This is a genomic window from Mucilaginibacter ginkgonis, from assembly GCF_009754905.2.
Lineage (GTDB): Bacteria > Bacteroidota > Bacteroidia > Sphingobacteriales > Sphingobacteriaceae > Mucilaginibacter > Mucilaginibacter ginkgonis.
Genome location: NZ_CP066775.1, coordinates 519,045 through 576,715, shown reverse-complemented (window position 1 = coordinate 576,715; position 57,671 = coordinate 519,045). Strand labels below are relative to the sequence as shown.

Below are 57,671 nucleotides of genomic sequence, written 5' to 3'. Positions count from 1 at the left end.
CCGGTAACCTTGGTAAGCAGGTATAAAATTATCGCCGGACTTATGATCGCCAGATACCCATACGGCGAACCTAGCGCAAAAACAAAATAGGATACCCACATCAGCCATTCGAAGAAATAATTGGGATGGCGCGAGTAGTGCCATAATCCCATATCGCAAACTTTGCCCTTATTATTTTCATCCTTCTTGAAAGCGGCAAGCTGGGCATCGGCAATGGCCTCGCCGGCAACACTTATCAGCCACAAAGCAGCACCGGCATATTCAAATCCATTGAGTTGGGGCGACGTATTCATCGCTACAATAAAAAACGGGATGGCTAACAAAACGTTTGACGCTGCCTGCATCTGGAAGAAGAAGAACATCTTTACCTCGGCACTGCTGCCCCACTCCTTGCGGATGTGCGCATATCGCGGTTCCTCCTCATGTAAATGCCTGAATATGCGCCGTGCAAGGTGTGTCCCTAACCGCAGACCGGCCAGCATCACCATGCTGCATAAAAGTATCTTCCTTGATTGAGTTGCAGGCGCGTGTATCCAGATTATGGCCGCTATAACCGGGAAATTGTACGACCAAAAAATATCCACAACACCGGCATTTTTGATTTTATAAGACCAAAGCCAAACCAGCGCCATAATAATACAGCAGGTAATTAGACTTAACAGCGCAAGATGCCACAGTGGAAACTCAGTCATTTCTTAAAAGTAATTCTTTAATTCCCTGGTTAGGTTTCAGCTTAAATAGTTGGATAAGCACGTACCCGCATGTAGCTATGCTACCCAGACAGAATACTAATACTAACCAAAGGATCTTGAGTACCCAGCTCTTCTCATTATAACATATCCATAAATAGATGATTAAAATGTTAGCGTAAAAATCCCACAAGGTAACATGCATCCATGCGGTGCCAAGGCTGTTCCACTCTTTAAACAGATTGTGTTCTAAAGATGTGCTGATGACCACGTAACACACCCAAACAAACACCAAGCTAAAAAGAACCTTTAAAAAACTGATCATCTATTTCTTTGCGTTTTTAATGTATTGCAGTGCCTGGTCTACATGCTCCTTACCCTGCATCATGGCACCATACTTAAAGGCCACTTTGCCATCAAGGCCTATCACATAAGTTTCGCGGCCGGTCATAAAAAAGACGCTCTTAACGCCGAAAAGATCATTCACTTTATTGCCCGGGTCGCTCAGTAATGTAAAGGGTAATTTATAGTGCTCTGAAAAAGCTTTGTGGCTGGCTACTGTGCCACTATTTATACCGATAACCTTTGCACCGGCGGCGGTAAAATCATTAAAACTATCGCGGAAAGAGCAGGCTTCTTTTGTGCAAACCATGCTTTCATCCTTCGGATAAAAATAGATCACCAATATGTGTTTTCCTATTTCGTTCTTGACATCAAAAAGTTTGTTGTTTTGATCATATAAAGCGAACTGCGGGACGGGATCGCCAACTTCAAGGCGCTTCGCGCGGCTATTATCAATGTTTTTAAAGCTTAATGCCGGCAAGGCAAGAAGCAGTAGTAATTTGAGGATCGGACTTTTCATATCCCAATATACGGTAAAACCGCATAAGAGGTTTTAAAACAAGCATTTAGCCGGACTTAAAATATTAGCACCAATGTACCGCCTATGATCAGCGCGGCGCCGGCAGCGTTTTTCCAGGTGAGCGGCTCCCCCAAAAAAATTACGGAAAGAATGATGGCCAATGCCACGCTTAACTTATCGACAGGGGCGACCTGGTTTACCCTGCCCAATTGCAAGGCCCTGAAATAAAATACCCATGACAGGCCTGTGGCGAAACCCGACAGAATCAAAAATACCCAGTTGGTTTTAGTAAGGTTAACTATACCGCCCTGGCTGCGGTTAAAGAAGACGATACCCCATGCAATAAGCAGTATGACAACTGTGCGGATGCCTGTCGCTAAATTAGTGTCGACGCCTTTTATCCCGATTTTCGCGAAGATCGCTGTGAGCGCGGCAAAAAGCGCTGATAGTAAAGCATATATCCACCACATAAACTATTACTGGATGTTCATTTATTAAAAATATTAATTGCTTTCAAGATAATGAAAAAGCCCGCCATGATTCTCAAAGCGGGCTTAAACAATGCGTTTAGAATTTAATCAACCATTAAAGTCGCGATCGAGTGCGGTAGCGCATTCGCCTTAGCTGCTTTGCCCTTGATCCATAAAAAGTAAGTAATAGCCTCATCGGTTTGATTCATCACCACTACTGCAACCTTACCATCGGGGTTTACAAAGGCAGTGGTCAGCAACCTGTCTCGGCTGGCCGATGCGGCAATACGCCGTGCGCCGGGTTTCACAAATTTTGATATCTGGCCAATATAGTAGTAAGCGTTGGTGTAGATCAACTGACCAGTACGTGTATCTGCATGTATAGGAGCAAAACAATAGTTACCAACGTGGTTTGGGCCTCCCTTTTCGTCCAATAAAATATTCCAGTCGGTCCAGCCTACTGTACCTGCATTTAGGTCATTGATCATAGAATAGCCATAGCGTTCGCCTAAAGCCCAGTCATTTAAACGGCTAAAATCAAATTTCTCTGCGCAACCTTCGGTAAACATCAGGTGGGTATCAGGGAAAGCTTCGTGAACACGGCGAACGTTTTCAAAGTTCATGCCCGCGCCTGTCCAGGTCTCGTACCAGTGGAAAGCAATGCCCCAAACGTATTTTGCAGCATCAGGGTCTTCTAAAATGGTGCTTGCTTGTTGATACAGGAGGTCACGGTTGTGGTCCCATCCCATTAATTTTTTACTTCCTAAACCGCTCTTCGCCAAAGTTGGGCCCAGGTATTTCTTGATGAAGACACGCTCGTCATTTGCAGTATAAATGCATGACTCCCATGTTTGGGTAGCCATAGGCTCGTTCTGTACAGAAAGCCCCCAAATTGGAATACCGAGTTTCTCATACGTGTTAATGAACTTTACGTAGAAGTTAGCCCAGTTCTGAGCATATTGCTCTTTGAGCTTTCCGCCGTGTAATACACTGCCATTGGTTTTCATCCAACCGGGCGGGCTCCAGGGCGTTACAAACATAGTTAGTTTGCCTCCCGCGGCAGCCATAGCCTCTTTTATAAACGGTATACGGTACTTTTTATCGTGGTCTACGCTAAAGGTTTTAAGCTCGGTATCATTATCTGCTACGTAGCTGTAACTATCGCTAGAGAAGTCGGAGCTTTGGATGTGTGTGCGGCCCATGGTATAACCAATCCCCTTTTGCTTATCAAAATAGGCGGTCATCAATTCGCGCTGTTTATCCTTTGATAGTTTATAAAATGTTTCTGCCGAGGCATCTGTCAATGCACCACCAAAGCCAACCATGGTTTGCAGCTTCTTATCCGGATCTACAAATATGCTTACTTCGGTTTCTACCGGCTGGGGCTTGTCGCTAAATTTCAGCGTTTCGCTCTGGCTAATTTTCATATCAGTGCCTTTGGCAGTGGTATAAACCTTAGCCGTTTTGTTAGCCAGATTAAATTTCGCAGTGTTAGACTGCGCGAAACCCGACTGCCCGGCAATGATGGCAATAGCCGCGAAAAGGTATTTTTTTCTCATGGTAATAGCTTAATTGAATTTTCAAGTATAGAGAAAATAACACAATGGCAAAGCCAATTATTTATTTGGCTGCGGGGTCATGCGCAGGTATGGCTTTACCTCTGTATGCCCTTTCGGAAATTTTGCCGGGATGTCTTCATTTTTGATCGCGGGTGCAATGACCACATCTTCGCCGTCTTTCCAGTCCGCCGGGGTCGACACGCTGTAGTTTGCGGTTAGCTGCAAAGAATCTATCACCCTTAAAATTTCCTGAAAGTTACGTCCTGTCGATGCCGGGTAAGTGATGATAAGCTTGATAGTTTTATCAGGCGCGATAATGAATAACGATCTTACAGTTGCGGTCATGGATGCGTTAGGATGGATCATATCATAGGCCTCGGCGATCTCGCGGTTCTCATCCGCAATGATCGGGAAGTTTACTTTTACACCTTGCGTTTCGTTGATGTCATTGATCCAGCCTTTGTGCGATTCAACAGAATCTACACTTAGCGCAGCCACTTTTACATTGCGCTTGTCAAACTCTTGTTTTAATGATGCGGTTTTGCCCAATTCTGTTGTACAAACCGGGGTGTAGTCGGCAGGGTGAGAAAAAAGAACACCCCAGCTATCGCCCAGGAATTCGTAAAAATCAATCTCGCCCTCAGATGTTTTTGCCGTAAAGTTTGGGGCCTTGTCGCCTAATCGTAAGCTCATATTTTTTGTTTAGTTAGATGTGAGAAGTAAAGATAGGCGATGAAAATTTAAGATGGTAATTACCAAATGCAGGGATTATTAATTGCAAGTACTTTTTGGCCTTGTCATTTAAATAGTTTGGGCGTTCACCTTTACGTAAGGTCGGACATTCTTCTTCGCTAGCCGGGATTAACCTTAATTTGCAGTGATCTTTTCTTTGTAAGATTTTAACGCGCGCACCACACTGCGTACTATCTGCTGCTGGCCTTCGTCTGAGTTAAGGTACTCTTCATCATCGGGGTTATTGATAAAGCCTGTTTCTATAAGCACGGCCGGCATTGCACTGTGCGCCAGCACCAGTACCCCTTGTTCTTTAACACCTATGCTGTGGCGGTTATCGCTGTTTACAAACTGGTCGTTTAGCAAACTACCAAAAAGGATGCTTTGCTTACGATATTTAAGCATATAATTATTAAGGATGATAGCCGCAGCCGGCGAGTTGGGATCGTAGTCGCCGTACTTGGTCTTGTAATCCTTTTCGTACGATATGGCAGCATTTTCGCGCAATGCTTCGCGCTGTTCTTCGCTTCTATGAAAGCCGTAAACTAACAGCATAGCCCCCCTGCCCGACCCGCGCACAGCTGGCGATGAGTTGCAATGAATAGATATAAATAAGTTGCCCTTGTTGCTATTGGCAATGCGCGCGCGCTCGTTAAGCGGGATAAAATCATCAGTAGTACGGGTCATCACCGTTTTTATTTCGGGCATTTGCTCGTTTAAGGCGGCCTGAAGTTTTTTAGCGATGGAGAGCGCAACGTTTTTTTCTTTTGAATATGCCCCGTGCGCGCCCGGGTCTTTACCGCCGTGGCCTGCATCAATGATCACGGTATGAAACCTGAATTGGTTTGGCTGGTCGTCTTGCTTTTTAAAGCCCGACGATATAAAAATCAAACAGAGGCCTGTGGCAAAGATGGTTAAAGCCTTGATGCTGCTAATAATGTACATAACTCAATGTGAGCAAAAATGCGAATAAAATGTTTTTCGGGGTGTAAATTTAATAATTCTACCAAGTGTTATAACCGAACGTATACTGTTCGATAACGTACACCACAAACGAAAAAATCTTCCGTAAAAAACTGAATAACAGTAAATTAAGTTAGTGGCATAATTATTAAGTGCATTTATTGTTATCAACTTAAAAGACCGGCATCATGATAAAGAATTACCTGAAAATAGCGTGGCGCAGCATTTTAAAAAACAAACTGCATGCAACTATCAATATTGTTGGGCTGGCCGTGGGCATGGCTGTAACTATACTGATCAGTCTTTGGGTGTGGGACGAGGTCTCTTTCAACAAATCTTTTAAAAACTACGACCGTTTTGTGCAGGTTATGCAGCATCAAACCTTTAACGGTGAGGTGGGTACGCAAACCGCCATGCCTATTCCGCTTGGCTACCTGCTTAAACAGGACTACAAAAGCGACTTTAAACATGTGGTGCTTTCCAGTTGGAGCGGCGACCACATTTTAACTTACGGCGATAAAAAGGTTATTGAAATAGGTAATTTTATGCAGCCGGAAGCGCCCGACTTGCTAAAATTAGACATGGTTAGCGGCACGCGCAACTCCTTCAATGATCAGTCTACAGTTTTGATATCGCAATCGGCGGCCAAAGCTGTGTTTGGCAATACAGACCCCCTTAACAAAACCGTGAAGTTAGATAACAACTTTATACTGACTGTTGGCGGCGTTTACAAGGACTTTGCGTCAAATAGTACTTTTGACGAAGTTAACTTCATAGCACCCTGGGCAGCATACTTAAAATCAGAAAAATGGATAGAGGGTGCGCAAACCCGTTGGGGCAACAACTCTTTTCAAATATTTGCTGAGCTAAATCCTAACGCGGACCTAGATAAAGTAAGCGCAAAGATTAAAAATATAAAAGCTGTAAACATTCTTGCTCAGGGCGATAAGATTGGTGCTTCTTTTAAACCGGTAGTATTTCTACAACCGATGAGCAAATTTCATTTGTATTCGCAATTTAAAAATGGGGTGAATACCGGAGGTGCCATACAGTTTGTATGGATGTTTTCGCTGATCGGATTATTTGTGCTGATGCTGGCATGCATTAATTTCATGAACCTTAGTACGGCACAATCAGAAAAACGTGCAAAAGAGGTTGGGATCAGAAAAACCTTGGGATCATTTAAAAAGCAGCTGATCAGCCAGTTTTATACCGAGTCTGTACTGGTTGCTTTCATGGCGTTCATAATCTCCATAGTGATGGTTGTGCTTGCTTTATCGTGGTTTAACAACGTAGCGAATAAACACATTGCGATGCCTTGGGCTAACATTTATTTTTGGATGGCGGGCATTGTGTTTAGCATGTTAACAGGTCTTATCGCCGGAAGTTACCCTGCGTTCTACTTGTCGTCATTTGTACCTGTAAAAGTTTTAAAGGGTACCTTTAGAGTTGGCCGTTTAGCCGCGCTGCCGAGAAAAATTTTAGTCGTGCTGCAGTTTACCATATCTGTCGCCCTCATTATCGGCACTGTTGTAATTTTTAGGCAAGTACAGCATACAAAAGACCGGCCTGTGGGTTATGAGCGCACAGGCGTAATCAGTGTAGACATGCAGACCATGACCATACACCGCAATTTTCTGGCTGTGCGTAATAAGCTTCTTAATTCGGGAACTATCGTAGAGATGGCAGAGTCGGGCAGCCCTTTAACAGATGTTTATTCAAACAATAGTGGTTTTGACTGGCGCGGTAAAGCACCCGGCTTGCAAGACGATTTTGCTACCATAACCATTACGCCGGAGTATGGAAAAACCGCAGGCTGGAATTTAATTGCCGGCAGAAATCTGTCAAGAGATCTTGCCACAGATAGCAACGCGCTTATTTTAAATGAGGCCGCTGTGAAATTCATGAATTTTAAGCATCCTGTAGGCGAATTAGTAACAAATGGTACTGCTAAACTTACTGTTGTAGGCGTTGTGAAAGATATGGTAATGTCTTCGCCCTATGAGCCGGTAAAGCCAACCATTTATGCTTTGCTGCGCCGCGACCGGGGTTCTGTTGTTGTTGCGCGGTTAAATCCAAAAATAAGCGCGCATAAAGCAGTTGCAAAAATTGAGCAAACCTTTAAAGCTTTTGATCCCGATAGCCCGTTCACTTACCAGTTTACTGATGATAACTATAATAAAAAGTTTGCTTATGAAGAGCGCATTGGCAAATTAGCAGGGTTCTTCACATTATTCGCCATCTTCATAAGCTGCATGGGCTTGTTTGGTATGGCGTCTTTTATGGCAGAGCAACGTGTGAAAGAAATTGGTGTTCGCAAAGTGTTGGGCGCAACCGTGTTAAATCTTTGGAAACTAATGTCGACGGATTTTGTGATGTTGGTTTGTATATCATTCATTATTGCAATGCCTCTTGCATATTACTTCATGCACGGCTGGCTACAAAACTATACCTATCGTTCAGAATTGTCATGGTGGATATTTGCACTGACAGGCATAGGCACATTAGTGATAACGCTTTTAACAATTAGTTACCAAAGTATAAAGGCTGCATTGACAAACCCGGTAAAAAGTTTGCGATCTGAATAATCATTTAAGCCACACCCGCGTTGCGCCGTAACCAAATTTCTCTTTTCGGGCATCCATGAACGTGGCAACCTTTTGGTTTTTGCCCAACTGTTTGTGGATCTCATGCCTAAGGATGCCATTGCCTGTGCCGTGGATAAAAGTGACATCCGGCAGGTTATGTACTATGGCGGCTTCTAAGGTTTTATTAAAATGCGATAGTTGAATTTGCAGTATTTGGTCGGGAGCAATAAATTGATGATCGTCCCGCAACTTCTCTATGTGCAGATCAATTTCCGACTGCGGCTTTTCAACTTCTCTCTTTTCTTCCAGGGGTTTGTAGAAACTTTCCTTTAGTTTTTCGGCATCGATAATTAATTCTTCATTGTCCAATCTGAACAGCCATCCGTTTTTATCTACCAGGGGTAACGACTTTTTAGTGCCTGAAAGATCTTTCGCTTTAAACTTTTCATTGAAAATGATCGGCTTCGGAATATCGTCCACCCTTGCAGTGTAAAACAACACGTTAAGATTTATGGCGGGCCAAAGTTGCAGGTCTGCTAATTGTGCCGAATAAATTTGCTTAAAGGATTTGGGCTCTATAATCCCCGCAAACTCGCCTTTTTGTTTGTCACCCGCGCCTGTAGTTAGCGTTATCAGTAATTGGTAAGACGTTTCGTTTACCAGGTAAAACCGCATTACAGAAGCAGCCTTAATATCGTTTGCTAAAGCCAGGTAAATGCCCTTAGTAACAAAATTGACCTCGGGCGTTGCACGCTGACCAGCATCGGAAAAATCGTCATCAGATTTTGTGCCGTGTCCGTGTACTGTAGTGATCTTATTAGCCGGTACAGGTATCTCGAAATCGTCGTCGCCGGTAACGCCAACCATGCCGTTATCAAAAATGCGGGTTATGTAACCCTCGCGGCGCTCGTCTACAAAACGCACAAAATCACCTAGGTTCCAATTTGCCATTACTGCCTATATCTGGGTTGTAAACAGGCCAGTAATGTAACGGTTTGTATTTTTATATTTGTTACGCATACTTGCCGTTCCTAATTAACTATTATTCAACCAACCCCTATGATCAGCACCGGCACACAATTAACAGATCACAACGAGTTAAAAACCCTGTTCCTCTATTACCTTAATAAGATTTATGACGGTAAGTGTTATTTAAAAGAAAACCTTGGGCGGGTAAAGGCCGAAACCTCTTTAAAAGTTTTAGAACTGGCTATTGATGAACTATTAGGAGATGTCAAAAGTCAGCTGAACCGTATGGATGCTGTGTTTGCGATGTTGAAATCTGCACCAACTAAAGAGTTTGACGCGCCGATGAAAACCATGATCCAAAATGCTTGCGAGTACCGAAATGATCCAAAAATCCATGTAGTGAACGACATGGATATTATGTTACACCTGCAACTTGTAGAGCATGTTAACCTGGTATCATACCGCATACTTAAAAAGATAGCATCAATTTTAGAATATACAGAAATAGAACAGTTGATGAAAGAATGCTTTGACGAAAGCAAAGACGACGATAAGCTCTTTTATGCTATTGCCAAAGAATACCTCGGCGACAGAACATAAAAAAAGCCGGACCTTGCAAATCCGGCTTTCGTTCATAGTCATTTAATACCCCTATTAAAATAACTGTCTCAAATAACGGTAAAGTTTTCTTATTACGCAAATGCGTTATACTAACATTTATGTTACATAAAACAGAAAAGGCCTCTTGAGGAGGCCTTTTCTGTTAATCATTATTTTTAAGCTTAAGCTTGCTGAATTGAATTGTTCCAATCGTTAGCCGTGCTTTTTACTTTGTCTTTCGCGTTTTCAGTGTAGTCTTTCGCTTTAGAACGTGCAGTGTCTACAGCGTCGTCGCGATAATCTTCTGCATCGCCTACCAAATCGTTAAATTTAGATTTAGCACGGTCAACCACATCATTACCATAGTTTTTTGCGCGGTCAACAGCGTTACCTGCATAATCTTTTACATTGTCTGATGTAGTTTTAGCCTGGTTTTTGGCTTTCTCAAACAGATCATTTACATAATCTGCAATGTCTTCGCGTAGCTCGCTACCGCTTTCCGGTGCTAATAAAAGGCCTATAGCAGCACCTGCTGCGGCGCCCACTAATAATGCGGCTATTACTTTAGTTTGATCTTTCATGTTCCTTTGTTTTTAGTAGATGTTATAGGTTTAACACAAAAGGAATATTTGGGTTTAAATTTTTTTGATAAAAGTTACCGGCATTCGTTTTACCCGCCGCGATCAAATAATTTGCTTATCAACGCGTTTACTAAACTGAATTAATTAATTTTAACCCATCAAAACACTGACATGAAAAAAGCTCTCTTTATAACCGCTTCTCTTGTTCTGGCAATTACTGCATCATCTTTCGCTCAAACCAAAATTGAATCAAAAGACGCGGGTAAACACCTAAATGAAACTGTTATGGTATGTGATAAAATTGTGGGCGGCAAATTCTTTTCTAACTCGCAAACTACGCTATTAGATGTTACGTCGGCGCACCCTAACGAAACCATGACCGTGGTTATCAAAGGCGATGACCGCAAAAAATTCAGCGAAGCACCTGAGACTTACTTTCTGAATAAAAAAGTTTGCATCACCGGTAAACTTATTGATTACAAAGGCAAGCCTGAGATCATCATTACTGAAGCAAGTCAGCTCGTAATAGACAAGAATTAATTTTCTTTCTCTACGTGGGCTATTTCTGTATGCAGCATGGTTTCAGAGTCTGAAACTATATCGCAGATCTTTTCATTCAGTTCATTAACTGTAGCAGAGATCATGTCTAAATAGGTGTAGTCGGGATCGTTACTGTTACTATCCATTTTAATAAGTTCTACCAATCCCATCAGTGTTGCCACAGGTTTGCGTATCTCGTGCGATTGCATGGTGGCTATACGGCTTAGCGCCTCGTTTTGAATTTTGATATGCTGTTCGTGGCGTTTGCGTTCGGTTATATCAGCAGCGTTAATGGCCACACCAAGTATCTTACCATCTGTATGCACCGGAATAAAAGATGTTTCCATCCACGCGGCGTTTGGTGTGTGCTGCCTGGCCCGCAACTCTTTCTTAATACGTGTGCCTTTTAAGGCAGCACTGTAAAATCGTATAAATTTGGGAAGAAGTGCAGGGTCTACATATTCAGAAATAAAATCTCCAACCTTTAATTGCTGGCCTGTTACTTTAAAGACATAGTCTTCTAACGCCTTGTTCCATGATAGGGCCTCCAGGTGCTTTCCTAATAAAAGGAATAAGTCGCTTGAACTATCGAAAATCGCTTTTAACTCTATTTGCGACCTTTCTGCTTCGCGGTTAGCTTCGATAACCCGTTCATGCCGCTCTTGTAATATTTCAAAACTGCGGCTCAATTCCATGATGTGCACTACCTGCCTTGCCAATACCTTAAGCGTACTGCATTGCATTTTAGTAAGCTTGCGGGGCTGAGTGTCCAGTACGCAAAGTGAGCCAAGCCGGTTACCATCATGGGTAACCAAACTGGCGCCGGCATAAAACCTTATGTTAGGATCATTAACAACAGCATCGAGATGGTTAACTCGAACGTCTAAAGTTGCATCAGGTATTTCCAGTATCTCTTCCTGTTGAATAGTATACTGACAAAAAGTTTGGGTACGGGATACCGGCTCAGAATTAATTCCTTTAGCAGCCTTTATCCACTCAGTGTCAGCATCAATTAGTGTGATAAGAGAGATTGGCGTTTCACATATTTCGGCAGCAAGATTGACCACATCAGCCAAATCTTTATCAATGCTCTCGCCGATGTCCAGAAACCTCCGGACAGCGTCGAGCCTTAACTGCTCGTTTGTTGTCATTTTTATTTCAATAAACGGCCAATGGGGTCAGCCTTTCTAAAATTAAGAATTATCTCTCAATTGTATAAACATTTACCCTGCTAGTTGTTTTTATTGTGAACAAAAGCAACTACACCATGAAATACGCATTGTTATTCGGCTCTAATGCTTTCTTTGTAAACAGGCCGATTATTACCAGCACTTTAGACGGAAATGAGATTGAATTACTTAAGATCAATAGCGCATACCGCGAAGCTGTAAACGGGCAAAGCGCCACCTCACTAAGTGTCAGCAGTAATGTTTCAAGCGTCAATGGCACCGCAATAGATGTCTCAGAAAACAGCTTTAATCAAGCTAACCATAACGTTGATGTGACTACAAACCAAGTGCATATTACAGACAGTCATGGTAACACCGTTTTAGACATACTGCAAATTTTACCTGAAGCTATTGATGGGCTATCAAGCCACGTACTGAATGAATTACATAACATTGGTGAGGCTATAGTTATACGCATACGGGGCGATTTTATGGTGGGTGACCATCACATTAGCATAGACAATGAAAAGTTGTTTATAGATGATGATGTATATGCCGAAAGCGTACAGGTTGGAGAAAATGGTGTTGAATTTGGCCCCAACGGAGTTGTTATTTAAATTTTTGTTATGGCGACTTTTGCAGATTTGATTAATACAGAGCAACCAACATTGATAGACTTTTCTGCTGAATGGTGCGGCCCTTGCAAAATGATGGCCCCTATTTTGAAGCAATTAAAGGACATGACCGGCGACAGTTTAAGAATTGTTAAGGTAGATATAGACAAGAACCCTGCTGCCGCACAGGCATATAATGTGCAAGGTGTCCCCACATTGATCTTATTTAAAAACGGGAAAAATCTTTGGCGACAGTCCGGAGTGATGCAGGCTGCTCAACTAAAGCAGGTTTTGACGCCTTTTTTATAACATGCAGGTTATCAACACTTGTAGTAAACATTTGTTGAAATTGCAATTTTGGGTTAGGCACGCTAATTGCCTCATAGTCAATAAAATTAAACGCTATGAACCCGTTTTATAGAAGGCTCTTAACATTTGGTCAATTGGTGCAGCAAATGAGCAAACTTAACCGGACAAACTATAATGATTTTTTCGAGGTTGAACATCCCGGCTACCAGGCTTACAGCAAGCCCAAAGTTGTTAAACCCAAACTGCATTTTGTGAATCGCTGTCCTAAAGCCAAAAGAGCGGAAATAAAGCAGTTGTTCAATCTTTGCTTTAAGAACCAAATTGCCGCATAACCCCTGTCTGCTGCGAGTCAAATGAAGATCATTATGGGTGATACGTTCGCTGAACGTGTTTTAACACATCCTCTTTGTAAAATAACACTTCTTTAAAGTTGCCATCTAAATAACCTTTTGCCTGGTCTGTAAAATTTGTAGACTTAGGGTCGAATGAACTACCCCCTGTTTCGATACTTTTAGCTTTGATGCGCGGCCCAAACTCTACAGCCGCGATAAAACTGTTGCCACTATATCCATAAAATTTTTGCGTACCTGGCATTTGCCGGCTTACAAATGACGGCAACTGGCCGTAAGTGCTGGCCACAGAGGCCGCTGCAAGGCTGGGCTTGCTATCACTAAATTTACCATCATCCGGGCGCTGATAGCGATTAATTTGACCCCAGGGAATCTCCCAGGCTATCCCTCCATTATTAGATCTGATGATATCAACAGCATCAGTAAGCGCTTTTAAAAATTGCTGCGGCCCGGCATAAGATATCATTGCGCGTACACGCTCTGTTTGATATGTACCAGATTCTGTCGACATTACCCTTGGTAATTGTTTAAAAAGCTGCGCAGCATATTGTACACCCAGGGTGGTGGCTACAGAAGTTGTATCAGAAATTCTATTCCAATTTTTCAATAATTCTATAGGTATGGCTAATTGCTTTTTATCGGCGCCGGTATATTCCTCAAAGGCTTTGAACAGTGGCGGCAGCAAATCATCAAATGCGGACAGGTAACGGTTGTAGCCTGTTTTGATGAGGCCGTCGAGAGTTAGTTTACCTGCAGCACCTAACAATCTTGCAGCGGTTACCCCCCTATAGTTTTCGCCATCTGGTGCCATATATTGCGGGTATTGATTTTTTAACGGGCTGGCTGCGCCTGCCGACGTAAACGGCGTTGAATTGCAATTTTGTATCCACCCTGTGGATGGGTTATAGACATGTATTATTTGGTCAAGCGCATGCACACCTTGCCACTCTGTAGCAGGCGTAGTGCCATCTACAGGCTCACGCCAATTTAAAGAAGCATTTCTGCGTGGCATAAAATTACCATACCAGAAAGCAATGTTGCCCTGGTCGTCGGCATATACCGTATTGTTACTGGTATTCGATAGCAAACTCATCGCCTTCTTATATTCGGCAAAGGTGTTTGCTTTAGTAATGAGCCATGATTCGAGCAGTGCGTTGTAAGAACGGTTATTGTGCTTTAGCGCCATCCATTTGCCTTCGCGCTCGGCCAGCACCGGTCCGTGGTGAGTTAAATAACCTTGATAAGTTTTTTGCTCTTGTTTGCCGTCTTTCAGATAAGCCAGCGTAATCTTCTTAACCGTTACCGGCTTTTGCTCACCTGCATAAGTATAAACCCATTGCCCGTCTTTTTGAGCCACCTGCTCTGCATATACGTCTGCAACGTCTGCGTAGCTCGATGTATGCATCCATCCGCAATGTTGGTTAAATCCCTGGTAGACAAAAAACTGGCCCCACGTTACCGCGCCATATACATTTAAGCCCTGCTGACTTACCAACTGCACTTCTGACCTGAAATAAAACGGCACATGCGGGTTTATATATAGCATAGCATGGCCGGAAGCTGATTTTGAAGGGCCGATTGCAAATCCGTTAGACCCTAGTTCTACCCTATCGGCTATGTCTTCAACCTCGCGCGTAAAGGGTTTACCTGCCGCGCCCAGTTTCTGTACCGTTTTGTTATAAAATTGGGCAGATTCCCTCACGTTAATGTCGCCGTAATTTGTCGCCGCAACACTGCCGTCTGTGAACATCAACGGATACCAGGGCTCAAAATGTTTAATGACTAGTGGCTTTGTCTCAGGATGCTTATATAGATAGTAATTTAAGCCGTCTGCAAAGGCATCCAATAAGCTTTTAAACCAGGGTGGACTGGTCCGGTATTCTCGAATTGCTGCAGTACTATCCGCGATCAGCTTCATCTGCAAATCTTCTATCAGCCGGTCTTCACCATCGGCCTCTGCCTGGCGGCCCAACTGGTATAAGTAGTTCCGCTCAACACCTTTAAAGTTGTCTTCCCCCTCAGTATACATCAAACCAAAAACCACATCTGCATCGGTTTTGCCGTAAATGTGCGGCACACCGTAACTATCCCTGATGATAGTTACCGCTTTAGATCGGGTGGCGCAACGTTGCGCGTCTGATTTGGTGAATGTTTGAGCTGTGGCACTGAGGCACAGCAGCAGAAAAGCGGCGGACAGAAATACTTTCATGGAATCGGATTACTCCACGAAATATAGGTATTTGCAATGAATGAAATTAAGCGGCCGCTTAAGTAAGTTTATTAGTTTCTGCGAAAGTTTTAAGTACAATTACGGCTGGGTGATCATTTAGAAGATCTTTAAAATTACTGCCGGAAACGTCTTTAAAACCAGAAAACTGGCTGATTACATCGCGGTTAACAGTTTTGAGACCCATGCTCCAGTCGGTAAAATTGCGGTGCTTTTGATTGCCCGACGCAATTATGATAATATGTTTATGGCGCGGGTCATGCTCTATCCTATCGAATACTGTATTTACCACAGTCTCTTCGCCTTCAAGGACCTGCACAAAGGATCCCTCGCCGTACAGCAGCATACCAGTAAGCTTGTTGGCAGTGTTGTTTTGCCTGCTTATCGTCAGGATGTCAAGCAGTTCGTTTTCGCTCATCAATTTATGAGCGGTACTCATGTATACCAGGTATTTCATTAAAGGCCGTGTCAGCAAATAATCTGTAATAATACACTTAAAACACATCTTTGTTCATCACAGTAAGATCAAATGGCTGTTTAGCAACACCAAACTTAGGATGAATGGGGAATGCGCGCTTTTCGCCGGTGTCGTAAAAGCCGCGTCGTTTATACCAGTCGATCAGCTCATGCCGAGAGGTAATCACCGTTATTTCTATAGCTTTTAATTTACGCTGCCTGCAGTAATTATCAGCTTCTAATAACAATTCGGCCAATGCCTTTGGCTTGTTCCCAAGGCGAAACTGTTAGCATACCCAGGTACAGGAAATCACCTTTTACCTCTAGATACACACAACCGTTTATTTTACTGCTGTCGTCTACATATTTTAAAATAGTAACATTCGTATCCAGGAGATAACCAGTCATTGTTTCTAAGTCGACTCGCGTACCATCCAGCAAATGCGACTCGCAGGTCCAGCCTATTTTGGAACTGTCGCCGCGGTAGGCGCTATTAACTAATGCCACCAACTCTTGGGCATCAGCAAGTACTGCTTTTTGAATTGGCACGGCTACAGGTTTTTATAGTCTTCTCTCACAGGGCTAAACACATCAAGCAGTTTACAATTGGTGATGGCCCTACCACTGTGCACCACGTTGCTCGGAATAATTGCGAAAGTACCCGCATCTAGTATCTGTGCTTCGCCATCAATGGTCAGTTCAAATTCACCCTCTAGTACAAAAGACATTTGCTCATGTATGTGCTGATGCGGTTTCACTATCGCGCCTTTATCTACGTCGATAAAATTAAGTGTATTGGTACCGGTATGTATCAATTTTGAATGATAACCAGGTGCTATCTGTTTTACATTGATATCTGCGAACGATTTAAAATATTGGGTATCCATATCCATTAAATGTACGGGCTAAACTACCATAAAATTCTCTATCAATGTTATTACAAAACTTAAGACGAGTACAATGGTTATAGCTTAAAATCAACTTTATGAAAGCAATAAAATTACTATTAGCAGTTTTAATGCTGGCCGCAAGTTTTGAGCTGGCCGGTACAGAAAGTGCACAAGCACGACCAACAGAGGTTACACAGCGCATAGTGGTGCGCACCGGGCCTGTAATTCGCCGTAGAAATGTATATGTTCGCAGAAGGGCTTACGTACGCCGCCCATATGTGAGAAGATGGCATAGAGGTTATCGCCGCCCTTGGCGCAGATATTAACAAAAAGCCCCGCGGTTTCCGCGGGGCTTTTTGCTGTTTTAAACTTTATGTTACCTGCTTACCATCATTATCTCTGACGGTGTTACGCGAGAAAATTTCATAGTCTTACCAATAAATTTAAAGTGCCAGTAGCCTGTTACGCGCAGCATCCCGGCCTTGTCTATTGATGCAGCCGCATTCCATTCGCGGCCACTCTTAGCATCATAGATCATCCCGTTTTCCCATGAATGAGTAGAAGGACTATAGGCCAGATTGCGTAAAACCTGCATGCCTATTATTTTGCGGGTACGTAAACTTTTATCGGGGTTGCTGTCATCTATGCGGCTTTCCATAGGCTTTGAGGGATCATCCGAGTCATCAAACCAAATTACTTTGGCTTTAAAATCATCCCCTTCACGGTAAACTTGTACGATCAGATTTTTTTCGGCAGACATCCAGTTGCCAATAACCTGATCTGAACCTGATTGAGCGTTTGCTCTATTGCTTGTGCCAATAAAGGCAACCATCATTATAAGTACACCAAGCGTTAATTTATTGACCATAATAGAAACGAGTTACTTAAGCAGAGCAATCTTAATGCCACGAGCATGACATTGTGATGACTTTACTAATAAACGCTTTTATCTCAACAAATTATACAGACTACAAAATATTTTTCAGCTGGCCGAAGGTATCAAGGGTTGCCAGCTGATCTTCGTTGACTTCTCCAAATCCGTATGCTGCAAATATAAAAGGCACACTTGCTTTTACACTGGCATTATAGTCGCCCATAGTATCGCCAACGTATACCGGTGCAGTTAAATGATGGTCTTGAACAACGTCTGTTATGTTTTGCCATTTCTGCTGGCCCTTTGTACCATAACATTGGTGGCCTATAAAGAACCCGGCCATGTTATCCATCTTTAGGAAATTTTCGATGTAACCGCTTTGGCAATTACTTACAATAAAAAGTTTGTACCGGCTCTGTAAATACTGTAGTGTTTCTGCAACACCCGGATAAATGTCGCCGCCTTTTGTATTCAATGTGTCCAATTCATGGCGTGCCGCAAGGCTTTTAAACTCTTCACGCTGTTCGGACGAGATCTTTGGAAACAACTTCTCGAAAATCGCATCATAGGGCATGCCCGTGATGGAGCGTACGCTGGCAACTGTGATCGCATCTTTGATATAGTCTACCTTCCCGGCTGCAGTTTGCCATGCTTCGGCTACGTTAGCAGTTGAATCCCAAAGGGTGCCATCAAGGTCAAAAATGATGCTGTCGAACCGGTTTTTTAGCTCTGCCATATTTAAGGCGAAAGTAATAAATTATACGCCCGGTACAGTTTGCGGCCTTAATTAACTTTATTTGTCAACAAACTACGTATTTACCAGTTGTAGCTTATTTTACACTTAATGTATGCACCGAGGCGGTTTCGTTATTTTCTTTCTTATTTTATCCGGAGTTAGTTTATTGATGGATTGGTATGTATGCTCGGGTATTAAAACCCTTGCGGCAGACTGGCAGCAGCGCAACCGGCTTATTGCTATTTACACCTACCTCATTATTTCAATAGGGCTGATCATTTTGTTTGTTGGCGGCTTTGGCAGTTTTAGCACAGCCAAAGGGATGACGCCGTTTCATGAATGGGTGCTAAGTTTCTTCCTTACTTTTTTTGTTACCAAGCTGGTTTTTATCATCGTGTTATTTCTTGGCGACACCGGCCGGACTGTAACAGGCGTAATTAGAAACATTGGCAAACCGCAGGGGCAGCAGTCTCAACCGTACATACCGACAAGAAGGAAATTCATCAGCGAACTGGCAGTTCTTTTAGCTGCTATACCTTTTGCGAGCATGCTTTACGGCATGTTCAGGGGTAAGTATGATTACAAAGTTCACCGCCAAACTATCTATTTTGATGATCTGCCCGAGGCCTTTGACGGGTTTACTATTACCCAACTCTCAGACATACACTCCGGGAGTTTTGATAACATTGATGCCCTACGGCGTGGTGTCAAATTAGCGCAGGACCAAAAGTCCGACTTGTTTGTCTTTACCGGCGACCTGGTTAATAACGCGGCCTGGGAGATAGAGCCTTACATTAATGTATTTAATCAGTTAAAAGCGCCTTCTGGACAATTTTCAATCCTTGGCAATCATGATTACGGCGATTACATCCAATGGGACAGCGCAGTAGCCAAAGCAGAAAACCTGGCTAAGGTTAAGGCACAACATGGCAAATTAGATTATAAGCTAATGCTTGATGAAAATGTTGAGTTGGAGAAAAACGGCCAAAAAATAGCGCTTATCGGTGTGCAGAACTGGGGGCGCGGGTTTATACAAATCGGCGACTTAGACAAAGCCATGCGCGGCGTTGACCCGCAAGCTTTTAAGATCCTCCTCTCCCACGATCCTACTCACTGGGAAGAAAAGGTTAGGTTTAATCCAACAAAAATTCACTTGACTTTAGCCGGCCATACACATGGCGCACAATTTGGCGTAGAGACGGCAGGCTTTAGATGGAGCCCTGTACAATATCGTTATCTCGATTGGGCCGGACTTGCAGAAAACAATGGCCGTTATTTATACGTGAACCGTGGTTTTGGGTTCCTGGCGTTTTCAGGCCGTGTGGGTATATGGCCAGAGATCACGGTGCTTACGTTAAAGAAAAAGAGAACGGCTTAAAATTCAACCCGCTTGCTTGTTCTGGTCTGCATGACCGGTCAAATCGCGCAACTCCATTTCATACGCTTTCATACGCGCGTGCAAAATGTCTACCTCTGTGCGCAGCATTTGTATTTCTGTAATAAGTTTGGCAGAGGCTTGTTTGGTTACTTTCTTTTCACCGGTACCTAAGATTAGCCACTCGGGCGAGTATTTAAGCTGAAAGCAAAGTTTGCGGATCAGGTAATAACTTATCTCTTGCTTCCTATTTACCACTTTGCTAATAAAACCTTGGTCTACGCCAATTGCACCGGCTAGTGCAAGTTGGCCGCCGTTGTCTTTTACAATTACCTTTAAACGTTTTATAACAGCGTCGTCGGTTTTGTCCATTTCCCAGTGCAAAATTTGTAAAGGCAATTATAGATTAATTTAAATTATTGCTTACATAATTTTTATTGCAGGAACGTATGCAACCATCTTGTTCAAAAGTTTAATTTGAGAAATAAGATAATTTTTGTATTATTACTAAAATTTACAACCAAGCCTTTGAAAATACTGGTTATAGAAGATAACGCCGAGATCATGAGCATCCTTGAGTACCTATTGGAAGAGGAAGGCTATGAGGTAGTTTCCTGCACAGATGGATCGTCTGTCAACAACCTGCACAACATCAACCCCGATCTTATTTTACTTGACGAATTATTGCCGGGTGTAAAGGGCAGTAGTCTTTGTAAAGAAATTAAGGCTAAAGAAACCACCAGGCATATTCCGATAGTAATCATATCCGCGGTGCCTGGTCTGAGCGAAATCGCTAACGACTGCGGTGCAGACGGGCATATCGAGAAGCCCTTTAATATCGATAATTTAACTACCGTAATTAAAGGGCTGATCCGTTAGAACTTAGTGATTGTGTTTTTTGTGGATGTCTTTTACAAGGCACAACTTTTTGATTTCGGATTTCTTGATCACAAACGGCGCGTATTTTAAACGGTTACCAATCATTTCTGTAGTATTGTCAGAGTGGGCTATTACTTCATCATCTTTATCGCTGGCCAGTAGCCGTTTATACATACGGTAGTCGCCCCATTCTATATAGTACACCTCACCAGGCAAAATTTTCTTATCGCTGATCACTTTCAAAGCTACCCAGCAGCCATTTTCAAGATAAGGGTACATTGAATGTCCCCATACGGGCAACGCAAAATCGCAATCCTCTATACCGGGGAAATTCATATGCCCTACGGGTTGGCTGTCATTTACGTCATTATATACTTCAACCCCGCTTGCTGTAGCGATGATCTCGTACATCGGAATACCGATGAAATTCTTTTTCTCTACTGCAAGTTTTTCTTCGGGCACAGTTTCACCTGCAATAAATTCTTTATATCTTTCTTTAAAAGTTCTGAATTTATCTGGGTCGATATTTTGCCTGTTCTTTATTATTTCTGTAATTGAGCTGGGCGAATTGAAACCCAGGATCTCAGCGAGTTCCGCGTTACCATTAAACGCCTTTCCGCGTAATTGATGGTATAAAACAATAAATTCAAGCGTTTCGGGTCTTATGTGTTTGATCTTGTTTACGCGTTGTTCTTCCATTGCAAAAAAATATTTTACAGAATATTTTGCAATTACAGAATTATCTGTATATTTGCATTGTAGGTCTTCAGTAAACATACAAAGAAATATTTACTTACAACTCAAATCACAGATTGTTATGCAAATTGTATACTCAGCATTTCGCGGCGATGCTCTTACTGTACGGAAAAACAGCCGTAACAGAGACAACCGAACACGACTTAAAGCATACAAATCTGCTTGTGAAAAATATAAAGAAGAGATCGCGGCTATAAGGAAATACATACCCCATTGGTATCCCACTTTTGAGGAAAATATTTGAACGGTACTCGTTTCTTACCGGACGGCAAAACGGCTAAAATTCAACAGCTGTACCTGATAACTAATTAATTAACTAACGAACTAATGAAACATAATATGGACTACCTGGTAAAAATTCCAAAAAAACTGAGGAACGAGCTTTGGTGGCTGGTTGTCTCTGTCGACTTTAATTACAGTCGCATCACCATTGCCGATCACGAGATTGATGAAGAGGTGCTTACGGTGTGGCTGGAGGACAAGCAAGATTTTAAAAATTCGCTGGACGAATGCCTGCAATTGCAAATTTCCTTAAAGCAATTCGCTAAGGTGATCAACGCCGAAAGATTAAACAGCTATGAAACGGTTTTGATGCATCCGCATAAAAAGTTCCTCTACAAAACCAATGTGCTCATAAACGAAGCTATTGCATGGTATAATAACGATGCAACCTTTATTGAACAGCAATGGGCGCGCGAATCCTTGCTTAAAAAACTACTAACCCAACTGATAGAAACAGACTTATTTTCGGGACTAGATTATGCCAAATAGCATATACAACATAAATGGCAAAATTTACGCCTTTCATTCAGGCAGGTCGTTACAGGAATGCATAAACGGATACTTTAAATACGTAGAAGGTGAATTTGAGATCGTAGAAATGCCGGGCAAAAAAAATACAGCCGAGACAGTTGAAGAGAAGCGATGGCTGCGCGAACCCGAACCTCCTACCCTAACCGGGCTTGCATGGTATCTTGGGTTTGCCAGTCGTGACGAATTTGACAAGTATGAAGAGCAAGGGAGATTTAAAAACCGCTTAAAACGCGCGAGACTTCGTATAGAGGCGGAGTATGAAAAAAAACTGCACGGATCCTCCTCCTCAGGTGCAATTTTCGCCCTTAAAACTATGGGCTGGGCAGATAAACCTGTTTCCGTATTAACCCCTGATGGCAATGTCATTATAGAGTTGATAGCAACGGGCATGCAGCCTGCAGAGACAGAAAGTGAGGTGATCTTATAATGTTTAAAGCAGGGGTTTTATTTGAGCGAAACTACAAGTCAGAGGCACAGGTGGTGGTTAACCAGGGCGGTACATCTTCCGGGAAAACGTATGCTATTTTACAAGTTTTGTTTTGCCTGGCTGCAGAGCAGCCTAAATTGGTACTTACCGTAGCCGGGCAGGATATACCAAATCTTAAGGCAGGTGCTTTACGCGATGCACTAAACATTGTTAGCGGCTCAAGCCAGTTGCAGGGGCACATCAAGAATTATAACAAGACCGACAGGATATTCGAGTTTCAAAATGGCTCTATTTTAGAGTTTAAAAGTTATGGCGATGCGCAAGATGCAAAGTCGGGCAAGCGGGATTATTTATTTGTAAATGAGGCTAATGGAATTAACTGGCCAATTTACACTGAACTTGCCTTACGCACGTCCAAACGCGTATTTATCGATTATAATCCTAATTCGGCGTTTTGGGTACATGAGCAGCTTAAAGGCAAACAGGGCGTACAATTGATCATTTCGGATCATCGGCATAATCCATTTTTAGATGAGCAGATGCGCCAAAAGATAGAAAGCCTTAAACAGCATGACGAACAACTTTGGAAGGTATACGCCCGCGGCCTTACCGGTAAACTTACAGGCCTGATTTTTCCCGATTGGGAGATGTGCGATTCAATTCCGTCAGATGCAAAGCTTATCGCCTATGGTCTGGATTTTGGTTTCACCAATGACGAGACAGGCCTGGTAGCTGTGTATAAACAGGATGGCGAATTGTGGATAGATGAACTGTTCTATGAGACCGGGTTAACTAACCAGGACGTATCAAAGCGTTTTATGCAATTGGGAATGAGCAAGGCAGCACTCATAATTGCTGACAGCGCGGAACCTAAGTCGATAGAAGAATTGCGGCGGTTAGGCTGGAATATAGCGGCCGCGAAAAAGGGCGCCGACAGTATTAAAAATTCCATAGACGTGCTGAAACGCTATAAGTTAAACATCACCCGCAGCAGCACTAACCTGCGTAAAGAACTTATGCGCTACCAATGGAAAATTGATATGAATGGCAGGGCGCTCAATGAACCCATAGACACTTTCAATCACCTGATAGACCCGCTGCGATATGTAGCACTAAACAAACTTACCATTAGCAGCACCGGCAAAACAAGGTCCATGCTGCCAAGGCAACAAGCATCGCTACCACATTACATTCAAAACTTCTTCTAATAAAAATGATCACAAAAACATTTAAAACCACCGGCGGCAAATTACAGGTCAGCATTCCTGAAACTATCCGGGAAATAAGCCTTGGGCAACTGATCGCATTACAGTCGACGACGCAAATGAACGACCTGGATGCCATCAGCATTCTATCAGGAACGCCATTATCCCAGATCAGGCTTATCAAAGATTTTGCAGACCTGCATCATTTTAGCGTCCACATCGCTAAACTATCCGAGCAGATCCGTGCGGCTTACGATAGCGACAGCCTGCCCAAAACAGTTTGCTTTGATGTTGATGGGAGCCCAAAAGATATCGCGGTGATCACTAACCTGGCGATAGAGCCTGCAGGAGCTTTTATGGCTGCACGCGACTTGATCACTGAGGAAATAAATAAGCACGTTGAAATGCATGGCGAAGAAGATTGGAAGAATAGTTTTAACCCCTCGCTTTCGGCGTGTGCAATGATACTGGCTCACTATTTTTATTCAAAGGTTACAAGACGAGAATACAACGAGTACAGAGCTGAAGAATTTATTAAAGTTGTAAAGAGGTTGCCGTTTACTGATGCGCTGCCGATTGCCAAATATTTTTTTTTGAACTATCCAAACTTATCGAAACCGAAAATAAGTTGCTGGCATCGGGTGCAACTGCTTTGGAAGAAAAGGCTGGCATTAAGCAGTTTCAAAAGTTCGGGTATGTTAACACAGTAAATTCTCTTGCCGGCGGCGATGTTACCAAATGGCATCAGATATTAAACCTGCCTTATAATGTGGTGTTCACCAAACTTTTGCTTAACAAAACGGAGGCAGAATATCAAAAACGGTACATGGAACTCAACACCAAATGATGACCAGCGAACACCGGTTTTCCAACATCAGATCTTAAAATACACCTAATAACTAATTAACTAATAAAATGCCCATTAGAAACCAAATAGAAACTATAACGCGAAGCCTAACGGCAGAACCGGCTTTTCTTTACGGAACGCAAAAAGAGCTTAACCTTCTGGCAGACGATCAAACTTTCCCATGCGTGTTTATGCATCCGCTGCAGAATATCGTAGTCAATCCCTGTAATAACGGGTCGGTTGATAACACTTTCACCCTTTACCTCGAATTCTTGTATCAGACAGAATTTGACCAATACACGGCTGATAATGAAATATATGTAAACCAGGCATTACGCATGGCAAATGAGTTTTTGGTTAAGGCTACCACTTACCGCGAAGGTGAGGGCCGGTATTTTAAGATCAAACACGGCGAGAAGGCTAGGTGCGTCCCGGTGTACAACAAGTACGATGTAAACACTACCGGCGTAGGCCTTACACTTACGCTGAATACCATGTACTTCGAGGTGTACTAGGTTTTTTCAGTTGCGGTAAACCTCTATGTATTAACCATGAACTATCAAAAATGAGCATACAAGCCAAAATTACATATACCAACCAGCGATCGCATACTGATGATTCCGGAAGCACTTATAATATCGCTGACGTATTTATCGAGATCATTGATGAAAACGGCAACCCTGCGAATGGGAACAATGCTACGGTAACAGTACGGTCGGATTTTATGTCAACTCCGGCAACTTCTGACCTTTATAACGTTCCGGGTATGAACCTGCGCATCTACAGCGGGGTGATTACCCGTACCCAAAGCGGACAGATAGCAGACTATCATTATTTCACTGTAACAAACGTTGGTGCACCGGCTGCAAATCCGCTACCGCTTACGTGCGACGCGCATATCGATTCAGTTGCTGTAAACAAAAAGGAATCAGCGCCCGGGGCTGCAGACGGGCAAATTACGGTGAACGCTTTTTCCAGCTACGGACCCATTATGTACAGCCTGGATAACCAGCACTTTCAAACATCCGCAACTTTTACAGGCTTAATTGCCGGCGGTTACACCGCGTGGATCACAGATGCCAATGGCTGCGGTGCCAGTTACAATTTTACACTAGACGCAACCCGTAACCTGTTGATTAGCGACCCATCTGTAAACTTGGGTAATGGCAATGTGTCCAGATGGAATGCTGTCTTCAATCCCATCGTTTTTTCTTATCAGCGCCGTGACCTGGAAATAACCGCCATTACTGACTACGCCAACCAAGGGGGCACCTTGTTTACCATAAACGGTTATGTAGGCAGCGTACAGCCCAAAGAGCAAATCTACATCAATGCCGGCATTTATGATGGTGTATATAGTGTTATCTCAGCGCAGACGAATGCTCTACTGGTCGACATTCCCTACCAATCCTCAACGCAAACATTGGGGTTTGTAAATGTCAACAGCATTTTTGGTTACTATAAGATCGAAACTACGGTTACGTATCAGGATAGATTAAGCGGCCGCGCAAATACCATTGTATCGCAAAACAGGCCAGACAAAACCGGGAAAGTGCAGGCTGACTTGTCCAGTTTTCTGCAAAGTTTGCTTGTTGCGAAAGATGACTGCACTTATAACGCCATAAGCTACAGGGATAGCAACCTAAGTGCCAGCTACAACATCAGTTACCGCGAATGTTGGACAGATGCTGCGGGTACGGAACACAAATCTGAATGGGTAATCATTGACCATCCATATTTCATTACTTATACCGCCCGTCAATTAGGGCAAAAGTATAGCGGTAACATGGCAGCGTTTGTACCTTTTCAATCGGTAAGTAATCCAAATGATTTAGCAGCTTGGGTAACAGATTTTACCGAACCTGCCTACAGCGCCGGCTATCCGTTCGATCTTAGTTTTATATACAGTGAATACCTCCTGGGCTTAAATCCCTATTTCGAGTTAACATTGTTGGATATTAACCGCCAGCCTTTAAATACTGGCAGTTCTACAGGGTATTTACTGACAAATAATAACAGCTATTTATTACAAGCAAACAGTTCGCGATTTATTATAGCGAATGGCACGGCGGTAACTTCGCCGGTAAGCATCGCGCCCGATGAATTGGGCCTTAATAGGTTGCTTATAAATCCGACACTTGTACCGCAGGCTGCTTTCATGACTATCGTACTCAAATACACAGATAGTGCAGGGAGTCATGCCGTTACCCAAACGCAAACTCTGCAAATTGATAACGCTGTTGATGACCGCTCTGTTTACCTGCGCTGGATTGGCCTTACCGGTTCCTGGAATTACTATCGCTTTGTTTACAACCAGGAAGTAACGCTCGACGTGCAAAATGCTGTTATCATAAAAAACTTTGTTGCCGATTGGGAGGCCCAGCAAGGCATAGAAGAAGTAATTAGCAAAAGCGCCGGCGAGAAGATGAAGGTCATGGCCGAAGATCTTTCCATAGCAGATATAAAAGGTTTGCAGTCTATTAAATATTCGCCGAAGGTTCAAATATTGACCAGCAAGTCGCCTGTAAAATGGCAAACCGTAGTACTTAATACCGCCACATTTGTGGAATATGAGACACGCTATGGCCAATATGCATTTAGCGTAACCTTTAACCTGCCATCTAAGAATATACAAAGCCAGTAATGTTATTGACCATTAACCATGGTCCATCAACTAAAAGATAATGCACAACCTTCAATTATACATCAATCAGGAATTGGTAGACCTTGCCGACGATAGCCCCATCGCGCTCACCTTCCAAATAAATAACCTGGCAGAAGTAAGGAATCAGCAGGGCAACACCTCTAATCAGTTTAAACTGCCGCTTACCCAACGCAACCGCATAATACTCGGCTTTGCCGATAAAGTAGCTATTTGCACAGACGCACCTTACAAGCAATATCAAGCTCGCATCATTCAAGATGGTATCGAAACCGTTCCTTACGGTACTGCCGAATTAAACAGCATTGAGCAAGATGCTGCTAACATGACCATCTTATCGGGGAACGTAGATTTCTTTGATGCCATAGACGCAAAAATTTATGACATGGGCGATAGCACCACTACAACCGGTGCGCAACTGCCTTTTAAAAGTTACAATCATGATTGGACGTTAGACAACGTTGTTAATTCGCAACGAAAAACAAAGGGCTGGATATGGCCTGTTGTTGATTATGGTAAAGTAGATACAGATACCACACAGCCTGTTGATGTACGTTACCTTCGCCCGGGATTCTTTTTAAAGACAGCCATTGATATTATTGTAGGTAATGCAGGTTACAAAGCGCAGGGTTCGCTACTGTCTGATCCTCTTTATCAAAAACTGATAGTCCAATTCGCAAATGACAGCTTCGCGCATGGTTCGAATATTCAAAATCAGCGCAACGTTTATTCTATAGCTGTGCATAGTACAGCGCCGCAAACGTGCGCATATCAAACATCTAACAGCGGCCATGAAAATACCATTGCCTTCCAGGCGGTAGACGATGATCCGTCGCATTCGTTCAACACGTCATCATTCGCGTTCGAAGCGCCTATCGATATGGTAGCAACGGTCGAGTTCGCTTATAGTATTGGCGTACAGCTAAGCGGTAAAAAAACCAAGGGGATGAATGTATTCATCCAGTTTTACGACCCGGCAACCGATATGCTTAACCACGTGGTTTACAATGCGCATGATACAGACCAGCCTAAATTTGTACCTAAAAATTATTTGCATCAAAAGCTTTCGGCAGATGTTACTTTTAAGAAAGGTCAAACAGTAATTTGCGGCTATACATTGTTGGATGGTAACGTATTAGGTATAATTTCACCCGGTGCAACATTCACAGTAACCAATAAACAAGGCGATGTACTTTTTGGTCACACCATACAATGCGAACGTATCTTCCCGGATATAGGTCAGAAAGACTTGTTAAAAGATACCTTGCAAAGATTTGGCATTATCTGCCAAACAGATAATACCAACCGCACGGTAACCTTCGCGTCATTCCGCGATATTGTGAATAATATACCAAATGCTTATGACTGGACAGAGAAATGCATTGATCAGGGCAAGACCATTAGCTTTCAGTTAGGCGGTTATGCCCAGGCCAACAACATGAAATATAAAGCAGATGATAGCGTGTTGCCCACGGGATTTGCGGACAGTGTAATTAAAGTAGCTGACACTACGCTCCCTGCAACTACAGATCTTTTTGAAAGTCAGTTCGCTCCAACGCAAAACCGCCCGTGGATAAATGGCACTATTGCGGTGATTAACAAAGTAGATCAAAGCAGTAACGAGAATACAGATTTCAATATTAGCACCCAGCCGCGAATTTTAGTATTGGAAACTATTAACGCGCAAAACATATCATTTACTGACGGCCCAAACACCCGGACGCTAAACAATGACGTAGTAGCAGTACCCTACTTTCATCGTGAAGACCGTCCGGATAGTTTAAAATTTGAAAATTTGCGGCAACGTTATTATTCTGAATTAGAGCGGATATTAAAACAAAGCAAAAAAGTGGTGCGGTTATTCCTGCTCACACCACTTGATATTGCGCAGCTGGATTTATTAATTCCGGTTTACCTCCGGCAAGACGGTGCTTACTTTTATATCAACAAGATCGATGCCTGGCAAAAAGGGAAACCAACAAAAGTTGAATTAATTAAATTGGGATAGAAATTTTGACTTTTGAATTTTATCTATTATTATTACCAATAAAATTAGCATATGACAAAAGTAATTTGAGTATTTGTAACGGCTTTTATAGTTTTAACAACCGCTGAACTAGACCCTTGAAACCAACATAAAGGCTTATGTATGGCATTCCTGACCTTAAATTCACATTACTTAAATATTTACTATTAAAACTAGAAAAATGTTCAAGAAAACACATTTAACTAAAACAATTGGTGTAATGCTTGTCATAGCCATAGTAAGTGTAGTCTACTTTAATTGGCGATTGATAACTATACACTATCATATTTTTAAAGCAGACCATTTCAGCAAAAACGACAAGTTATATATCTCGCAGCAAATTTACTCTAAGCCAGACTCCGGAATAGTCATACCATTTTTCGCTAAGTTTAAATCACGGGATGGAAATGATCGTGAATTAGCCGGGTTAATACCATACGGTGTAAGCCTTGATAGCTTACGCAAATATAAGACACGTTGTATTGGCTCTTACGAAAAGAGTGCGGTATTATATGGAAAATTCCGTGATAAATTTATTCCGGGGGGCTTTTACGCGTTTAAGGCTGATAAAAGATTCACACAAGTTGATAGCTTGTTTAGTTCAGAAATCCCAAAAGGATATGAAGTTGACACTCAGTTTTATTACGTCCCTTATTCTGCAGTAACAAAAAATTAACTTGCAAGCATCTTTCATAGCTTGTATTATTAAAAAGGCTTATTATATTTACCAATAAATTTAGTAACATGCGTGTAAATATTGCTTTAAATGCTGCCACAAAATTTATCAGCACTTTTGGCTTAATACTATTAACAGTTATATATTTATTTGGCTGCAGATATACAAATTCTAAGAAAATAGAAAACGTTGAAAACCTCAAACGAGGTATGAAAATTTACTTATCTAACAAAATATTAGCCGATACTGGTAACAAGACATATTATTTACTTCAACTCATAAGACCTATAACAAATTCTGACATTGACACAATGAATTTAGAGTTGTCGAAAAAGTCTCTGATGGATAAATATTTGAATACTTCAAATAAACCTTACCTCGTGGTGTCGAATTTAATTATTAATTGCGATAGCTTAAGAAAACATCGAGGTAGCGCAATTGGTATTTATTTAGGAACCGAAAAATTGGATATAAAGGTTAATGAAATAAGCCATTACCGCAATTTTTTTAATATAAAACTGAACCACGGTCCTTTTTTAGAAACTATTGAAGGGGAATCGGAAATACCTGATGGCTATATTTTGGAAAAAGGCCATTATTACATCGTTCCATCAGACACCACCATTTAATTAAAGTCAAAACAAGAATTTTAAAATCATATAAAATATGCCATTTGGCATTATATTCATATTATGGCAGATGATCTTTCAAAGCAGCTAAGCTCTATGACGTCGGGTGTGGACGACTTAAAAAAATCCCTCAATGAAATAAATAAAGCAATACCCGATTTTACAAGCGGTATGCAATCCGGATTGACCGGTATTGCAAAAGTTCTTCCGGATGTAGTCACGTCTATGATGAACTTAAATAAGCAAAATAAAGAATTAGCAAGCCAGGGTGGTAAACCTGCTAGCGTGCTTTCACAGTTAGCGTCGGGGATGCTCTCGTGGAATACCGCGATATCTGTTGGCACAACGTTACTCATAACTTATGGGGTCAACTATTGGATTGGATTGCTGATTTGATAAAAGGACAGACTACTTTAAGTGCTTTTACGAAGGCTTTGAAGGATAACCAGATCGTTACAAATGCCCTTATACAAAGTCAACTTAACGGAAAAAAGGCGGCGCAAACAGAAATAACCAGCATCACGGCTGTATACAATGCAACGCAAAACTTAACACTTTCCAGAAAGCGGAACCTCGAAGCTGCAGACTTGTTAAGAAAGCAGTTTCCTGATTCATTTAAAGGGATGAGTAATGAGGCGATAGTTGCCGGCAAGGCGGCCGAGGCTTATAAAAATTTAAAAAAGCAACTGGAAGCGGTTTCTGAAGCTCAGGAACATAAAAAGAATATTACGACCAACGTAAATCGAGCATCTGATAATGATCAAAAAATTATAGAGGAAACCAAAAACCTTGCAAAACTTCAGGCTGAAAAAAAAACAATGGATGACTTATTCAATACTTACGCGAGTATTCCGTTTGGTGAAGAATCAGCATTGAGCGAAAGTCAAAAAATTGACGCCCAAATAGAGAAAATCAAAAAAAGTCAAAAAATTATTGCCGACTTAAAGTCCGATACTATCCTCCTTAACAAACAAAACTCGTTACTGGGTAAAGACATAAACGAGAAATTTAAAAATTTTGGAACTGTGATTTTGAGTGCAGGAAAAGACTTGCATCAAGGTCAAGTTAAATCAAGCTTTACTGGCAAAAATGAATTGTCAAAGGCTGACGGAGAGCGTCAAGTACAACAAGAATCTATCCAGCGGATGGCCCTGTTGCAGTTAGATGGCTATGCCAAAGAGGTAGAAGCGGCTAAACAGCATTTTGACAACCTGAAAAATCAGCATAGCGGCAATTCTAAAACCTTAGATCAAATTGAAAAAGAGCGTATTGCTACATTTAAAAGCATCCATGCTAAATTTGCAAAAGAAGACCTGGACAAATTGACCACTTACCAGCAGCAGCTAGAAAGTATAAGTACTGAAGGTGTTAAAACGGCTAAAGCGCAAGCTTTTAAGCAACTGGACGATGAGAGGGTTCAAAAGCTAAAAATAATATCAGACACAGAAAGTGCTGCAACTAAAGTGATATTTGATGCAGAAAATTTAAAAAAAGAAAACGAGGGAAAATTATCTCAGAAAGAGCTTGATGATCTGAATGCCCAATCGGCAAAGGCATTGCAGATCAAGACAGAAGCAGCTGATAAAAAGCTTGCGGTTGATAAAAAATACCTTCAAGATAAAGCAGCGCTTCAAAACACTTTCGACCTAAAGGATAAAAAAGACTTTTTAGAAGGCGAGATAATTAACGATGACTCCAAGACCAACAAGAAAGCGCCCGACTTTGATAAAGAACTTAATGATAAGAAAGCGCTTCTAAAACTCGAATACGACCAGGATATAGAAGCTGCCAAACTACGCGGCGACTCTACTTACAAAATAGAGCAAGAGTACAAGCAAAAAGCACTAAAGCTGCAGCAAGACCATACCAACAGCATTAAAGACCTCAATAAAAAGAAACAGGAAGACGAGGTTACCACCCAACGTAAATACGTTCAGGCCCTGGGTTCTGTTGCCGGAGCCGTAACTGCCATTTTTGGCAAAAATACCGTTGCTGCCAGAGCAGCTTTTAAAGCTCACCAGGCAGCGGCCGCCGCGCAAGTGATCATTGATACCAAAAGTGCCATTATGGGTATATGGGCAGCAAGTGCAGGCATTCCAATTATTGGCACGGCTAAAGCCATAGCAGAAACTGTGGTAGTAGCTGCAGCAGGCGCATCTAACTTAGCCGCAATTATTAAGCAAAAGCCCGGATTTGCCCAAGGCGGGCAATACATTTCAGACGGCCGGGGCGCAATCTTACCTGGGTATAGCCGTACAGATAACACCAACGCCTACTTACGCAGCGGCGAAGCTGTGGTAGTTTCTGAAGCTATGCGCAACCCCTGGGCACGCAACCTGGTAAGCGCCATAAATGTGGCGCACGGCGGGCGCGATTTTTCGATACCCAACCCAGGCCGCGGTTATGCAATTGGTGGTATATTTACTGATGGTGGTAATGCCAACCGTTATTACAATCAACCGATACAAGATCACCGCGATCTGGCCAATACTTTGGCCTACCAGATGATCAATAATTTCCCCCCTATCTATGTCGACGTGAAAGACGTTAACAATCAGCAAAACATCCTTGCGCAAACAGTTAACAGGGTTAACCTATAGCCAAACTGGAATATGGTCCTTCTCGATTAGTTTTTGAATTCTTTAATTTATAAAATATGAATATCAACTTAGCAAACGCCCTGTTTGACGACGGCGTATTTTCTGAACTTTACCAATCCGGCTTCATTACAGAAAAGATCTTCTCTTACCGCGAAATCTATTTGTGGATACATGCACAAATGCAAACCCGGGGTCTTTCCAAAAACAAAGCCGTATTGGAAGCCGAGTTTAAATTTAATAAAGACAAGCGGACCATTTGGCGTGCATTGCAATGTTTTAATGAAGCCGAAGACTTACTCAATCCTACAGAATTGGAAGATTTTGAGTACTAAATTATGCCGATTGGCATTCTAATCATTATGACGGTACTGACAAAACACCTTCACGAAAACTATCAAAATACACCCCGATATTTGTAGTGTTCCCAAAAGGGAAATGGTTCAGTCAAACCTGACGACTGTTCGAAACCAACAGCCTGTCGGCTAATCATCAAAACAAATAGTTCAACTAAAATGAATCAAACCTTTAAAATATATCTGTATGATACCGAAACAGATTGTATTGGCTCGGGCGAGTTGTCGTCAGCTTTTATCCGCTCTCAATTAGAGCAGGCAGCAGGTACTGATATCGACGTGCATATAAGTTCAGTTGGCGGCAGTGCTTTCGACGCCATTGCGATCTACGATATGTTAAAGAAATATCCCGGTAAAGTAACCACTTATGTCGACGCTTTGGCTGCGTCGGCGGCATCTATAGTTGCCATGGGCGGGCATCAAATAGTAATGAGCAAATATGCTTTGCTTATGATCCATAAGCCAATGATTGGATCTGGCGGCAACGCAGACGAGCTATTAAAAGATGTTCAAATGCTTAATGTTGTTCAATCTCGCCTGGCACAAATATATAAAGACAAAACGAAACTCGATGTGGCCACAATTAATAGCTTCATAAACTCTGTAACCTGGATGACGGCAGAACAAGCGCTAGACCTTGGTTTTATTGACCGCATTGAAGATTATCAGCCCGCGGTTACAAATAGCAGTATTATAACGGCATACACAACCGGCATCCCACCTGTATACAAACGTTGCATCAACAAACTTTTAAGTAAAAATCAAAACCCTAAAATGAACATTCAAAACAAAGACCTAATAGAAAAAACGGCTTCGGTTTTAGACAAGCTGATGAACTTTTTTAAGAAAGTGATCAACAAACAAACAGTAACTGATAAAGGCATCCTTCACCACAGCGGCGAATTGGACGAGGCATCTGAGGTTTACGCCGATGAGGATATGACAACCCCTGTAGCAGATGACAGCTACACTACATCAGAGGGTAAGCATTTAATTGTTAGTCAGGGCAAAGTGCAAAAATTAACTCAGCCAGGCGAAGATGAGGAAGATGAAGATGATACCATGCCGGAGGATGCTTTTAAGAAGCTTAAAGCCGGCGACGTAAAAAATCAGGTTGCCGCTATTAAAGCGAAACTTCACGCTCAAAATCAATTACTAGTCGAAGCCCGCACCGCTTTAGAAACCGCGAATATTCGCTTGAAGCAAACCCGTGACGAAGTAAGGAATGAGATCAAGTCTACCTTCACTCCTGAAGGATCGCGCCGGAGCAACAAAGCGAACACTGAAGAGCCCCCTTTCTTTGCACCACAAAGCACCCTTGCCCAAAACGCTGTAAAAAAAGCAGTTAAAGACGCGAGGTAAACTGTCAGAACCAAAATTTTCAGAATTTAAGAATTGGCAGAATAATGTCCGTCAATTAATACCGGTGAGATCACTTAAAATCAGTGAGATCATCAAACACCTGAACTACTCACAACGCACTAATTCACCATTCACTAAATATTTTAATGGCTCAATTTACTTTTACCAATAACACCTACGCCGGCGAAGCGCTGGCAGGGTTCATGGCAAGCACCTTGCTGGAGGCCGACTCCGTAAAGCGCGGATTGCTTACCGTAATAAATGACGTTAAATCGCGCAAGATCATCCTTGATGTCGACGACGATGTAAAACTGCAGGACCCATCGGGCATGTTCCTGGATCAGGGTACAACCACATTGCAAACAGAAAGCTACCTGGATCCGGTAGTTTATGAATTTATGAAGCAAGAACAATGGGATAAACTGGTGCAAAGCTGGGAAGCTCAAAGCCTTGCTCCGGGCGCCTTCTCAGACTACGAAGGTGTTGTAGACCTGTCAGATTTTATGGTGCAGCGCTACATGACCAAAATACAGATCGCTAATGAGCGTTTGTACTGGCTGGGCAAATCTGCTACCAAAGAGGCAGCATTTACCTCATCATTCACCGGTTTGTTACCGTCTATAGCGGCAGCAACAGGTGTTTACAAAGTAGGCTTAGGTAAGTCTGCTACATCAACGGCAGCATCTGCCATAAATGCATCTGGTGTGGTTACGGTATCAGATACCTCTACACTGGCAGATGGCGACGTGGTAACCATTACCAACGTAACCGGCGCCAGCGCAGATACCACAAATGGCGGCTCAGTTCCGCTTTCAGGCCAGTCATATTTCATCCAGGTGTTAAGCGGCACTACCTTTAAATTGGTGCGCAATTACAACGAAATAAACACCCGCAAAGGCGCTACATTTAGCGGCACAGCCACTGTGGCAAACATCAGCTACATCAATGCCAGCAACGTGCTGGGTGTATTGTCAAGCGTTTATTCGCAATTAGACCCCGCAGATCGTATCCAGGATGATTTTAATTTGCAGATACCTTTACACGTTGGTTATGCTTATGCTCAGGCACAGGCCAATAAAGCCACTAATGTGCTTAATGCCTTTAGCGACAAAAAGAAAATGGATTATCTGGGCTTACCGCTGCAGTTAATGAACCACTGGCAGGCCAATACCATTTTAGGTGCGCGCAGTTCTAACCTGTTCTTAGGTGTAGATCTTTTAGGCGACCAAAGCGAACTTTCTACCGTTTACATGAAGCCTTACACAAATGATAACGTGGTGCGCATGAAAGCCCGTATGAAAGCGGCGGTTAACTTCAAATTTGCTAATGAGCTATTCTTGCTTACCGCTTAACTATTAACAGCTAAGTAAGTGGTGAGTAGTTTCTTATCACGATCGCTCACCACTCTCGATTCATTTTTTTATCAACTATTTATCATATATGCCTATTTACAATAAAATTAGCGCCGGCTTTGCCATGGGCACTGCCGAGCCTATAACCTCAGGCGTTGAAGATGTGGTTTACATTTTCAACCAAGACGATGTCGCTTTTACTTACGATGTATCAAACCCGCTTATTGTTACGGGCCTCACCGCTGTAAGCAGTGCCAAGGTTTACAAATTTCAAGGAACTAACAACAGCTTCAATTCTGTATCCAAACTTGTAAAAACGCAGGTTGGCCCGCGTTATACTGAAGAAATAGATTTTAACATTGCAGGTCTGTCAGTTGCCATTAAAGATCAATTGATGGCCATGGGCTACGGCCGGGTTTGTGCCGTTTTGATCAACAACTATAAATCAAGTGATTCGGCAATCGAATTATTTGGCGCTGTAAACGGCTTGATCCTCGCAAATGCAGAACGCAGCGCGGCCGACGAAACTATTGAGGGTGGCTACAAACTAAAATTGACTAACCCTGATAAAATGCGCGAACCTTATCCGCCAAGGGCAGTGTCAATTGCACCTACTTCAGGCCCGGCAACGTACGCCAGTACAGTAACGGCTTTAGAGGCCCTAACTCATTAATTAAAACCGGAAGTGAATAACGCTCCCGGTTATCATACAAATTGAAATGACAAAGCAGAAGAAACAGTACATTTTAAAACCCGGCAAGCATCAGTTTATACCGGGGTCGCCTGCTGTCCATCATAATGGTAACATTAGCGACGAGGAGGCCGAATGGTACATAAAAAAGCTCCCGCACATCAGATTGCTCTTCAAGAAGATTCCTGCTAATGCCGATGTGCTTTGAACCTACCACTTAATCCCACGCCCAAGCTAAATAAAATAAATGAAGACATACTTGCCGCAAATTGAACGTCGGATATTAGTTCGCCCCAATCAAACTTATGGAATACTAAATTACGATGCAGACAACGCTTACCCGCAACGGATGTTGCGCCTGGTTGCAGGATCGCCAACAGCAAAAGATTGCTGGAATAAAAGGGCACGCTACATAACCGGAAAAGGTTTTGCAAGACCAGATATAGGCAACGTAGTCATAAACAATGCCGGCCTTACACTATCGAAACTTTTAAAAGCAATTGCGACAGACAAAGCTTTATTTACGGGTTTTGGCATCCACATTAATTATAATGCAAATTACAACGTCGCATCTGTCAATTACATAAAATTTGAAGACATCCGCATGGGCGATTCTGATTGTAAAGAAACTATCGGAAAATATGCCGTTTACAGCGATTGGGGTAAGAAGACCTGGAAAAGTATAACAAGATCTAAGATTTCTTTTATAGACCGGTATAACCCTGATCCCGAAGTGATCATAGAACAAGTTGTTGCTGCTGGAGGATGGGACAATTACAAGGGCCAGCTTTTCTACTTTAATCCGGAAGTTGATGATTATCCTTTGATAGAGGCAGACAGCGTTTGGGAAGATTTTGAAACGGAAGCCGGCATAAAGATATTTAATAATCGCGAAGTGACTACTGGCTTCTTGCCGTCGACCATGTTATTTATGCAATCGCGTCGCGAAGAAGCTGATAACAATCGAACATTAGAGATTGGATTGCCGCAAGGAGCAAATGCTCCAAGCCAGTTAGAAAAAGATTTGGGAATATTTCAAGGTGCCAAAAGTTCTCAAAAAATCATTGTGATTGAATACGAGGATGAAAATGCTAAACCGCAGTTTGAACCCTACCCTATTCAAAATAATGACAGGTTATTCGAAATCACAGAACGATCCGTTGAGGCCAGGATCATCAAAGGCTTCTCTGTTCCTAAAGAATTAATCAATGCCGAAAAGGCTTCAGGTTTAAGCAATGGCAGCGAAAAAAAGCAAGCCATTCGCGAATTTAACGATAACACGGCAAGCGACCGCCAAGATTTAAGCGAAACCTTCGCCGAGATATTTAGCAATTTCTATTATGAGATCAACCCAAGTGGCGACTGGTCTATTTTGCCCTTGTCAATTGAAATTGCAGATGATAATATCGGCAGCATAGCCGGCAGCGAGATTAATAGCATCCTCTTAAGCAACCTTCCGCCTGAGAATAAGATCGCTGTATTAATATACGCATATGGCCTCAAACAAAATGACGCTGAGGCAATGGTTGTGGCAAATCCATCTAAACAAAAAAAACTATGACTCAAGTTTATTTTATAAACCAAGCATCATTCGCGCCATACCAGGATATATCAATCAATGTAAAACCGGCAAGGCTAAATACGTTCATCAAAAAAGCCCAGGATCTGGACTTGCGACTCATTTTAGGTGACCGCTTATTTTACGACCTATTAAAGTGCTGCAACCAGAACGGAACGACAAAGGATGATGCTCCTGCTCAATATGTAAAGTTGATAATGGGCTGTGACTACACCAACGGGCTGGGTCAGGAATTGAGTTACGACGGCTTAACCCCTGCTCTTGTATATTTTACGCTGTCCCGCTTAGTAGAGAACGATAGTATAAAGTACACCGCTAACGGCCCGGTGGTTAAAGCTGCTGAAGGCAATACTCATCTATCCTACTCTGACACTGTAAAGATTGCTCAACAATACAGAAGCATTGCCAACTCATATACCAGGGGTATCGAATCGTTTTTAAACGCTAACAGCACCGATTTTCCACAATGGCAATACAATGAGTCTTTAGTAACAGCAAGACAACCGGGAGCAAGAATAAGGTCGGTTGATAAAACCGAATTTAATTACCCTGCAGCGGACCAATTTTTCAACACCGAAATTTTTTACAAATGAGTAGTGACAAAAAAATAAGCCAGTTAACGCCATACCCACTAATTACGGGAAATGAATTGAGTGTGCTGTCAGACGGTGTAACGGACTATCAATTTACGTTTTCTGTATTGCTCCAGTATCTATCAAATAATATTGGCAATAGACTAAACACCACATTTGGCACCACTTTACCACAAAACTACGAAGGCGAAAACGGCGATATATTTATAAATACAGCAAGTAACACCTTTGCACAGAAAGTAAATGGTGTCTGGATAGTTAAATATCAGCAACAGGTTAACGCAACGCAAACAAAATTTGGCTTCGGTGCCCCTGCCAATTCAAATGGAATCAATGATGACGTATATGTAGACACGTCGACAGGCATCTTCTACAAAAAAAGCAATGAGATGTGGATGCAGGTATTTTCTATGCAAACGGGCCCGGCCGGGCCTCCTGGCACTAAAGGTAATACAGGCGCAGATGGCATAAATGGCAACACTATCTTAAGCGGAGGTAACGATCCTTCAAATTTATCAGATGGCAAAGATGGTGACTACTATATCAATACTTCTACCTGGAAAATCTTTGGACCGAAAACTAATCATGCGTGGCCCGCGGGTCTTCAAATTGTTCAGACGCTGGCAGATGGGCTCGTGATTCCAATGAACAGCCTAAAACTAAGCACACCAAGTGAAACTACCCTACGCCTTACCTGGGATACGGATCTCAAGAACCAGTTTGGCCCAGGTAAAAGGCCAGTGATGTTTTTACGGTGCGATTCAATGAATGGAACTTACAAGTGGGACACGTCTGTTCAGCCAAAATATAACAAAGACGCCCAGGGAAACATCGCATCGATTGATTTTGAAACTTTGCTTACAGACTATTACGAACTAAACATCATATGAAAAAACTTATTTTTTATCTAATGCTCTTTACGTGTTACTTCGCGAGGGGGCAAACAATACCAAATCCCAAAACCATGGGTTGGTCTGCCTACTATAACGCTAATGATACCACACAAAAATATATTTACCCTGGCGGTCCTATCAAGCCTTTTAGGATAACTTCCTGGACAGACTTTATCAACGCGCTTTCCCAAAAAGTGCCTATAACAAGGCAGGTCAACGGAAAGCCATTGTCTGTTGATGTAATAATCAACAAAAATGACGTAGGCCTGGCCAACGTTGACAATACCAGCGACGCGAACAAACCTGTGAGCACTGCACAACAAGCTGCAGACGCCGTAAACGCTGCTGATATAACCAATGAGGTGTCACGTGCTACAAACAAAGAGGCGACACTTGTACCTTATAGTGGGGCCGTAAATAATGTTGTCTTAAATGGCCGGTATTTGACAACGAATGCAGGGTTAGGATCAAACGCGCTGTATTTAAAAGGAGGCTCGCCACAAATCAAATTAGTTCAGGATAGCACCCTTTCAGCAACTGTTAAAGTTAACGGAGGGTTACATGTTACCGGAAATATAACTACAGACGGGTCGGTGACTGCCAATGGTCTCAACCTAGGAATCTCGAGCGGTCTTAATAGTTCGATTTTAAAAACCAATTCCTCTGGGCAGGTTACTCCGGCCACAGCGGGAACAGATTATGTAACTCCAGGTTCAATGTTATCTTATGTACCGTATACTGGAGCGACGACAAATATAAACCTGGGTGCCAATTCCTTAACTGCAGGCAATATTTCCGCGCAAGGTAACGCATCAAGTTTCGGAAATACGACTGATGGTTTTATCATTACATCGCCTTTTAGCGGCTACCTTGGGTTTGTATTTAAAAATAATACTGGCGAAAATGCTGGATACATTTTCGGTTCGAATTTCGGAATGAATTATTATGCACCAACAGCGCAATCTCACACATTCGCCATAAATGGAGCAATGATTCTTAACATTGGCAGCGCAGGCGCGTCAGTTTACGGTAGAATTTTACAGCCGAGCACAAACGCTTCAAACGGAACATCAATTGCGGAACTTTATAATACATCATCAACCGGATACGGTATGTACGTTAGTGGCGGATCGGCGGGAAAATATGCTTTTCGTGTAAGCGACTATTTAGGCAATGGCATTTTAACTGTAGATGGCGGCGGGCTCGTAACAATTTCAACTGCCAATGGCTTATCTATACCAAACGGTAACATTAGTGTTGGAGCGACAGGTGTTTTTGGAAGCGGGGCTACCGGCCTGTCAATTCAACCTATTGTTGGAGGAGGCGGATCTGCAATCTATAGTACTGCAGTCACAGCATCGGGGTCGAATTATGGTCTTTATTTTGACGCGACAAATTCTATTTTAAATGCGGTTAATAATGCATATATCAGAATTAATGGCAACACACAAATATCAATCAGTTCGACAGGTGTATCATTGCCTGGCAATTTCTTAGTATCGGGGCAAACCACTTTCCCTTCAATTGAGGGTAATTCAGCAACTGTTGCTAACAATAACACTCCCTATTTTGCTGTGGGCGACGGTTCCTATTGGGGTTTCAGGAGCGGCACAGATCATAGTTTTAATATAGATGTTTACAATTCCGGCAATCAGACAAATGCATTTAAAGTTGCACAAAGTGGGCAGGTCCAATTTCCCGGTGGCTCGGCGCTTATAACAGGATCACTTCCATATCTATATTTGACAAATACAAATACGGCCACAGAAAATTATTATATACAAGCTTCCACTAATTCTGCCGGCAATGCTTATGGCCCATTTATGTATTTCTACGCTCCGGCCGGTAAGCAATTCTACTTTAATAAAGCAATTTCGACCGGAGACACATTTTCGGCGTACGGGCAAATAAGCACCAATACCGGTCTTAGTGCGTATAACAGCATAAGTGCATCAAACGGTCAGGGTCGTTTCGGTGGTTGGTATGATGGCATTGGATACCAGGGACCGGCGGCGGAAGTAGGCCTCAGTGGGGGAACGGCTTACTTAATAGGTTTTAACAGAAGCAGCGGTAATACAGGATATTTGCCGGTAATTGTGCAAGGGTCAACTGTTTCTCTGGCTGCAGGCGGCGGCACCTTAACTATGAATAACTCCGGAAATGGAGTTTTTAGCGGGACTGCTACAGCCCAGGTTTTTCAAACGCCTAAAGTTGGAGCGGCGTATTTTACGGCAGGCGACGCGACTTCTACTGCCTATACTTATCAATACGCTCAAAACTCAGGCAGTCTGTTGCAAATAGGAATAGATCAGTCAGCAGGCGGTGCTTTGGCGATAGGATCTTTGCCCTATTCGGCTGTAATATCCCAATACCAAAACAGGCCCTTGCAGATTGCCACAAACAATACAGTTAGGATGACTATTGATGGCGCTGGCGTCGCGACTATAAACAATGGCCTGGTAACAAATTCCATTAATTCAAAAAATCTGTCATCCGCAGCAACCGGCACATTGGCTATAACAGGTGCACAGGTTGTGTTAAATGCCGGGTCGGGATCACTTTTTGTTCAAGATGGTAGTGCAAGTTTCCAGGGTGGCGATTTCTATGTCGGCACATCTGCACAGCCGGGATTCGGTATAGTTCTCTTTTCACCCAATGGCAATAGATACCGCGTTACCGTTACCAATTCTGGTACCCTAGCTGCAACCTCATTTTAATCCACATGAAAAAAATCATCGTAGCAGTATTAGCCCTTATAGTATCGGCTGCTGCATTCTGCAAATCGAAAACATTACAAAGAGATTCATCAACAAATGCTTTGGTGTTTAAGCCAGACACGATTTTGCATTTAGCGCCTAAAAAGGCAGGGCAATTATTCGCAGTTTTAAATTTAAGTGCAGAAGCCATTGCCCATACAACATCCAAAAATATTAATGTTGAGCAAGCTAATCAAGCTTTGCAATTGATAGCGGATATTCAAAAGTATATTAAAGAGTGGGCCGATAAAATCAACACTCAACGTAGCAGCTTACCAACAACACAGTGATGGAAAAAAAATATTCTTTGTGGCAACGCTTTATGAGCGACACCCCATCATTTTTTAAATACGCTCAAGCCTTTGGCTTGAGCGTAGCTGCACTAGGGGCAACGTTGTCTCAAATTAGTGGCATACCCGAAAAATTGACTACTATACTTATAAGTGTGGGTTCCACGGTCGCAGCAGTCGCGCAATTTGCTGTTAAACAATCTATATCAACAAACATAGATCATGAGATTAAGTGATATTGGCGTGCAATTGATTAAATCTTTTGAAGGTCTCAGACTTAATGCTTATAAAGATAGCGCAGGCGTGTGGACGATTGGTTACGGATCTACAAAATACGAAAATGGAAAGGCTGTTAAACCCGGCGACCTCTTATCAAGCTCGATACAAGCAGACAAGCTTTTTGAACATACGTTGACACGATATGAGGATGCAGTTAACGAGGGCGTAAAGATAATCCTTACACAAAACCAATTCGATGCGCTAGTGTCGCTAACTTACAATGTTGGACCCGGCGTAATGTCTAACTCTACATTGTTAAAAAAATTAAATGCAGGCGATGTGACAGGTGCAGCGGATCAATTTCTTGTGTGGAATAAAATTACAGACCCGGTTTCGCATGAAAAGATCTCCATCAATGCACTTAGCAAACGCCGTTTCCTTGAACGTAAATTATTTTTGACTTAAGATGACTATTAAAAAAGAGCCTGATGATAACATTGAAAATCGCAATGTAAAGGTTAAAATATCTACCGCGGTACTTATAATCATGAGTACCATATCTATCATAATTTCTATAATGACTACATATTATAGCCTACGAAGTGACATAAAAGATGTATCGGTAAAAGCAGACCTTCAAAAGCAGCTTAATGATCTACGTTTTCAAAATGACGAAACTAAGATTAATGAGAACCATGAATGGCTGCGCACCCTTTCGCATCGCATAAATTTAATAGAGCAGCAAAAGGGAATTAAACCGACAGAATAGCTATCAAATATGAGTTTAACATCTTTTATAAAAACGCTGCTTAAACATATAAGCCAGATATTTAACCAATTACCGGGGGAATTAAAAGAAGCAGCAAAAACTGCAGTAACTGTCACTCAAGCAATTAAGTGCTTTGATGACAAAAACCCCGAAGTAGCAGACATTATCACAACGATTATTCCCGGTAATGCAGATGATGAGATAGTAAAATGGTTGCGTTTACAACTTCCTGTTATCCTTTCATCTCTTAGACTGGTAAGTACCCAGAAAGCGACAGCCGATACGCAATCTGTAGTTTATTCAGCCATTAGTACGGTCAATCAACTCCAAGGCGACATAAAAAGTTCCTTCTTGCATAATTTAGCAGTTTTGCTGGCACAAGAAGCGGCTACCCTTAGAAATAAAGAATTTAAGTGGGCTGACGCTGTCTATATAGTCGAATGGTATTACGGTCAGAAATTTAAGAAATGATTATCTAAAGTGCCCGGAACGAGATTCGAACTCGTACAACCTTACGGATGCCACCCCCTCAAGATGGTGCGTCTACCAATTTCGCCACCCGGGCGTCGTATTCAACTTAATGTGCCCAGGGAGAGACTCGAACTCTCAAGAGACAATTCTCAACGGCTTCTGAGACCGCAACGTTTACCAATTTCGCCACCTGGGCTTAAGCATACATTAAGAGCAGCAAATATACAAGTTTGCAATTATAGTTGAAATTGATAGTGGACATTATTAGATGGCCGACATATTTGAACAGGCAAGTGTTTTAATCTTTACAAGGTATACGGCACTTATTAATTCCAAGTACCGTAGTGATAATTTATCCATTTAAATTAAATTGTTTACTAAACTGCTAAAGTTGCGAATGATAATATTTAAGGTGCAAACTTTATAAAACATAGAATTTCTAGCCAGAGTTAAAATTTCTATTAACGAAATAAAATTTACCGTATAATTAAAAATTGAATTTTCTCTTACATAATAAGGGAATACGTCAATTTATTTCGTTTTATAATTTATATTTTTGCGAGGTTAAATAAGTTACGTAAAGTGTTATCAGAAAGAAAATTAAGATAATGCCGCAAGTTCACATACGGCAAATGTTTTAAAATGTTTCATTTAAATATTTCTGATATGCCGTTATCGAATGTTATGCTCAATTTTTTGAGATCTAAAGTATATATATGGTAAAAAGATACTTACTTAGAATTGTTTTAGTATGTTCAATTACAACCTTATTTTTCAATAAGGTTTCCGCACAATATGCAAGATCCGGCCAGGCCGACCCAAGGCTGCTTAAATCAATTTACTGGTTAACCTTCGGTGATGTAAACGCTTCTTACACGGGTGATGGAAATACGGGAACTACCGGTTCTACGCTTGTATCAGCTCCAAACAGCTATCTGGGTGCAAGTACTCCTACCCAAACAGGTAATGATAACGTTGGCCCGTCAATTGTAGCAGGGCACTATGTCTGGAAATTTTCGCCAACGGTTACAATTTCGGCAGACATAAGTAACATATCCTTTACTGATCCGACACATACTCGTATCCGGCCCCATACGCCAGGAGTTGGCGAAGGCTCAGGATCCGATCGCTTAAATTATCTTTTCAATCCTAACACACCATTTGTAACAGGCAGCGGTGGTATTCCAAATGTTGGTATTGGAGGACCGTACGGAGCTTCTGCAACACTTAACATTAAACTATATGTTAGTTTAAAAGTCGGCCCGGCAGCAGCAGACACGGTATCCTTGCCTTATCCTGGGATGGTAATCGCTGATGCGGAATCGATGTCTTCTCCTGCATCAGGTGAGTATTTTAGCGCTACAACTCCAAATTCGCTCAAGTTTCAACTACTATCAAAGTTGTTTGCACCTTCAGGTAACTACAATAATAGTAATCAACCCTACACTGATGCTGATGCAAACAATTACAAGCTGATTTTGGAAAATTCTGGTCAAAAGTTTACCATTAAAAATACCACGCCAACAGACGGTTCATCTGCAAACGGCAATTATGGCATAACGGCTGTCATGTACGTTGATGGCGCTAAGGAGATAGATAACATTACTTTAAAAGGTGAAGGTTCAACCGCTGTTGCCGTTGGTTTCATATTGCCTTTTGACTTGGGTGACGCACCATCCAGCTATGGCTTCACGGGTAATTACATTGACAACTTTGCGCCACAGACTCAATTTCCTACCGACGGCACTTATTCGATAAATACAACTACTCCTCAAGCAGTGCTATCTCCGCTAGCGAATGTTTACATAGGGACAGTTTCTAGTGACCCAACAAACACGCCAACGGTAGACCCGGATGGTCAGCAAATTGGCAACGTGTACGCTAGTGTGGATGATTCGTCTTTTGTTAATGATGAAAGCACTTTTACCGGAGCAAACAAACCAACAATGAAGGTAAACCAAGATGGCGACCTTACACTAAACGTACCCTCCGTCACGAATGGTAAGAACGTAGCCGCAAAATTATACTGTTGGGTTGACCTAAATAGTGATGGCAAATTTACGCAAAACGAAGAGAAGGAACTTGTTGTCCCAAGTAACACCAGTGCGCAATCCTACTCTTTCACATATGCCAATGCTCTTTTTAAAAACTTTATTAAAGCAGGCCCAAATTATATACGCTTACGAGTCACGACAACTACAATACCAAATAACTTAAGTAACTCTGACAATACAACGGTGGATCCTAGAAGCCAAAGTTATGTTGCGGATGGGGAAACCGAAGATTACAGATTTGATGTTACCGGTATTACAGTTAGCGGTTCTGTCTTTCTTGATGGTAATGGCAATAGCGATAATGTGGTTAATGGTACGGCTATTGGTAATGTCGCCAGCGGCAACACCACTCAACAACTTTATGCATATTTAGCTAACGGTACTGCGAGTAACTCTGTGCTTTTGCAGAAGGTTGCAGTAGGTGTTACGGCTCCTAATGTAGGTGCATTCAGTTTTACTGGTGTTAATACCGGCACTTTTACAGTAGCTATTTCTACGGTTAATGCAACCATTGATGGCACTACTACATTGGCAGCAGTTCCGGCAACTTTACCAACTCCGTATGTTCCCATCAATGCATCTTATGGGACCAACAACGTAGGCCAGACTACAGATGCACTTCAAACCGGCACGCCAAACTTACAGATTACAGTTACAACCCCTGTAACGTCCTTAGATGTCAGCGGTATAAAATTAGGTATGGACCGTCCTCCTGTAGCAAATGATGATGGAGGTGGTATCCAAACATCCGGCACATTACCAATAACTGTTCTAACTAATGATACAGACCCTGAGGGTAATACCACGATTGATAAAACTAAGGTTCAACTAGTTGATCCAACTAACGCCGCCGCGCGCGGTACCTCTTATACTGTAGGTACCAAAGGAACCTTTACGGTTAACCCGACAACCGGGGTTATAACCTTCGTAGCCGCAGCAACATTTAATTCCGGTAATAGTCCGGCCTCGATCGCATATACCGTAAAAGATCTTGCGGGCGCAGAAAGCAATGCTGCAACGATCACGATTACTTATGCTGCTGGTCCTGCTGCAGCACCGGATTCGCTAAAAACAACAATTGGTGTAGCTAAAAATCAGGACTTAAGGGTGAATGACGGCGATCCTACAGGTACAGTAGATGTTACTACTACTCCATCTCATGGCACTGCTATAAAACAAAACGATAACTCTGTAACATACACGCCTACAAGCGGGTATACAGGTAAAGATTCATTCTTATATACAGTTACTAATGGTACCGGCTCATCGGCACCAACGCGTGTTGACGTAATCGTTAAACCAGTAGGCGTTGCTGATGTTGACTCCGTAGCTGCGGGTGCGACAACTCCTAGAGCAATTAATGTTACCGGCAACGACGGTGCTAGTGGCAGCAATACAGGTACTACGGTTACCGGTCTCCCGGCAACGTCTACCAAAGGAGGAACCATTGCTTTAGCAAATGATGGAAAAACAGTTAATTACACTCCAGCGGCAGGCTACGCAGGTTTAGATACATTTACTTATACGTTGACCACAGCCGATGGTGTTGTTTCCGATCCGATTACAGTTACTGTTAGAGTAAAACCTGTTGGAAGTACCGATGCTTTGAATACAACTATTAATGCGTCAGCTGTCGTTCAAGATGTTAAAAGTAATGATGCCAGTCGTACAGTAAGTGGTATAACAGTTAAACCTGTTGCTACTGCGACAACTAAAGGTGGTACGGTAGCAGCAGATACAAACGGCGCTAATATTTTATATACCACGCCAAACAACTACGTAGGTGTTGACGCTTACACTTATACATTGGTAACAACAGACAATGTTGTTTCTGCACCTATAACAGTTGGTGTTAGAATAAAGCCGGTTGGAAAGCCAGATTCAGTGCAAACCGCAATTGGCACACCTATAAATAATATACCTGTTTTAGCAAATGATGGTGTAAGCGGATCTGCAGCAGGGATAATATTAACCAAAACTACAGACCCAACTAAAGGTAGCGTTACTTTAAATCAAGATAATACATTTACATACACCCCGACTGCAAACGCGACGGGAACAGATAGTTTTACCTATACTTTAACCACTTCAGCGGCTACAGGAAGTGTTGCGTCTGACCCTGTGACTGTTTTTATAACCATCAACGCAAATGGGGTTCCCGATAGCTACAGCACGCCAATAAATACTACTGTAGCATCAACCAATGTAAAGGGGAATGACGGAAATGCTTACAGTGCCGCAACAGTTACTTTGACTAATGCGTCGGGAACAACAACTGCCACAACCACAAAAGGTGGTACAATTAGTGTTAATCAGGATCAAACCGTAAGTTATAAACCAGCTCAAGACTTTGTTGGTAAAGACACCTATTATTATACATTAACTAACAATGGTGTTACAACACCGCCAATACTTGTAACCGTAAATGTTCAACCTACAGGTGTCAACGATACTTATGTTACCCGAACTAACACCCCGAAGACAAATACCGTTAAAGATAATGACGGGCCAAGCGGCACCACAACAGGTGTTGTGCTCGCATTAGGTACTACTGCCCCAACAAATGGAAACGTAGCTTTGAATCAAGCCGGGACGGCTTTTGTATATACACCAAATAATAATTTTGCAGGCACGGACACTTATACATACACACTTACAACTGCTGACGGCGTTTCATCCGCACAGATAACCGTAACAGAGAACATTATTTCAAAAGGCGCAGATGATACCGACGGCACGATAATTAATACCCCTGTTACAAAAGATGTAAAAGCCAATGATGGTAGCGACAATGCTAACGCAACTGTTAACCTGCCAACAGCTACAACAACTAAAGGCGGTACCGTGATTAATGACGGGACAAATAAGGTCAACTATACCCCGCCCACTAATTTTAGCGGTATCGATACTTATACTTATACCCTAACCACAAGTGGTTCCGTGTCAGCTCCTCTAACTGTTACAGTTAGGGTTAAGCCAATTGGTGTTAATGATGTATACTCTACAGCTGTGGGCATTCCTGTTGTTAACGATGTTAAAACAAATGACGGTGCGAGTGCAAACGGTACAACTTTGACTGTGGTAACGCAACCGGCACATGGCAGTGTTTCGGCGCCTAATACGGCAAATACCACGTTCACCTATACGCCTGCAGCTGGTTACGTTGGTACAGATACTTATACGTACACACTAACTACTGCAGATGGTGTTGTGTCTGACCCAATTACTGTAACTATAAATATTGTGGCACCGACCGCTAATGGGAGTAATGATGCAGATGTAACACGTATCAATACACCAAAGATTACTAATGTAAAGGCTAATGATGGTGCAACTTTTACTAATGCCACTGTAACGCCTATTGCAACTTCGGCTAAAGGCGGAACCATTGTAAATGATGGGAACGGTAACTTAATTTATACACCTCCTGCGAACTTCATCGGAGTTGACACATACACATATACACTTACAAACGCCGGCGGTACACCTGGTGCCCCCGTTACAGTTACTATGGCTGTTAAACCGGTCGGTGTACGTGATGTTTATAATACAGGTATCAATATCGCTATACCAAACAGTGTAAAAGATAACGATGGCCCGAGTGCTACAGGCACTACTGTTACTGCGGTTACGTTGCCGGCCAAAGGTACAGTGGTTGCGAACGGCACAGCTGCTGCATTTACCTACACACCAAATACAGGATACGTTGGAACTGACACTTATACCTACACCCTGACAACGGCTGACGGCGTAGTATCTGATCCGATCACCGTAGTGATTAATATAGCCAACTCTGGCGCTAATGGCACACTTACGGGTGGCGGTACTCCGGACGCTGATCTTACCTTAGTTGGGACAACCAAGACTACAAATGTTAAGGCTAATGACGGCACAAATTATACCAGCGCCACAGTCACCCCGACTGCTACTTCCGCCAAAGGTGGCAGCATAATTAACGATGGCAGTGGTAACCTTGCTTACACACCGGCCACGGGTTTTACGGGTATCGATACTTATACGTATACCTTAACAAATACAGGCGGAACACCTACCTCACCTATCACGGTAACAGTAACCGTGCGGCCTGTAGGTGTAAATGACACATATTCTACAAACACAGGCGTCGCTATCCCAAATACCGTTAAAGATAATGACGGTGCAAGCGCAACAGGGACAACGGTGAAAGTTGTAGATCCTCCAATCTATGGTACCGTTGCCGCGAATACCGGCACAAATCCAAACACCTCTTTCACTTACACTCCGCCCGCAGGATTCAATGGAACCGATACATATACATATGCATTAGTTACCAGCGATGGGGTTACTTCAGCTCCAATTACAGTAACCATAAAAGTTACACCTGTTGGGACTGCCGGCACAGATGACACCGAGACTACTACAATTAATACGCCGGTAACTACAAATGTAAAAGGTAACGACGGTCCATCATTCACCAATGCTGTGGTTACGCCTACTGCTACTACTACTAAAGGTGGTACAGCTGTTAATGATGGTGCAGATAAAGTAGTTTACACTCCTCCTGCAAACTTTAGCGGTAAGGATACTTACACATACACTTTAACTAATACAGGTGGCACACCTACAGCGCCCGTAACCGTAACTGTTTCTGTAAAACCTACCGGTATCAATGACACCTACTCTACCGCTGTCGGAGTAGCCGTTGTAAACGATGTAAAAGTAAATGATGGCGCAGGTGCTAACGGTACTACTCTAGCGGTTGTTACTCAGCCGACCCACGGTGCTATTTCTGCTCCTAATACAGCAAACACAACTTTCACATATACGCCTGCAGCTGGTTATACAGGCACTGATACTTACACTTATACCTTAACCACGGTTGACGGTGTGGTGTCTGACCCGATCACCGTAACTATAAACATTGTTACTCCTGGCACAAACGGCAGTAATGATGCTGATATCACGCCGATAAATACGGCAAAAGCAACTAACGTGAAAGCTAATGACGGTACAACATTCGCAAATGCGACCGTTACTCCTTCAACCACTTCAACCAAGGGCGGAACTACCGTTAATGATGGTAATGGTAATTTGTTATACACCCCTCCTACCAACTTCATTGGTAAGGATACTTATACATACACGTTAACTAATTCCGGCGGTACTGCTGGTGCGCCTGTTACGGTAACCATTTCTGTTAAACCGGTTGGCGTACGCGACGTTTACAATACGGGCATTAACATCGCAGTTGTTAATAACGTCAAAGACAATGACGGCCCAAGCGCGACCGGCACAACTGTGGCTGCGGTGACCCAGCCATTGCACGGGACTGTTGCTGCAAACGGCACCAACACGGGATTTACGTATACGCCGACAACCGGCTACGTAGGCACAGATACTTACACATACACACTAACTACTACAGACGGTGTAGTTTCTGACCCAATAACTGTGGTAGTAAATATTGCCAATTCTGGCACGAGTGGCACGCTTACGACGGGTGGTACCCCTGATGCTGATGTGACTTTTGTGGGAACAGCGAAAACCACAAATGTCAAAGCAAACGATGGCACCAATTACACCAATGCTACGGTAACGCCAACAGCAACTTCGACTAAAGCGGGAACTGTAACCAATGATGGTAACGGCAATCTTGTTTACACACCTGCTGCTGGTTTTATTGGTATAGATACGTACACCTATACTTTGACAAATACAGGTGGTACACCTACATCTCCAATTACCGTTACCATAAGGGTTAGACCGGTAGGGGTAAATGACAAGTACTCCACCAGCACTGGTGTTGCTATTCCAAACACCGTTAAAGATAATGACGGTGCAAGCGCAACAGGCACAACTGTAAAAGTTGTAGATCCGCCTATTTATGGTACAGTTGCTGCAAACACCGGCACTAACCCAAATACATCATTCACTTACACTCCGCCGGCAGGTTTCAACGGTACGGATACCTACACTTATTCACTAATTACAACGGACGGCGTGGTATCAGCACCAATAACAGTAACCATTACAGTGGCTCCGGCTGCCACCGTTGGCACAGATGATACCGAGGCGACCACGATTAATACGCCTGTAACTACGAATGTAAAAGGTAACGACGGCCCATCATTTACTAATGCTGTGGTTACGCCAACTGCTACCACGACAAAAGGCGGTACTGCAGTTAATGATGGTGCGGATAAAGTAGTTTACACACCGCCGGCTGATTACAGCGGAAAGGATACCTATACCTACACTTTAACAAACGCCGGTGGCACGCCAACTGCTCCTGTAACGGTGACTGTTTCTGTTAAGCCTACAGGTGTTCGCGACATTTACTCCACCGCAGTAGGTGTGCCAGTTGTTAATGATGTTAAAACTAATGATGGGGCCGGCGCAAATGGTACAACCCTGGCAGTTATTACTCAGCCGGCACATGGTTCTGTGTCTGCACCTAACACAGCTAATACAACGTTTACTTACACCCCTACTGCGGGTTACGTTGGAACTGACACCTATACTTATACTTTAACGACTGCTGACGGTGTGGTGTCTGATCCGATTACTGTAGCCATTACCATTGTAACGCCTGGAGCGAACGGAAGTAACGATGCTGATGTTACTCGCATTAATACACCAAAAGTCACTAACGTTAAAGCAAATGATGGTGCAACGTTTGCTAATGCAACTGTCACACCTTCTGCGACATCTGCGAAAGGCGGCACTATAACAAATGACGGTAACGGCAATTTGATTTATACCCCTGCTGTTAACTTTATTGGTCTTGACACTTACACTTACACCTTAACCAATGCAGGCGGTACGCCTGCTGCTCCTGTTACTGTAACAATGGCCGTTAAACCGGTGGGCGTACGCGACGTTTACAATACGGGCATCAACACGGCAGTTGTTAACAATGTTAAAGACAATGACGGACCTAGCGCAATAGGTACAACTGTAGCCGCCGTGACCCAGCCATTGCACGGTACTGTTGCGGCTAATGGTACCAACACAGGATTCACCTACACGCCTACAACCGGCTATGTAGGGACAGATACTTATACATACACTTTAACTACCACTGATGGTGTTGTCTCTGACCCGATAACTGTGGTAGTAAACATCGCCAATTCCGGTGCTAACGGTACGCTTACAGCTGGTGGTACTCCGGATGCTGATCAGACTTTGGTAGGCGTGGCAAGAACCACTAACGTTAAAGCAAACGATGGTACTAACTACACCAATGCTACCGTTACTCCTACCGCATCCTCGGCTAAAGCAGGAACTGTAACCAATGACGGAAGTGGTAATCTTATCTATACGCCGGCTGCCGGTTTCACAGGCATAGATACTTATACATATACTTTAACAAATGCGGGTAGTACACCTACATCTCCAATTACGGTTACCATAACAGTAAGGCCTGTAGGCGTAAATGATACATATTCTACCACGGTTAATACCGCTATTGCTAACACTGTGAAAGATAACGACGGTGCAAGTGCGACGGGCACAACTGTTAAGGTGGTTACACCGCCTACATATGGCACTGTTACTGCAAATACGGGTAACACCGCGTTTACTTACACTCCTGCCAATAATTATGTTGGTGCAGATACATACTCGTACTCTTTAACAACTGCAGACGGCGTCACTTCGGCACCTATAACAGTAACGGTTACTGTCAACGGCAAGCCTACCGGAGTTAACGACGCCTATACCACCGCGATCAACACCCCTATAGTGAATGATGTAAAAGCTAACGATGGCGCAGCGGCAAGTACAACTGTTGCCGTAGTTACACAACCCGCTCACGGTACGGTAGCTGCAAATGCCGGCAATACAGCGTTTACTTACACTCCGGCAACAGGCTATGTAGGTACTGATACATATACCTATACCTTAACTACAGCTGGTGGAGCGGTATCAGATCCGATTACAGTTACCATCACTATTATAAATAATGGTATACCAGACAACGCTATAACAACTGTAGGCACCCCTGTGACGACAGATGTTAAGGCGAACGACGGTCCTAACTTCACAAATGCTACAGTAACCCCTTCTCCAACAACAACAAAAGGCGGTACTGCTGTGAATGATGGAACAGGCAAGGTTACCTACACGCCGCCGGCAGGATTTACAGGCAAGGATACTTACACTTACACCTTAACAAATTCCGGTGGTACCCCTACATCGCCTGTAACTGTTAACGTATCGGTTAAACCGGTAGGCGTTAATGATACGTACTCAACAGCAGTAAATACACCACTTGTTAACGACGTAAAATCCAATGATGGCGCCAGCGCAACAGGCACAACCGTTGCAGTTGCTACAGCACCGTTGCACGGTACTGTAGTTGCAAATGGCGCGAGTACTAACTTTACTTATACGCCTGCGACAGGATATGTTGGTACAGATACTTACACATATACCTTAACAACGGCCGACGGCGTGATTTCTGATCCGATATCAGTTACAATAACAATTGTAACACCTGGCGCCAACGGTACTCCTGACTTTGATACCACGCCAATCAATACTGCTAAGACAACTAACGTTAAGGCGAACGACGGAACCAACTTCACAAATGCTACTGTAACTCCGTCGGCGACATCATCAAAGGGTGGCACTGTAATTAACGATGGTACAGGTAATCTTATCTACACCCCGCCAACCGGGTTTATAGGAAAAGACACCTACACTTATACGCTTACCAATGCGGGTAGCGCACCTACTTCTCCAATTGTGGTAACAATAAGTGTTAAACCTGTAGGCGTAACAGACAATTTTGCTACCTCACTAAATACGCCGGTGGCGAATGACGTAAAAGCAAATGATGGTGCAAGCGCTACAGGCACAACCATTGCCGTTGTAACCCAACCACTACACGGCACTGTTACTCCAAATAGCGCAAATACACAGTTTGCGTATGTGCCAACTGCAGGATATGTCGGAACAGACACTTACACTTATACACTTACAACAGCGGATGGCGTTGTATCCGATCCGATCACTGTTAATATTACTATAACTTCGGTATCGCTTACCTTTACAAAAGTTGCTACAAGCGGCGCCTCTGCAGTTGGCGATGTCATCACTTATAATCTGGTAGTAACTAACAATGGTGCCGCACCTATTACGAACATAAGGGTAACAGACGCAGGTGCCGATGCTGGTTCAATAAGCCCTGCAACTGTGGCGACTCTTGCGGCAGGTGCATCTACCACCGTTACGGCTAAACACACAGTAACAGCAGCTGATGTCGCGGCCGGAAGCTACAGCAACCAGGCAAGTGTTACAGCTACTGATATTAACGGCAACACGGTTAGCAAACCAAAATCTGATAACCCTGCAACGCCAGCGGTTGATGACCCAACTGTTGTTCCTATTTTGCCAAAAGGATCTATATCACTTGTTAAAACAGGTGTGTCTGACTACACTTCGGTTACTTATACATTTACAGTTACCAATACCGGGACTGTTACGTTGAATAATATCAGTTTAACCGATGCGCTGTTGAACATCACTAATAGCCCGATCACGGTACAAGGCGGGTTAGCAGCAGGTGCTAAAACTACGGTGACATTTAAATACACTTTGACTCAAGCCGATAGAGATGCAGCTAAGGTGACTAACGTTGCAAGTATCAGTGCCGTAGATGCCAACAACAACACAATTACTAATACTGCCACAGTTACAAACAGTGTTCCGCCTGCGCCAACCGCAATGCCGGATCCGGTGAGCACTCAGGTTGGTTCCTCGGTAACAATTACACCATCGAAAAACGACTCGCAATCGGGTGCTGCTTTCGTAGCGATAGAGATATTGCAGCAACCTAAGCACGGTACGTTGAAAGTAAATGCCGACTTGACTGTTACCTATACGCCGGACCCTGGTTACAATGGCCCTGATAGTTTCACTTACAGGCTACGTGATTTAAATGGCTTTTACACGAATGCTGCAGCCGTGGCAATCAGTGACGGTTTTGTAAACAATCTGACAATACCAAACACCTTCACCCCTAATGGCGATGGTATTAATGATACATTTGAGATCATCGGTATTGAAAATTATCCTAGCAATGAACTGATTATCGTTAACCGTTGGGGTAATGAGGTTTATCACAAAACCAACTACACTAAAGAGTGGACCGGCGAGGGATTGAATGAGGGAACTTATTATTTCTTACTGCACCTTAAAAATGCAGATGGCAGCGACCTGGAAGTAATAAAAGGCTACGTGAGCTTAATAAGAAATAAGGTTAATTAAGAAAAAGGAAATAGCTGATCAAATGACTTTAAGATATCAGATGAAGAGAGTACTGGCAATGTTGGCATTTTTATTTTGCGCAAGCGCACTTTATGCGCAGCAAGATGTCCAGCAAAGTCAGTATATGTTTAACGGCATATATATTAACCCTGCCTATGCAGGTTATAAAGAAAACCTTAATCTGCATGCATATTACCGTAATCAGTGGACAGGTATTGTGGGCGCGCCTGTGAGCATGTCTCTGGCGGTTGATGATATAGTGAATGATGGTAAGGTAGGTCTGGCTTTCCAGATAGCATCAGACAAATTGGGTGCACAGCGCAGCTTGTCTGCCTATGGTAACTACGCTTATCGTTTACGGCTTAACAGCACGGGGTCTTCGCGCCTGGCATTAGGTTTTGGTTTAGGTATTGTTCAAGTCGGTGTAGATGGGTCTCAAATTGTAACTACCAATCCCGAAACTAATCTGCCACTCGGTACCGTGAATAAGATCTTACCTGATGGCCGCGTCGGCGCTTATTTTTCTAACGATAAATATTACGCCGGGATCTCTGCAGACAACCTGATATCTCAGTATGTTAACGTGAAAAATACGAGCGGTTTCTTAGCTCAGCCAAAACCACATTATTATGTAACCGCGGGCATGCTTGCCCCTATCAGCAAGGACATATTTTTGAAACCGAGCTTCTTGCTTAAAGACGATCGCGGAGGCCCAACCAGTTTGGATCTTAACTTATTCTTATTACTGGGACAAAAATTATGGTTAGGCGGTTCTTACCGTACCGGTGTAAACATTTATAATAAAAGCTATTTGCAGAACGACCTTACGCCGCTTAACTCTGTCGTAGCAGCTATCGAAGTTTTCCCTGTTGATAACATCCGCATTGGTTATGGGTATGACTTTTCAATTGGGCCGTTAGCGGGGTACAGCGGCGGTACCCACGAGATATCAATTGGGTTCTATA

Annotated in this window: 55 protein-coding genes and 2 tRNA genes (2 of these 57 cut by a window edge); 36 read left to right on the top strand and 21 right to left on the bottom strand. The window is 42.8% G+C overall.

Annotation, left to right across the window (positions count from 1 at the left end; genetic code table 11):
• The 7 genes from GO620_RS02650 to GO620_RS02620 form a co-directional block, all read right to left on the bottom strand.
• Window positions 1-692 carry the 5' portion of a DUF1295 domain-containing protein gene (locus tag GO620_RS02650; RefSeq protein ID WP_157522292.1) on the bottom strand. It extends 103 nt beyond the left edge of the window, so only the first 692 of its 795 coding nucleotides appear in the window; its start codon is at window positions 690-692; its stop codon lies off the left edge, out of view.
• Window positions 685-1,014, bottom strand: coding sequence for a DUF1475 family protein (locus GO620_RS02645; protein ID WP_157522295.1), 330 nt, complete (start codon window positions 1,012-1,014; stop codon window positions 685-687). The genes GO620_RS02650 and GO620_RS02645 overlap by 8 nt, the downstream gene beginning before the upstream one ends.
• Window positions 1,015-1,551: a peroxiredoxin gene (locus tag GO620_RS02640; protein WP_157522298.1), complete on the bottom strand. Its 537-nt coding sequence runs from the start codon at window positions 1,549-1,551 to the stop codon at window positions 1,015-1,017.
• 56 nt (window positions 1,552-1,607) lie between these two features.
• Window positions 1,608-2,021, bottom strand: a complete 414-nt coding sequence (locus tag GO620_RS02635; RefSeq protein ID WP_157522301.1) for an EamA family transporter — start codon at window positions 2,019-2,021, stop codon at window positions 1,608-1,610.
• 104 nt (window positions 2,022-2,125) lie between these two features.
• Window positions 2,126-3,580, bottom strand: coding sequence for a glycoside hydrolase family 30 protein (locus tag GO620_RS02630; RefSeq protein ID WP_157522304.1), 1,455 nt, complete (start codon window positions 3,578-3,580; stop codon window positions 2,126-2,128).
• Between the two features lie 57 nt (window positions 3,581-3,637).
• A complete protein-coding gene (locus tag GO620_RS02625) occupies window positions 3,638-4,273 on the bottom strand; it encodes a peroxiredoxin (protein WP_157522307.1) in 636 nt (211 codons plus the stop codon).
• 174 nt (window positions 4,274-4,447) lie between these two features.
• Entirely contained in the window at window positions 4,448-5,257 is an 810-nt protein-coding gene (locus tag GO620_RS02620; RefSeq protein ID WP_157522310.1) for an N-acetylmuramoyl-L-alanine amidase family protein, read from the bottom strand.
• Window positions 5,258-5,463: 206 nt separating this feature from the next.
• On the opposite strand from GO620_RS02620, the gene GO620_RS02615 reads away from it, so the two are divergent.
• Window positions 5,464-7,863, top strand: a complete 2,400-nt coding sequence (locus GO620_RS02615) for an ABC transporter permease (RefSeq protein ID WP_157522313.1) — start codon at window positions 5,464-5,466, stop codon at window positions 7,861-7,863.
• On the opposite strand, the gene GO620_RS02610 is transcribed toward GO620_RS02615, so the two are convergent.
• The gene (locus GO620_RS02610) at window positions 7,864-8,814 is read right to left on the bottom strand and encodes a Smr/MutS family protein (protein ID WP_157522316.1); all 951 of its coding nucleotides are present in this window, start codon (window positions 8,812-8,814) and stop codon (window positions 7,864-7,866) included. It lies immediately after the preceding gene.
• A 108-nt stretch (window positions 8,815-8,922) separates the two neighbouring features.
• Between GO620_RS02610 and GO620_RS02605 the strand changes: the two genes are divergently transcribed.
• A complete protein-coding gene (locus tag GO620_RS02605) occupies window positions 8,923-9,432 on the top strand; it encodes a DUF892 family protein (protein WP_157522319.1) in 510 nt (169 codons plus the stop codon).
• Between the two features lie 182 nt (window positions 9,433-9,614).
• Here GO620_RS02605 and GO620_RS02600 read toward each other — a convergent pair whose 3' ends face one another.
• Window positions 9,615-10,013, bottom strand: a complete 399-nt coding sequence (locus GO620_RS02600; protein WP_157522322.1) for a YtxH domain-containing protein — start codon at window positions 10,011-10,013, stop codon at window positions 9,615-9,617.
• Between the two features lie 171 nt (window positions 10,014-10,184).
• Between GO620_RS02600 and GO620_RS02595 the strand changes: the two genes are divergently transcribed.
• Window positions 10,185-10,553 carry a hypothetical protein gene (locus tag GO620_RS02595; RefSeq protein ID WP_157522324.1) on the top strand — a complete coding sequence of 123 codons (369 nt, stop codon included), beginning with the start codon at window positions 10,185-10,187 and terminating at the stop codon, window positions 10,551-10,553.
• Here the strand turns inward: GO620_RS02595 and GO620_RS02590 are convergent.
• Complete coding sequence (locus tag GO620_RS02590; protein ID WP_157522327.1) at window positions 10,550-11,704, bottom strand: GAF domain-containing protein; 1,155 nt, start codon at window positions 11,702-11,704, stop codon at window positions 10,550-10,552. The two genes, GO620_RS02595 and GO620_RS02590, sit on opposite strands and share 4 nt — an antisense overlap.
• A gap of 116 nt (window positions 11,705-11,820) precedes the next feature.
• Between GO620_RS02590 and GO620_RS02585 the strand changes: the two genes are divergently transcribed.
• The 3 genes from GO620_RS02585 (at window position 11,821) to GO620_RS02575 (ending at window position 12,977) form a co-directional block, all read left to right on the top strand.
• A complete protein-coding gene (locus tag GO620_RS02585) occupies window positions 11,821-12,339 on the top strand; it encodes a hypothetical protein (RefSeq protein ID WP_157522330.1) in 519 nt (172 codons plus the stop codon).
• A 9-nt stretch (window positions 12,340-12,348) separates the two neighbouring features.
• Complete coding sequence (gene trxA, locus GO620_RS02580) at window positions 12,349-12,645, top strand: thioredoxin (protein WP_157522333.1); 297 nt, start codon at window positions 12,349-12,351, stop codon at window positions 12,643-12,645.
• 95 nt (window positions 12,646-12,740) lie between these two features.
• The gene (locus GO620_RS02575; RefSeq protein WP_157522336.1) at window positions 12,741-12,977 is read left to right on the top strand and encodes a hypothetical protein; all 237 of its coding nucleotides are present in this window, start codon (window positions 12,741-12,743) and stop codon (window positions 12,975-12,977) included.
• Window positions 12,978-13,008: 31 nt separating this feature from the next.
• Here the strand turns inward: GO620_RS02575 and GO620_RS02570 are convergent, their stop codons facing one another.
• From GO620_RS02570 to GO620_RS02550, 5 genes are read right to left on the bottom strand one after another with little or no spacing between them, the layout of a single operon-like run.
• On the bottom strand, window positions 13,009-15,204 hold the full coding sequence (locus GO620_RS02570; protein ID WP_157522340.1) for a penicillin acylase family protein: 2,196 nt from the start codon (window positions 15,202-15,204) through the stop codon (window positions 13,009-13,011).
• A gap of 58 nt (window positions 15,205-15,262) precedes the next feature.
• Entirely contained in the window at window positions 15,263-15,679 is a 417-nt protein-coding gene (locus GO620_RS02565; protein WP_198173461.1) for a BLUF domain-containing protein, read from the bottom strand.
• A gap of 37 nt (window positions 15,680-15,716) precedes the next feature.
• Window positions 15,717-15,935: an N-acetyltransferase gene (locus tag GO620_RS02560; RefSeq protein ID WP_198173462.1), complete on the bottom strand. Its 219-nt coding sequence runs from the start codon at window positions 15,933-15,935 to the stop codon at window positions 15,717-15,719.
• The gene (locus tag GO620_RS02555) at window positions 15,910-16,185 is read right to left on the bottom strand and encodes a hypothetical protein (RefSeq protein WP_198173463.1); all 276 of its coding nucleotides are present in this window, start codon (window positions 16,183-16,185) and stop codon (window positions 15,910-15,912) included. Before GO620_RS02555 ends, GO620_RS02560 begins: the two co-directional genes overlap by 26 nt.
• 44 nt (window positions 16,186-16,229) lie before the next feature.
• Window positions 16,230-16,565 carry a cupin domain-containing protein gene (locus GO620_RS02550; RefSeq protein WP_157522346.1) on the bottom strand — a complete coding sequence of 112 codons (336 nt, stop codon included), beginning with the start codon at window positions 16,563-16,565 and terminating at the stop codon, window positions 16,230-16,232.
• Between the two features lie 98 nt (window positions 16,566-16,663).
• Between GO620_RS02550 and GO620_RS02545 the strand changes: the two genes are divergently transcribed.
• The gene (locus GO620_RS02545) at window positions 16,664-16,894 is read left to right on the top strand and encodes a hypothetical protein (protein ID WP_157522349.1); all 231 of its coding nucleotides are present in this window, start codon (window positions 16,664-16,666) and stop codon (window positions 16,892-16,894) included.
• A gap of 50 nt (window positions 16,895-16,944) precedes the next feature.
• Here the strand turns inward: GO620_RS02545 and GO620_RS02540 are convergent, their stop codons facing one another.
• A complete protein-coding gene (locus tag GO620_RS02540; RefSeq protein ID WP_157522352.1) occupies window positions 16,945-17,436 on the bottom strand; it encodes a DUF2147 domain-containing protein in 492 nt (163 codons plus the stop codon).
• A gap of 100 nt (window positions 17,437-17,536) precedes the next feature.
• Complete coding sequence (locus GO620_RS02535) at window positions 17,537-18,178, bottom strand: HAD family hydrolase (protein WP_157522355.1); 642 nt, start codon at window positions 18,176-18,178, stop codon at window positions 17,537-17,539.
• A 169-nt stretch (window positions 18,179-18,347) separates the two neighbouring features.
• Between GO620_RS02535 and GO620_RS02530 the strand changes: the two genes are divergently transcribed.
• Window positions 18,348-19,556: a metallophosphoesterase gene (locus tag GO620_RS02530; RefSeq protein WP_244139451.1), complete on the top strand. Its 1,209-nt coding sequence runs from the start codon at window positions 18,348-18,350 to the stop codon at window positions 19,554-19,556.
• Window positions 19,557-19,559: 3 nt separating this feature from the next.
• On the opposite strand, the gene GO620_RS02525 is transcribed toward GO620_RS02530, so the two are convergent.
• Complete coding sequence (locus tag GO620_RS02525; protein ID WP_157522361.1) at window positions 19,560-19,925, bottom strand: helix-turn-helix domain-containing protein; 366 nt, start codon at window positions 19,923-19,925, stop codon at window positions 19,560-19,562.
• Window positions 19,926-20,081: 156 nt separating this feature from the next.
• Between GO620_RS02525 and GO620_RS02520 the strand changes: the two genes are divergently transcribed.
• Window positions 20,082-20,432 carry a response regulator transcription factor gene (locus GO620_RS02520; protein ID WP_157522364.1) on the top strand — a complete coding sequence of 117 codons (351 nt, stop codon included), beginning with the start codon at window positions 20,082-20,084 and terminating at the stop codon, window positions 20,430-20,432.
• Between the two features lie 3 nt (window positions 20,433-20,435).
• On the opposite strand, the gene GO620_RS02515 is transcribed toward GO620_RS02520, so the two are convergent.
• Window positions 20,436-21,209 (bottom strand): S24 family peptidase, encoded by a 774-nt coding sequence (locus GO620_RS02515; RefSeq protein WP_157522367.1) that lies wholly within the window; start codon window positions 21,207-21,209, stop codon window positions 20,436-20,438.
• A 306-nt stretch (window positions 21,210-21,515) separates the two neighbouring features.
• Between GO620_RS02515 and GO620_RS02510 the strand changes: the two genes are divergently transcribed.
• The 25 genes from GO620_RS02510 to GO620_RS02390 all read left to right on the top strand — a co-directional run bounded on the left by GO620_RS02510 (window position 21,516) and on the right by GO620_RS02390 (window position 44,401).
• Window positions 21,516-21,959, top strand: a complete 444-nt coding sequence (locus tag GO620_RS02510; RefSeq protein WP_157522370.1) for a hypothetical protein — start codon at window positions 21,516-21,518, stop codon at window positions 21,957-21,959.
• On the top strand, window positions 21,949-22,428 hold the full coding sequence (locus tag GO620_RS02505) for a terminase small subunit (protein WP_157522373.1): 480 nt from the start codon (window positions 21,949-21,951) through the stop codon (window positions 22,426-22,428). The genes GO620_RS02510 and GO620_RS02505 overlap by 11 nt, the downstream gene beginning before the upstream one ends.
• On the top strand, window positions 22,428-23,636 hold the full coding sequence (locus GO620_RS02500; protein ID WP_157522376.1) for a PBSX family phage terminase large subunit: 1,209 nt from the start codon (window positions 22,428-22,430) through the stop codon (window positions 23,634-23,636). Before GO620_RS02505 ends, GO620_RS02500 begins: the two co-directional genes overlap by 1 nt.
• A 5-nt stretch (window positions 23,637-23,641) precedes the next feature.
• On the top strand, window positions 23,642-24,343 hold the full coding sequence (locus GO620_RS02495; RefSeq protein ID WP_157522379.1) for a hypothetical protein: 702 nt from the start codon (window positions 23,642-23,644) through the stop codon (window positions 24,341-24,343).
• Between the two features lie 205 nt (window positions 24,344-24,548).
• On the top strand, window positions 24,549-24,995 hold the full coding sequence (locus GO620_RS02490) for a hypothetical protein (protein WP_157522382.1): 447 nt from the start codon (window positions 24,549-24,551) through the stop codon (window positions 24,993-24,995).
• 50 nt (window positions 24,996-25,045) lie between these two features.
• Complete coding sequence (locus tag GO620_RS02485; RefSeq protein WP_157522385.1) at window positions 25,046-27,124, top strand: hypothetical protein; 2,079 nt, start codon at window positions 25,046-25,048, stop codon at window positions 27,122-27,124.
• Window positions 27,125-27,164: 40 nt separating this feature from the next.
• Window positions 27,165-29,150, top strand: a complete 1,986-nt coding sequence (locus GO620_RS02480; RefSeq protein WP_157522388.1) for a hypothetical protein — start codon at window positions 27,165-27,167, stop codon at window positions 29,148-29,150.
• Window positions 29,151-29,349: 199 nt separating this feature from the next.
• Window positions 29,350-29,844, top strand: a complete 495-nt coding sequence (locus GO620_RS02475; protein WP_157522391.1) for a hypothetical protein — start codon at window positions 29,350-29,352, stop codon at window positions 29,842-29,844.
• A 68-nt stretch (window positions 29,845-29,912) separates the two neighbouring features.
• On the top strand, window positions 29,913-30,473 hold the full coding sequence (locus tag GO620_RS02470) for a hypothetical protein (protein WP_157522394.1): 561 nt from the start codon (window positions 29,913-29,915) through the stop codon (window positions 30,471-30,473).
• A 63-nt stretch (window positions 30,474-30,536) separates the two neighbouring features.
• Entirely contained in the window at window positions 30,537-30,869 is a 333-nt protein-coding gene (locus tag GO620_RS02465; RefSeq protein ID WP_157522397.1) for a hypothetical protein, read from the top strand.
• Entirely contained in the window at window positions 30,866-33,073 is a 2,208-nt protein-coding gene (locus GO620_RS02460) for a hypothetical protein (RefSeq protein ID WP_157522400.1), read from the top strand. Before GO620_RS02465 ends, GO620_RS02460 begins: the two co-directional genes overlap by 4 nt.
• Before the next feature lie 56 nt (window positions 33,074-33,129).
• Window positions 33,130-33,405: a hypothetical protein gene (locus tag GO620_RS02455; protein ID WP_157522403.1), complete on the top strand. Its 276-nt coding sequence runs from the start codon at window positions 33,130-33,132 to the stop codon at window positions 33,403-33,405.
• Window positions 33,406-33,585: 180 nt separating this feature from the next.
• Window positions 33,586-34,788, top strand: a complete 1,203-nt coding sequence (locus GO620_RS02450; protein ID WP_157522406.1) for a head maturation protease, ClpP-related — start codon at window positions 33,586-33,588, stop codon at window positions 34,786-34,788.
• A gap of 146 nt (window positions 34,789-34,934) precedes the next feature.
• Window positions 34,935-36,140, top strand: coding sequence for a hypothetical protein (locus GO620_RS02445; protein ID WP_157522409.1), 1,206 nt, complete (start codon window positions 34,935-34,937; stop codon window positions 36,138-36,140).
• A gap of 88 nt (window positions 36,141-36,228) precedes the next feature.
• Window positions 36,229-36,813, top strand: coding sequence for a hypothetical protein (locus tag GO620_RS02440; protein WP_157522412.1), 585 nt, complete (start codon window positions 36,229-36,231; stop codon window positions 36,811-36,813).
• Between the two features lie 46 nt (window positions 36,814-36,859).
• The gene (locus GO620_RS02435) at window positions 36,860-37,039 is read left to right on the top strand and encodes a hypothetical protein (RefSeq protein WP_157522415.1); all 180 of its coding nucleotides are present in this window, start codon (window positions 36,860-36,862) and stop codon (window positions 37,037-37,039) included.
• Window positions 37,040-37,078: 39 nt separating this feature from the next.
• Window positions 37,079-38,392, top strand: a complete 1,314-nt coding sequence (locus GO620_RS02430) for a hypothetical protein (protein ID WP_157522418.1) — start codon at window positions 37,079-37,081, stop codon at window positions 38,390-38,392.
• Window positions 38,389-39,003, top strand: coding sequence for a DUF6712 family protein (locus GO620_RS02425; protein WP_157522421.1), 615 nt, complete (start codon window positions 38,389-38,391; stop codon window positions 39,001-39,003). Before GO620_RS02430 ends, GO620_RS02425 begins: the two co-directional genes overlap by 4 nt.
• Window positions 39,000-39,893, top strand: coding sequence for a hypothetical protein (locus GO620_RS02420; protein ID WP_157522424.1), 894 nt, complete (start codon window positions 39,000-39,002; stop codon window positions 39,891-39,893). The genes GO620_RS02425 and GO620_RS02420 overlap by 4 nt, the downstream gene beginning before the upstream one ends.
• Complete coding sequence (locus GO620_RS02415) at window positions 39,890-42,613, top strand: beta strand repeat-containing protein (protein WP_200230559.1); 2,724 nt, start codon at window positions 39,890-39,892, stop codon at window positions 42,611-42,613. Before GO620_RS02420 ends, GO620_RS02415 begins: the two co-directional genes overlap by 4 nt.
• A gap of 5 nt (window positions 42,614-42,618) precedes the next feature.
• Window positions 42,619-42,942, top strand: coding sequence for a hypothetical protein (locus tag GO620_RS02410; RefSeq protein WP_157522429.1), 324 nt, complete (start codon window positions 42,619-42,621; stop codon window positions 42,940-42,942).
• Window positions 42,942-43,178 (top strand): hypothetical protein, encoded by a 237-nt coding sequence (locus GO620_RS02405; RefSeq protein WP_157522432.1) that lies wholly within the window; start codon window positions 42,942-42,944, stop codon window positions 43,176-43,178. The genes GO620_RS02410 and GO620_RS02405 overlap by 1 nt, the downstream gene beginning before the upstream one ends.
• Window positions 43,165-43,626 (top strand): lysozyme, encoded by a 462-nt coding sequence (locus GO620_RS02400; protein ID WP_157522435.1) that lies wholly within the window; start codon window positions 43,165-43,167, stop codon window positions 43,624-43,626. The genes GO620_RS02405 and GO620_RS02400 overlap by 14 nt, the downstream gene beginning before the upstream one ends.
• A gap of 1 nt (window position 43,627) precedes the next feature.
• Window positions 43,628-43,930 (top strand): hypothetical protein, encoded by a 303-nt coding sequence (locus GO620_RS02395; RefSeq protein WP_157522438.1) that lies wholly within the window; start codon window positions 43,628-43,630, stop codon window positions 43,928-43,930.
• Between the two features lie 9 nt (window positions 43,931-43,939).
• Complete coding sequence (locus GO620_RS02390) at window positions 43,940-44,401, top strand: hypothetical protein (RefSeq protein WP_157522441.1); 462 nt, start codon at window positions 43,940-43,942, stop codon at window positions 44,399-44,401.
• A gap of 10 nt (window positions 44,402-44,411) precedes the next feature.
• Here the strand turns inward: GO620_RS02390 and GO620_RS02385 are convergent.
• Both GO620_RS02385 and GO620_RS02380 read right to left on the bottom strand, forming a co-directional pair.
• Window positions 44,412-44,495, bottom strand: a tRNA-Leu gene (locus tag GO620_RS02385).
• Between the two features lie 18 nt (window positions 44,496-44,513).
• A tRNA-Leu gene (locus GO620_RS02380) sits at window positions 44,514-44,597 on the bottom strand.
• A gap of 520 nt (window positions 44,598-45,117) precedes the next feature.
• On the opposite strand from GO620_RS02380, the gene GO620_RS02375 reads away from it, so the two are divergent.
• Entirely contained in the window at window positions 45,118-56,706 is an 11,589-nt protein-coding gene (locus GO620_RS02375; RefSeq protein ID WP_157522444.1) for an Ig-like domain-containing protein, read from the top strand.
• Between the two features lie 40 nt (window positions 56,707-56,746).
• A protein-coding gene (locus tag GO620_RS02370; protein ID WP_157522447.1) for a PorP/SprF family type IX secretion system membrane protein crosses the window boundary here: on the top strand, window positions 56,747-57,671 show its 5' portion. The gene runs 44 nt beyond the window's last position; the window shows 925 of its 969 coding nt (coding positions 1-925); it begins with the start codon at window positions 56,747-56,749; its stop codon lies off the right edge, out of view.

Bases quoted from the DNA above. Each gene is read 5' to 3' on its own strand.
- GO620_RS02420 (WP_157522424.1), top strand. From the start codon at position 39,000: ATGAGTAGTGACAAAAAAATAAGCCAGTTAACGCCATACCCACTAATT.
- GO620_RS02525 (WP_157522361.1), bottom strand. From the start codon at position 19,925: ATGGACAAAACCGACGACGCTGTTATAAAACGTTTAAAGGTAATTGTA.
- GO620_RS02495 (WP_157522379.1), top strand. From the start codon at position 23,642: ATGATCACAAAAACATTTAAAACCACCGGCGGCAAATTACAGGTCAGC.
- GO620_RS02440 (WP_157522412.1), top strand. From the start codon at position 36,229: ATGCCTATTTACAATAAAATTAGCGCCGGCTTTGCCATGGGCACTGCC.
- GO620_RS02375 (WP_157522444.1), top strand. From the start codon at position 45,118: ATGGTAAAAAGATACTTACTTAGAATTGTTTTAGTATGTTCAATTACA.
- GO620_RS02435 (WP_157522415.1), top strand. From the start codon at position 36,860: ATGACAAAGCAGAAGAAACAGTACATTTTAAAACCCGGCAAGCATCAG.
- GO620_RS02410 (WP_157522429.1), top strand. From the start codon at position 42,619: ATGAAAAAAATCATCGTAGCAGTATTAGCCCTTATAGTATCGGCTGCT.
- GO620_RS02455 (WP_157522403.1), top strand. From the start codon at position 33,130: ATGAATATCAACTTAGCAAACGCCCTGTTTGACGACGGCGTATTTTCT.
- GO620_RS02575 (WP_157522336.1), top strand. From the start codon at position 12,741: ATGAACCCGTTTTATAGAAGGCTCTTAACATTTGGTCAATTGGTGCAG.
- GO620_RS02485 (WP_157522385.1), top strand. From the start codon at position 25,046: ATGAGCATACAAGCCAAAATTACATATACCAACCAGCGATCGCATACT.
- GO620_RS02530 (WP_244139451.1), top strand. From the start codon at position 18,348: ATGGATTGGTATGTATGCTCGGGTATTAAAACCCTTGCGGCAGACTGG.
- GO620_RS02605 (WP_157522319.1), top strand. From the start codon at position 8,923: ATGATCAGCACCGGCACACAATTAACAGATCACAACGAGTTAAAAACC.
- GO620_RS02425 (WP_157522421.1), top strand. From the start codon at position 38,389: ATGACTCAAGTTTATTTTATAAACCAAGCATCATTCGCGCCATACCAG.
- GO620_RS02540 (WP_157522352.1), bottom strand. From the start codon at position 17,436: ATGGTCAATAAATTAACGCTTGGTGTACTTATAATGATGGTTGCCTTT.
- GO620_RS02465 (WP_157522397.1), top strand. From the start codon at position 30,537: ATGGCAGATGATCTTTCAAAGCAGCTAAGCTCTATGACGTCGGGTGTG.
- GO620_RS02400 (WP_157522435.1), top strand. From the start codon at position 43,165: ATGAGATTAAGTGATATTGGCGTGCAATTGATTAAATCTTTTGAAGGT.
- GO620_RS02515 (WP_157522367.1), bottom strand. From the start codon at position 21,209: ATGTTTACTGAAGACCTACAATGCAAATATACAGATAATTCTGTAATT.
- GO620_RS02640 (WP_157522298.1), bottom strand. From the start codon at position 1,551: ATGAAAAGTCCGATCCTCAAATTACTACTGCTTCTTGCCTTGCCGGCA.
- GO620_RS02590 (WP_157522327.1), bottom strand. From the start codon at position 11,704: ATGACAACAAACGAGCAGTTAAGGCTCGACGCTGTCCGGAGGTTTCTG.
- GO620_RS02535 (WP_157522355.1), bottom strand. From the start codon at position 18,178: ATGGCAGAGCTAAAAAACCGGTTCGACAGCATCATTTTTGACCTTGAT.
- GO620_RS02620 (WP_157522310.1), bottom strand. From the start codon at position 5,257: ATGTACATTATTAGCAGCATCAAGGCTTTAACCATCTTTGCCACAGGC.
- GO620_RS02625 (WP_157522307.1), bottom strand. From the start codon at position 4,273: ATGAGCTTACGATTAGGCGACAAGGCCCCAAACTTTACGGCAAAAACA.
- GO620_RS02635 (WP_157522301.1), bottom strand. From the start codon at position 2,021: ATGTGGTGGATATATGCTTTACTATCAGCGCTTTTTGCCGCGCTCACA.
- GO620_RS02390 (WP_157522441.1), top strand. From the start codon at position 43,940: ATGAGTTTAACATCTTTTATAAAAACGCTGCTTAAACATATAAGCCAG.
- GO620_RS02645 (WP_157522295.1), bottom strand. From the start codon at position 1,014: ATGATCAGTTTTTTAAAGGTTCTTTTTAGCTTGGTGTTTGTTTGGGTG.
- GO620_RS02505 (WP_157522373.1), top strand. From the start codon at position 21,949: ATGCCAAATAGCATATACAACATAAATGGCAAAATTTACGCCTTTCAT.
- GO620_RS02470 (WP_157522394.1), top strand. From the start codon at position 29,913: ATGCGTGTAAATATTGCTTTAAATGCTGCCACAAAATTTATCAGCACT.
- GO620_RS02490 (WP_157522382.1), top strand. From the start codon at position 24,549: ATGCCCATTAGAAACCAAATAGAAACTATAACGCGAAGCCTAACGGCA.
- GO620_RS02475 (WP_157522391.1), top strand. From the start codon at position 29,350: ATGTTCAAGAAAACACATTTAACTAAAACAATTGGTGTAATGCTTGTC.
- GO620_RS02445 (WP_157522409.1), top strand. From the start codon at position 34,935: ATGGCTCAATTTACTTTTACCAATAACACCTACGCCGGCGAAGCGCTG.
- GO620_RS02565 (WP_198173461.1), bottom strand. From the start codon at position 15,679: ATGAAATACCTGGTATACATGAGTACCGCTCATAAATTGATGAGCGAA.
- GO620_RS02550 (WP_157522346.1), bottom strand. From the start codon at position 16,565: ATGGATACCCAATATTTTAAATCGTTCGCAGATATCAATGTAAAACAG.
- GO620_RS02415 (WP_200230559.1), top strand. From the start codon at position 39,890: ATGAAAAAACTTATTTTTTATCTAATGCTCTTTACGTGTTACTTCGCG.
- GO620_RS02450 (WP_157522406.1), top strand. From the start codon at position 33,586: ATGAATCAAACCTTTAAAATATATCTGTATGATACCGAAACAGATTGT.
- trxA (WP_157522333.1), top strand. From the start codon at position 12,349: ATGGCGACTTTTGCAGATTTGATTAATACAGAGCAACCAACATTGATA.
- GO620_RS02570 (WP_157522340.1), bottom strand. From the start codon at position 15,204: ATGAAAGTATTTCTGTCCGCCGCTTTTCTGCTGCTGTGCCTCAGTGCC.
- GO620_RS02610 (WP_157522316.1), bottom strand. From the start codon at position 8,814: ATGGCAAATTGGAACCTAGGTGATTTTGTGCGTTTTGTAGACGAGCGC.
- GO620_RS02480 (WP_157522388.1), top strand. From the start codon at position 27,165: ATGCACAACCTTCAATTATACATCAATCAGGAATTGGTAGACCTTGCC.
- GO620_RS02510 (WP_157522370.1), top strand. From the start codon at position 21,516: ATGAAACATAATATGGACTACCTGGTAAAAATTCCAAAAAAACTGAGG.
- GO620_RS02545 (WP_157522349.1), top strand. From the start codon at position 16,664: ATGAAAGCAATAAAATTACTATTAGCAGTTTTAATGCTGGCCGCAAGT.
- GO620_RS02585 (WP_157522330.1), top strand. From the start codon at position 11,821: ATGAAATACGCATTGTTATTCGGCTCTAATGCTTTCTTTGTAAACAGG.
- GO620_RS02430 (WP_157522418.1), top strand. From the start codon at position 37,079: ATGAAGACATACTTGCCGCAAATTGAACGTCGGATATTAGTTCGCCCC.
- GO620_RS02630 (WP_157522304.1), bottom strand. From the start codon at position 3,580: ATGAGAAAAAAATACCTTTTCGCGGCTATTGCCATCATTGCCGGGCAG.
- GO620_RS02395 (WP_157522438.1), top strand. From the start codon at position 43,628: ATGACTATTAAAAAAGAGCCTGATGATAACATTGAAAATCGCAATGTA.
- GO620_RS02600 (WP_157522322.1), bottom strand. From the start codon at position 10,013: ATGAAAGATCAAACTAAAGTAATAGCCGCATTATTAGTGGGCGCCGCA.
- GO620_RS02500 (WP_157522376.1), top strand. From the start codon at position 22,428: ATGTTTAAAGCAGGGGTTTTATTTGAGCGAAACTACAAGTCAGAGGCA.
- GO620_RS02405 (WP_157522432.1), top strand. From the start codon at position 42,942: ATGGAAAAAAAATATTCTTTGTGGCAACGCTTTATGAGCGACACCCCA.
- GO620_RS02595 (WP_157522324.1), top strand. From the start codon at position 10,185: ATGAAAAAAGCTCTCTTTATAACCGCTTCTCTTGTTCTGGCAATTACT.
- GO620_RS02615 (WP_157522313.1), top strand. From the start codon at position 5,464: ATGATAAAGAATTACCTGAAAATAGCGTGGCGCAGCATTTTAAAAAAC.